Raw genomic sequence first — 56,755 nt, 5'->3', positions numbered from 1 at the left:
CTGCGCCAGAGTGTGCCCGAACGGCGCCATCACCCGCGACCGGGACTTTGTCGAAGTCCATCAGTCGCGCTGTATCGGCTGTAAAACCTGCGTCGTGGCCTGCCCGTATGGCGCGATGGAGGTGGTGCTGCGTCCGGTGGTGCGCAACAGCGGCGCGGGTCTCAACGTGCTGAGCGAGAAGGCCGAAGCCAATAAGTGCGACCTGTGCCAGCACAGCGATGACGGCCCGGCCTGTATCCAGGTGTGCCCCACCAACGCCATCGTCTGCGTCGATCGCAGCAAACTTGAACAGCTGAGTCTTGAGAAGCGCCGCCGTGCCGCTCTGGACGGCATCTCTGCGTCCGGCTTTTGAGCCCGATGCCTCGTCTCATTATTAAACGGATTGACCGATGAAAAAGATTACCAGCGTTTGTCCTTACTGCGGCGCGGGCTGCAAACTGAAACTTGTGGTCGAAAACAACCGCATCCTGCGTGCCGAAGCCGCCGAGGGCGTCACCAACCAGAACCAGCTGTGCCTGAAGGGCTACTACGGCTGGGATTTTCTCAACGACACCAAACTGCTGACGCCGCGTCTGACCCAGCCGATGATCCGCTACCAGAAGGGCGGCAAGCTGGAGCCGGTAAGCTGGGACGAGGCGATTCGCTATACCGCTGAGCGTCTGAGCGCGATCCGCGCGCAACACGGGCCGCGCGCCATCATGACCACCGGTTCGTCGCGCGGCACCGGGAATGAAACCAACTACGTGATGCAGAAGTTTGCCCGCGCGGTGCTCAACACCAACAACGTTGACTGCTGCGCCCGCGTCTGCCACGGCCCGAGCGTGGCCGGGTTGCAGGAGACCCTCGGCAACGGCGCAATGAGCAACTCCATTGGCGATCTCGAACACTCAAAATGCCTGCTGGTGTTTGGCTACAACTGCGCCGACTCACACCCCATCGTGGCGCGCCGGGTCATCAAGGCGAAGCAGAACGGGGCGAAAATCATCGTCTGCGATCCGCGCCGCATTGAAACCGCCCGCATCGCCGACCAGCATTTGCAGATCAACAACGGCTGCAACATGGCGCTGGTCAACGCCTTCATCTGGGTGCTGCTGGAGGAGAACCTCTACGACAAAGCCTACGTGGCGCGCTACACCGAGGGGCTGGACGCCCTGCGTGAGACGGTGCGGGACTACGCCCCGGAAAACGTCGAGCACATCACCGGCGTCAGCGCCCGGCAGATCCGCCAGGCGATGCGCACTTACGCGGCCGCGCCGTCGGCCACCATTATGTGGGGCATGGGCGTGACGCAGTTCGGCCAGGCGGTGGACGTGGTGAAAGGGCTCTCCAGCCTGGCGCTGCTCACCGGTAACCTGGGCCGCGAGCACGTGGGCGTTGGCCCGGTACGCGGGCAGAATAACGTGCAGGGCGCCTGCGATATGGGGGTGATCCCGAACCAGTTCCCTGGCTATCAGGACGTGGTGGACCCGGCGGTACGGGAAAAATTTGCCCGCGCCTGGGGCGTTGACCCGGCGCTGATGGACCCGGAGATCGGGGTGCGCATCACCGAAGTGCCGCACCTGGCGCTGGAGGGCAAGGTCAAGGCCTACTACATCATGGGGGAAGACCCGCTCCAGACCGAAGCGGACCTGGGCCTGGTGCGTGAGGGGTTCGAGGCGCTCGATTTTGTGGTGGTGCAGGACATCTTTATGACCAAAACCGCCGAAGCGGCGGACGTGCTGCTGCCCGCCACCTCCTGGGGCGAACACGGCGGGGTGTTTACCTGCGCCGACCGCGGCTTCCAGCGCTTTGAAAAAGCCATCGAACCGCAGTACGACGTGAAGCGCGACTGGGAGATCATCAGCCTGATTGCCCAGGCGATGGGCTACCCGATGCACTATCGCGATAACCAGCAGATCTGGGACGAAATGCGCGAACTCTGCCCGCTGTTCTACGGCGTCACCTATGAAAAAATGGGCGAGCTGGGCCACGTGCAGTGGCCGTGTCCGACCCTGGATCACCCCGGCACGCCGTATCTTTATCAGGGTAACCGCTTCGACACCCCGAGCGGCAAAGGCCAGCTGTTCGCCGCCCCGTGGCGCAAACCCGCCGAAGTGCCGGACGCCGACTACCCGCTGGTGCTCTGCACAGTGCGCGAAGTGGGGCACTACTCCTGCCGCTCCATGACCGGCAACTGCGCGGCGCTGCAAACCCTTGCCGACGAGCCGGGCTTTGTGCAGATCAACCCTCAGGATGCGGCGCAGCTTGGTATCGCCGACCGCCAGCTGGTATGGGTGAACTCCCGTCGCGGGAAGGTGATCAGCCGGGCCGACGTCAGCGAGCGCATCAACGTCGGTACCGTCTACATGACCTATCAGTGGTGGATCGGCGCCTGCAACGAGCTGACCCAGGATAATCTCGACCCGATCTCCAAAACTCCGGAAACCAAATACTGTGCGGTGAAGGTGAGCGCCATTGAGGATCAGGCGTGGGCCGAGAGCTATGCCCAGACCCGCTACAGCGAAATGAAGTCCCGCCTGCGGGACGCGGCGCACGCATGAGCCGCGGTCTGGCGGCGCGAGACGACAGGGGTGCCGACGGCACCCTGATACGTATCCGCGGCAAAGTGCAGGGTGTCGGTTTTCGTCCGGCTGTGTGGCAGCTCGCGCAGGCGCTTTCCCTGCGCGGCGACGTCAGCAATGACGGCGCCGGGGTGGTGGTGCGGCTGCTGGGGGACGGGCAGGCGTTCTGCGCCAGGCTTCGCGAGGCCTGCCCGCCGCTGGCGCGCATTGAGGCGGTGACCGCCTGCGCCTGGCGCTGGGATGCGCCGCCTGATGCCTTCACCATCCTGCCCAGCGGCAGCGGGAAGATGGCCACCCAGATTGTGCCCGATGCCGCGACCTGCCCGGCGTGCCTGCGCGAGATGAACGATCCCGCCGGGCGGCGCTACCGCTATCCGTTTATCAACTGCACCCACTGCGGGCCGCGCTTCACCATTATTCGGGCGATGCCGTATGACCGGCCCAATACCGCGATGGCGCCGTTCGCGCTCTGTCCGGCCTGCGCGCGGGAGTACCGCGATCCGGCTGACCGCCGCTTTCACGCCCAGCCGACCGCCTGCCCGACCTGCGGCCCGCAGATATGCTGGCACGCAAAGGGGAGCCGCGAGGTGCGCGACGCGGCGCTCGACGCGGCGGTGGCGGCCCTGCGCCGCGGGGAGATCGTCGCCGTTAAGGGGCTCGGCGGCTTTCATCTGGCGTGCGACGCGCGAAACGACGCGGCGGTGGCCCGGCTCAGGGTGCGCAAAGCCCGGCCGACAAAACCGCTGGCGGTGATGATCCCCGCCGCGCTGGCCGACAGGCTGCCAGTGACCGCCCGGCGCCTGCTGACCTCCCCGGCGGCGCCGGTGGTGCTGGTGGACAAGGCGTGCCTGGCGCTCAGCGAGGGCATCGCCCCCGGGCTCAACGAGGTGGGGGTGATGCTGGCGTCGAACCCGCTCCAGCATCTGCTGATTCAGGATCTCGGCAGGCCGCTGGTGATGACCTCGGGGAACCGCAGCGGGCAGCCACCGGCGCTGACCAACGATCAGGCGCTGCAATCGCTGCGCGGCATCGCCGACGGCTGGCTGCTGCACAACCGGGACATCCTGCAGCGCATGGACGACTCGGTGGTACGCCCCAGCGGCGAGATGCTGCGCCGCGCCAGGGGCTACGTGCCCGACGCGCTGCCACTGCCGCCGGGGTTTCACGACGTGCCGCCGCTGCTGTGCCTTGGGGCGGACATGAAAAACACCTTCTGCATGGTGCGCGGCGACCAGGCGGTGCTCAGCCAGCATCTCGGGGACCTGGGGGATGCGGCGGTGGAGGCCCAGTGGCAGCAGGCGCTGGTCACCCTTGGGGCAATCTGGGATTTCACCCCGCAGCAGGTGGTCACCGACGCCCATCCGGGCTACCGCAGCGTTCAGCTCGGGGCGCAGATGGGGCTGGCGTCGCTGACCGTTCATCACCATCACGCCCATGCTGCGGCGTGCCTGGCCGAGCACGGATGGCCGCGCGATGGCGGGACGGTGATTGCCCTGGCGCTGGACGGCCTCGGCTGGGGGGACGACGGCACGCTGTGGGGCGGGGAGTGCCTGGCGGTCAACTATCGCACCAGCGTGCGGTGCGGCGGGCTACCCGCGGTGCCGCTGCCGGGGGGCGATCTCTGCGCCCGGCAGCCGTGGCGTAACCTGCTCGCCCAGTGGCAGACCTTTGTCCCGGACTGGGCGCAGCGCCCCGAGGCGACGGCGCTGTCACACCTGCCGTGGCAGCCGCTGGCACGGGCGATGGCGCGCGGCATTAACGCTCCGCTGGCCTCCTCGGCCGGGCGGTTGTTTGACGCGGTAGCTTGTGCGGTGGGCTGCGCCCCGGCCTTCCAGACCTACGAGGGGGAGGCCGCCTGTCGGCTGGAAGCCCTGGCGCTGAGCGCGGCGCCGCCCACCCACCCGGTGACGCTCCCGCTGCACGGCAACCACCTCGATCTGGCGGTTTTCTGGCAGCAGTGGCTGGCGTGGCGCGCCACCCCCGGCGAACGTGCCTGGGCGTTTCATGACGCGCTGGCCCAGGGGCTGGCAGAGCTGGCACGGCGCGAAGCGCGGCGGGCCGGGACGCGCACCGTCGTCTGCTGCGGCGGGGTGATGCACAACCGGCTGCTGCGCGCCCGGCTGGCGCACTGGTTACACGATGTTGACGTGCTGTTTCCGCAGCGGCTTCCCGCCGGGGACGGTGCGATTGCTTTTGGTCAGGCGGTCATTGCCGCCGCGACACTCTTCTGAACGGGACTATCACCATGTTAATCCAACGTATTACTTCTCATCCCCGCGCCGCGCTGTTGCTGCTGGCGCTGGGCGTCGCTAACCTTGCCGCCTGGGGGATGGCGCTGACGCTGTTTAGCCATACACCGACGCTGATGGCCGCCAGCCTGCTGGCCTGGAGCTACGGGCTGCGTCACGCGATGGATGCGGATCACATCGCCGCCATCGACAACGTCACCCGCAAATTGATGCAGCAGGGGCGACGTCCCACCGGCGTCGGGGCGTGGTTCTCCCTCGGTCACTCCAGCATCGTGATGCTGGCCTGCATCGCCATTGCCGCTACCGCCACGGCGTTCAGCCGCCATCTGGCCTGGCTTCATGATACCGGCGGCACGATTGGCACCGCGGTATCGGCGCTGTTTTTACTGGCGATGGCGCTGGTCAACCTGGCGATCCTGCGCGGGGTGTGGCGCAGCTTCAGGCGCATGACCCGCGGCGAGGCGGGGGTCGACGCGACGGACGGGGTGCCGGGTGGGGCGATGAGCTGGCTGTTTCGTCCGGCGTTCCGGCTGGTCAGTAAGAGCTGGCACATGTATCTGGTGGGCTTTCTGTTTGGCCTCGGCTTTGACACCGCCACGGAGGTCGGCGTGCTGGGGCTCTCCGCCGCCAGCGCCACGCATGGCATGTCGGTGTGGGCGATTCTGGTGTTTCCGGTACTGTTCACCAGCGGCATGGCGCTGATCGACACCCTCGACAGCCTGATGATGGTGGGCGCCTACGGCTGGGCATACCACAAGCCGCAGCGCAAGCTCTACTACAACATGACCATCACCGGCAGTTCGATGGCCATCGCCCTGTTTATCGGCGGGCTGGAAGCGCTGGGGCTGTTAATGGATAAGCTCGGGCTGGAGGGCGGGGTATGGCAGGTGGTTGGCGCGCTGAATGCGCAGATGGGCAACGCCGGGTTCATCGTCACCGGCCTGCTGGCGGTGTGCTGGGGCCTGTCGTTTCTCACCTATCGGCTGAAAGGGTATGACGCGCTGACGGTGCGCGGCTAGCCGGTTGACCCCGGCAACAGCGGTGTCGCTGTTGCCAGGGATGACGGCGTTACTCTACCGCAGCGTCGCTCTGGCGCACCGCGCCGGTGCGGCGCAGGTTACCGAGGGTGAACAGCAGCCGGTTTTTATTCTGTTCGAAGGTATAGATCGCGGTAAGCGGTACGGCGGTGACCACCAGCCCGGTCAGCACGTCGGTGATCTGGTGGTTGAATTTGTTGAGCAGCGGCACGGTGGCGATGGCGTTGCCAATCACCCGGGCGACGTAAAGCCCGACGATACCCGCCGCCGCGCCGGCGAGGATAACCTTGATGTTCGCCAGCTTGTCCGGCTCCTTGCTCGCCAGCACGCGCACGCAGCGCACGGTGCTGAGGGTACACTCCCGGATCAGCGCCAGCACAAACGCCGGCATTTTGACGATCAGGGAGATAAGGATCTGCGGAATGACGCTGAGCGCGCCGCTGATGCCGCTCTCAATGCCGAGCGCGCGGGCGCGGGCCCAGATCTGACGCTCCTCCACGCGCGCCGTCAGCCGCGTTTTGATGCGTTCACTCATCTGCTGGGCGTTTTTCACCCAGCCGTCGCTGTTGATCATCCGGCCCTCCTGCGAGAGGCCTTTGATCTCATCGATGAAAATGTCCACGGTTTCAAGAACGATCAGCCCTACCACCTGCTGGGCCGCCATGGTCGCCCCGGTTTTCGCCATCGTGACGCCCACCTCTTTTGCGGCTTCCAGACGATGGTGCTGCTGATGGGCGTGGGCGCGGTCCAGCGCCTCCTGCACATCATTTTTGTTCACCGTCACGGTTTTGATCTGGCCATCTTTTTGGGTGATATCAACGTGAATCAGCGCGGGGTCAAGAGGGTCGACACGCCCGTTATTTTGCAGGTAGGTATTCACGTCTGCGGCCTTCATGGAGCGGTTGAGCGAGGCATCGGCAAAGACCAGGTTGTCAGGGGAATTAATCAGGCTGTAAAACGCCTCGTCGGTGGTACCCATGCGGATAAGCAGATCGTCGTAGAAGGCTTTTTTCGCCACCACGTGCTCGATATCGGCGCTGTACGGGTCGAGCGGGTCGGCGCGGTTGTAGCCGTTCTCCAGCAGGGACCACTCGGCCCGGGCTTCATAGCGCGTATCCTTCATCGCGGCGAAGTGCGGGTCATCGGTCATGGCATTCCCGGCGCGGGTGCGGAAGGTGGTATAGCTTTCCGACAGGTTGCTGTACTTCGCCGCGCTGTGGGCGTCGATCTCCTGCATCACGCCGCCCAGCGCAAATGAGGCGATGGCCCGGCGCATCGCTTCCCGTCGGCACTGCTCGAAAATATCGTCTATGGTGGCTGCCGGTACCGGCAGCCTGCTGCGCACGTCGTCGATCATCTCCAGGGTGGATTTATCAACTTCAAACGTGGTGCGGTACATCTCGCTGATGCGGGCGCTGCTGAGGGATTTATAGGTGACGAACTTGTGCTTGTAGTACTCTTTTTTCTTCAGTTCGCTGTAGTTGAAGTTGCGAATCTCTTCCGAGGTGCTGACCGCCTTTGCCCGGGTGGCGTCAAAGGCGACCCGGGCCGCGGAGGTGGTGGTGCCCGACACCGTCTGCACCGTTTCCGTCACGCTGCTGGCCGCGCCGGCAAGTTTACCTTTCAGCCCCTGCAATGATAATTTTTTATTCAGCAACCCCATCAACGCATCCTCGTTATTCGTAGCGGAATAAAGGGGTTATCGGCAGTAATCGGAAAAGTCTTATCAGGAACAGGGAGATAACGGGTGTTTTTTTCGACGAGTGTGATGCAGCACGCGGGAAATAGCGCGTTGGGAAAACAGGGAAGTGATACGGGAGAAAAGATGAATGGTGCGTCCGAGTGGACTCGAACCACCGACCCCCACCATGTCAAGGTGGTGCTCTAACCAACTGAGCTACGGACGCACTGAGAAGAGAAATGGTGCGTTCAATTGGACTCGAACCAACGACCCCCACCATGTCAAGGTGGTGCTCTAACCAACTGAGCTATGAACGCACTGACTGTCGCTGACAGCGGGGACGAATATTAGCGATCCGCCTGCCGCCTGGCAAGCGCTAAATGGCAATTTTCTCACTGAATTCACGCGATTGCTGCGCATCTGCGCAAAATGGAGAGAAAGTAGCCGCCCACAGGCGGCTCGGGCCTTAACGCGATGCGCGCTGTAAAATAACCGCGTGCGGCTGACGCTGCAGGAAGCGCATCCGCGTCATCATCAGCACCGCCGCAGAGGTCAGCCCGATGATAAAGCCCATCCAGAATCCGGCCGGGCCCATCGGCGGCACCACCCAGTCGGTGAGCGCCAGAATGTAGCCCGACGGCAGCCCCAGCACCCAGTAGGCGGTGAAGGTGATATAGAAGATCCAGCGGGTGTCCTTGTAGCCGCGCAGAATGCCGCTGCCGATCACCTGGATGGAGTCGGAGAGCTGATAGATGGCCGCCAGCAGCATCAGCTGCGACGCCAGCGCGACCACCGCCGGGTTGTCGTTGTACAGCAGGGCAATTTGCTCGCGCAGCGTTACGGTGAACAGCGCCGTCACGCACGCCATGCCGACACCCACCATCAGGCCGGTGAGGGCAGAGGTCTTGGCCTGCTCCGCCGAGCCCTGGCCCAGACGGTAGCCGACGCGAATGGTCACGGCCATCGCCAGCGACAGCGGCAGGACGAACATCAGCGAGCTGAAGTTAAGCGCGATCTGGTGGCCGGCCACGTCAACGATTCCCAGCGGCGACACCAGCAGGGCCACCACGGCAAACAGCGTCACCTCAAAGAACAGCGCCAGCGCAATCGGCAGGCCAAGCTGGGTCAGACGCTTCAGCACCTGCCAGTCCGGCTTCTCGAAGCGCGAATCGGCGGTGATGTCGCGCATGGAGCGCGCGCGGCGCACCCACAGCGTCATGCAGAGGTACATCACCCAGTAGACCGCGGCGGTTGCCACACCGCAGCCGACGCCGCCCAGCTCCGGCATGCCGAAATGGCCGTAGATGAAAATATAGTTAAGCGGGATGTTCACCAGCAGCCCGATAAAGCCCATCACCATGCCGGGCTTGGTTTTCGCCAGCCCTTCGCACTGGTTACGCGCCACCTGGAAGAGCAGGTAGCCCGGTACGCCCCACACCAGCGCGCGCAGGTAGCCCACCGCGATATCCGCCATTTTCGGGTCGATATCATGCATGGCGTGAATGATATGACCGGCGTTCCACAGCACCACCATCACCAGCACCGACGAGAAGCCCGCCAGCCAGTAGCCCTGACGCACCTGGTGGGCGACGCGATCGCGACGGCCCGCACCGTTAAGCTGCGCGATGGTGGGGGTCAGCGCCAGCAGCAGGCCGTGGGCGAAGAGGATCGCCGGCAGCCAGATAGAGGTGCCGATGGCGACCGCCGCCATGTCGGTGGCGCTGTAGCCGCCGGCCAGCACGGTATCAACAAAACCCATCGATGACTGCGCGACCTGCGCAAGGATCACCGGTATCGCCAGAGCGAGTAACTGACGCGCTTCGCTGGAGTACTTCTGCACGTGAACACCTGTATTGTTGTTATATGAGAGACAAAAAAGCCGCCATACGTGGCAGCAAGAAGAGAGTGCGGGGAATTGCTGACTATTGTAGCGTCAGTTATTCATTAAGCCAGTGAAATAGTGCACGAAAAGTGACGCGGGCTGGCAAGGGGATTTTCCACCTGTTATTGTGCTGAACAGAGCGTTGCGGCGCAGACCGCGTTACGGATTGAGGAGAGAGAATAATGTTTACGGGTATCGTACAGGGCACCGCAAAAGTGGTCAGCATCGACGAAAAACCGAACTTCCGCACCCATGTGGTGGAACTGCCGGACGACCTGCTGCCGGGCCTGGAAACCGGTGCCTCGGTGGCGCACAACGGCTGCTGCCTGACGGTAACGGAGATCAACGGCAACCGGGTCAGCTTCGATCTGATGAAAGAGACGCTGCGCGTCACCAACCTTGGCGAACTGCGCGAGGGCGACGTGGTAAACATCGAGCGTGCCGCGAAGTTCAACGATGAGATCGGCGGCCACCTGATGTCCGGCCATATCATGACCACCGCCGAGGTGGCGAAAATCCTCACCTCTGAGAACAACCGCCAGATCTGGTTCAGGCTCCAGCAGCCGGAGCTGATGAAGTACATTCTGCAGAAGGGTTACATCGGGGTGGACGGCATCAGCCTGACGGTCGGGGAGACCACCGCGACGCGCTTCTGCGTACACCTGATCCCGGAAACGCTGCAGCGCACCACGCTTGGTAGCAGAAAGCTGGGTCAGCGGGTCAACATTGAGATCGACCCGCAGACACAGGCGGTAGTGGATACCGTCGAGCGCGTGATGGCCAGCCGTGAAGCGGCCATTGCTGCTGCGGTGCAGGACGCCGCCGAGCAGTAAGTTAGTCGCACAGCAGGGTGCCGCGCACCCTGTCTGACGGGTCGCCCAGCCCCAGCAGCCGGGCGACCGCCCGCCGCGCAATCCCTTCCAGCGAATACTCAATGGCCGGAATCGCTGCCTGGCCAGGCAGACGCGTACTGCCGTCCAGACTGAACACCAGCACCTGCTCCGGCACCCGAATCTGGTAGTCGTCCAGCATTGCCATCGCCTCCTGCGCCTGCGCATCATCGGTCACCAGCAGGGCGTTAAACTTCACGCCGCTGTTGATGAGCTTTTGCAGCGCCAGCCGCAGGCTGCTTTCGCCCTCGATCACCCGCTGACGGTTAAACGGGATGAGGTGGTTCTCCGCCGCTTCGCGATAGCCCAGCAGCGTCTCCTGCGCCGCCTCGCCGCCGCTGAAGTTGATCAGCGCGATATCCCGACGCTGATGGCGGCTCAGGTACTCCACCGCCGTTTGCGCCGCGAAGCGCCGGTCGCAGGAGATGCTCAGCGCCGCCGGGGCGCTCAGGCAGTCAATGAAAATGACCTCCTCTTGCATGTCGGGCAGCGCAAAGCGCGCCCCCACCACCAGCAGGGCATCGCACAGCCCGCCGGAGAGCTCATCCACGGCCTGCGTCACCGCATGGGCATCGCTGGCAAAGCGCAGCAGCAGGTGCTTGCGATGCTGGCTCAGCTGCTTCTCCAGCGCCTGAAGGTAGCCGGTAGACTGCTGAACGTGCTCGGTGGCGCAGATCACCCCGATGCAGTGGGTGGTCTGGTTGGTGAGCGAGCGGGCGATGGCGCTGGGCTTATAGTTGAGCGCGTCGGCGGCGCGCAGCACCGCCAGACGGCTGGCTTCCTTTACGCCGCGGCTGCCGCTCAGTACCCGCGACACTGTGGCTTTAGACACCTGGGCCAGTCGCGCGACGTCGTTAATATTGGACATGGTCGTTTCCTGCAAAGCAGGCGGGCATGATGCCCGCCGTAAGCTACTCGTCAAAGCCGTTGCGTTCCGCCGTCTGGCTGAACCACTCCCCGCTGCGCTTCATGGTGCGCTTTTGGGTGTCGAGATCGAGGGAGACAAATCCGTAGCGGTTCTTATAGGCGTTACACCAGGACCAGTTATCGATAAAGGTCCACATATGATAGCCCAGACAGTTGCTGCCTTCGCTGATGCCTTTATGCAGCCACTTCAGGTGCTCGCGAACGAACTCAATGCGGTACTGGTCATCGATCTTGCCGTCTTTTTCAAAACGCTGCTCATTTTCCACCCCCATGCCGTTTTCCGAGATGTAGCAGCGCGGGTTGCCGTAGTTTTCCCGCAGGTTGGTGAGGATGTCATAGATGCCGCGCTCGTAAATTTCCCAGCCGCGATACGGGTTCATTTTACGGCCCGGCATCTCATAGGCGCTGAAGAACCACTCCGGCATAAAGGGGCTGGCCGGGTTCACCGCATCGTCCCGGCACTTGATGCGCCGCGGCTGGTAGTAGTTAACGCCGAGCAGATCCACCACGCCGTCGCGAATGCACGCCGCATCCTCCGGCTGGCAGGCCGGCAGCATGTCGTACTCCCGCAGCAGGGCGACCAGATCCTCGGGATAGCTGCCGCGCAGCACCGGGTCGAGGAAGCTGCGGTTAAAGAACAGATCGGCGATGTGCGCCGCCTTGACGTCCGCCGGATGCTGCGAGCGCGGGTAGGAGGGGGTGAGGTTAAGAATGATGCCAATCTCCCCGTCACGACCGCTGTCACGCCAGGCCTTCACCGCCCGGGCGTGGGCGAGCACCGTGTGATAGGCCACGCTGGCGGCGCGACGGAAATCCACCACGTTCGGGTAGTGGAAATCGTACAGGTAGCCGCCTTCCACCGGCACCACCGGCTCGTTGAAGGTAAACCAGGTTTTTACCCGGTCGCCAAACAGCGAGAAGCAGGTGCGGGCATAGTGTTCATAGGCGTCCACCACCTCGCGGCTCTCCCAGCCGCCTTTCTCCTGCATCACCATCGGCATATCAAAGTGGAACAGGTTGATGAACGGGGGGATCCCCTGGGCCAGCAGCTCATCGATCACCTGGTTATAGAACGCGACCGCCTCGGGGTTAACCTCACCCGTCCCGTCCGGGATCAGCCGCGCCCAGGAAATTGAGGTGCGGAAACTGTTGTGGTTGAGCTGCTTGAGCAGGGCGATATCCGCCTTCCAGTTCTGGTAGAAGGTAGAGGTATCTGCCGGGCCGACGCCCTGATGGAAGCGCTCCGGCTGGGCGTCAAACCAGTGATCCCAGACGGTGGGGCTTTTACCATAGCGCAGGCTTTCACCTTCGGTTTGCGGCGCGGAGCTTGCGCTGCCCCACCAGAAATTCTTCGGAAAAACGTAGTCCATTGCATCCTCTCAGGGTGAGAAAAAATCAGCTTGCAGTGACAGTGTCACTTTTAACGTTATCGTTGGCTTCCTGCTGGAGCAGGGTGCGCTCGTAGGCTTTCAGGAACGGGTAGTACATCAGCGCCGACATCACCATGCACACCAGGCACATTATCACCGGGCTGACCGCCCAGTTGGCGGCCCAGGAGGCACCAATTGGCGCTGGGGTGGTCCACGGGGTCAGGGAAACCACCTGCGCCACCCAGCCAAGTTTAGTCGCGGTCCAGGCGAGGATGGCGTTGACCATCGGGATCAGCGTAAACGGCAGGAAAAAGACCGGGTTCATGATCACCGGGGCGCCAAACAGAATCGGCTCGTTGATGTTAAAGAAGCTCGGCACCACGCCCATCTTGCCGATGGTGCGCAGGTGCACCGCCCGGCTGCGCAGCAGCAGCAGCGCCAGCGGCAGGGTGGAGCCCACGCCGCCAATCAGCAGATAGTGGTCCCAGAAGCCCTGGAGATAGACGTGCGGCAGCGCGCTGCCCGCCGCCAGCGCCGCCTGGTTGGCCGACAGGTTAGCCATCCAGAACGGGTTCATGATGCCGGTGACGATAAGCGCCCCGTGAATGCCGGCAAACCACAGGATCTGGCAGATCAGCACCGAAATCAGCACCGCCGGCAGGGAGTCCGAGGCGGCGACCAGCGGGGAAACCAGATGCATGATGGCTTCCGGCAGGATCATCCCGGTGGTGCTCTCAATAATCAGATTCAGCGGGTGCAGGGTGGCGATAATCACCACTACCGGAATGAGGATCTCAAACGAGCGCGCCACGCCGGTTGGCACCTCTTTCGGCAGGCGAATGGTGATATTGCGCCGCTTCAGCAGGGCGTACATTTCGCTGGCGTAGATAGCAGTAATCAGCGCGGTGAAGATGCCCTGACCGGAGAAGTACTGGGTGGAGATCTGCCCGTCTTTGTAAGGGGCGGCCACCAGCAAAAACGCCATAAAGGCCAGCAGACCGGTCATGGTCGGATCGAGCTTGTAGTGTTTACCGAGGCTGGCACCGATGCCAACCGAGATGAAAAAGGTCATCACCCCCATGCTGAGATTGAACGGCAGCATCAGCTGTTCGCGGTATTTCAGCGACAGATCCAGCCAGCCGCGGCAGAAGGCGTTTTGCGTATCGGGGGAGAAGGGCGGAAAGATAAACACCAGCAGAAACGAACCAATAATCATAAACGGCAGCGCGGCGAGAAAGCCGTCGCGGATCGCGACCACGTGCCGTTGCGAGCCCATCGCACCGGCCAGTGGGGTAATTTTGTTTTCGATAACATGGACCATGTTCTGATACAGGCTCATGACGTTTTCCTTGTGATGTCGTAGGGGCGTCATGATTGTGAAACAACATGGAAACCGGTTTCCAACGCATAATGACTTAATTGTTAAGCAGATCACTACCGGCGAGATAAGGTGTGGGAAACCGTGAGAAAGGTCACACCTTCCCCGACAGGGTCGGGGAGAGGCGTCATTAACGTGCTACGCGCAGGCCGTTTTCCACGCCGCGGCTGAATACCACCTGCCACAGCTGGATGTCACGCGCCCGAAACGCCCCGGCACAGGCGTTCAGGTAGTAGGTGAACATGCGGTAAAAACGCTCGGAGTAGTTATCGGCGATCTCCGGCCAGGCGGCCTGGAAACGCGCATACCACGCCATCAGCGTTTTATCGTAGTCCGGGCCGAAGTTGTGCCAGTCTTCCATCACGAAGTGCTTTTCCGCCGCGTTCGCGATGTGGCGTACCGACGGCAGGCAGCCGTTGGGGAAGATGTACTTGTTGATCCAGGGATCGACGTTGTTATCGGTGGTGCGCGACCCGATGGTATGGAGCAGGAACAGGCCGTCGGGTTTGAGGTTACGATCCACCACCTCGAAATAGGTGGCGTAGTTTTTCGGACCAACGTGCTCAAACATCCCTACCGAAACCACCCGGTCGAACTGCTCGTTGAGATCGCGATAATCCTGCAGACGGATAGTGACGTCCAGCCCTGCGCAGCGCGCCTGGGCCATCTTCTGCTGCTCGGCAGAGATGGTGACGCCGTGCACGCTCACGCCGTAGTGGCGCGCCGCATACTCCGCCAGCCCGCCCCAGCCGCAGCCGACATCCAGCAGCGTCATGCCCGGCTTCAGCTCCAGCTTTTCACAGATGAGTTTCAGCTTGGCCTGCTGGGCATCCGCCAGATTGTCGGCGGTTTTCCAGTAGCCGCAGGAGTACTGCATCGCCGGATCGAGCATGCGGCTGAACAGGTCGTTGCCGAGATCGTAGTGCTCTTTGCCCACCATCCAGGCACGCTTGCGGCTTTGCAGGTTAAACAGACGGGCCCCGAGGATGCGCAGGGTATCTTTGAAATGATGCGGAAGCTGCTTTTCCAGCCCGGCGCGCAGCACGCGGGTGAAAAAGAGATCGAGCCGGTCGCAGTCCCACCAGCCGTCCATGTAGCTCTCGCCGAGGCCCAGCGAGCCTTCCTGCAGAACGCGTTTAAAAAAGTGCGGGTTGTGAACCGTAATATCGCCGGGGGCGCTGCCGTTGATGTGAACGTCCGCGCGGCTGAGCAGCTCGTTAACGATACGGTACCACTCGTTATTCTGTGTGCTGACTTCTTCTATACATGATGAACTCATAGCTTCTCCATCACCCACCTGTGATCGGAACCTTAAAACAGCGTAGTCGCAATTTCAGGAATGAGAGAATTATCACGGTTTACACCGCGTGCCTGATTTCTGACGATGAACAGAGGAAGGGATGAAAACCCTTGCCAGAATTGCCGTCCGTGGTGATGAGGGGCGTTCCAAACCCCCCGTTTCTGCTTGATTTTAGGGTACTACCGGGTGCAGAAACGGGGATCAGTATAGGCCCCGCTGCGGGGGGGTTCAAGATTAAATCTTAGCAAACTAATTAGGCGAGAATAACATTATCGCCTGAGTTATTACTCCTGCACAGCGACAGGCGACGCGGCGGGGGCGACGGCCTGAAGCTTCCAGCCAAGGGCGACCAGCACGATGGTGCCCAGCATCACGCCGGTAGTGGCCGCCAGTGGCCAGGCGACCAGCGCCGATACCACCAGACTTGCCAGGAAGCACAGCCCCAGCTGCAGGGTGTTTTGCAGCGCCGCTGCACGGCCGGTAGCCTGCGGGAAGGGCAGCAGCGCGGCAGCCACCACGATGGGGTAGATGGCACCGTTGGCCATCGCCATCACGCAGAACGGGATCAGCAGCAGCGTCAGCGACGGGGTTGCCAGCAGGCCCACCGCCCAGGTGGCGGCGACGCTCAGGGCAAAGGCGATCAACAGCCAGGGCAGCATGCGTGGGCCGGACCACTTCTGCAGCGCGCTACGACAGCCGTAGCCACCAATCAGAAACGCGATGGTCTGCGGAACATAGCTCAGACCGATAATGCCGGGGCCGTAGCCCATTTCGCTCAGGATAAACGGCGAGCCGGTCAGCCAGGCGAAGAAGCTGGCGGAGCAGGCGGCGTAGATCAGCACGTTGCCGCTGAACACCCGCGACCGCAGCAGGGCGCCAAAGCGCAGGGCCGGTGCATCGGCGGCGGCAGCTTTTTTCGGCAGCGGCTTCAGGCGCAGGGCCGGGATCATCAGCGCCACGGTAATGGCGAACAGCACCACGAAAATGGTCTGCCAGCCGCTGTGGCTGAGGATGAAGCTGCCTAGCAGCGGGGCGAGGGCAGGCGAGAGCCCTACCAGCGGCATGATGGTGGCGAAAATGCGCCGGGCGTTCATCGGGTAGTAATCGGTCACCAGCGCCTGCCAGATCACCGCGGCGGCACACACCCCCAGCGCCTGAATAAAGCGCAGCACCAGCAGGCCGGTGGCGCTCTCCACCCACACCATGCCGAGGCTCGCGAGGGCAAAAATAGCCAGGCCGATCAGCAGAATCGGGCGGCGGCCATAGCTGTCAGAGAGCGGTCCCCACAGCAGCTGCGCCAGCGCAAAGCCGGCCAGGAACAGGCTCAGGCTGGCGCTCACCGCGGCGGGCTGGACCTGTAAATCCTGCTGTATCGCGGCAAAGGCCGGCAGGTACATGTCGGTTGCCAGAAAGCCGAGCACGCTCAGCCCGGCAAGCCAGAATAAAAATCCTTTAGATGGTCGCATGGTATTTCTCGTTTTAACGGCGGCAGGTTGACGGGGCGTGAGTGTAAGAAGTGCGTTCCGGCTTGTGAAACGGTAATATTTGCAGGTTGCATTCAAAAATTTTGCAGGCAAAACACCATGTGGTCTGAATATTCCCTTGAAGTGGTCGACGCCGTGGCGCGCAACGGCAGTTTCAGTGCCGCCGCGCAGGAGCTGCATCGCGTGCCGTCCGCCGTCAGTTATACCGTGCGTCAGCTGGAGGAGTGGCTGGCGGTACCGCTGTTTGAGCGACGCCATCGCGACGTCGCCCTGACGCCCGCCGGGGCGTGGTTTCTCAAAGAGGGGCGCTCTGTTATCAAAAAAATGATGGTCACGCGCCAGCAGTGCCAGCAGATAGCCAACGGCTGGCGCGGTCAGTTGGCCATTGCGGTGGATAACATTGTGCGGCCGGAGCGCACCCGCCAGCTGGTGCTCGACTTCTATCGCCACTTCCCGGACGTTGAACTGCTGGTGGCCCAGGAGGTGTTTAACGGCGTGTGGGATGCGCTGGCGGACGAGCGCGTGGAGCTGGCCATCGGCGCCACCCAGGCAATCCCGGTCGGCGGACGTTACGCCTTTCGCGATATGGGCATGCTGAGCTGGCAGTGCGTGGTGGCGGCCCACCATCCGCTTGCGCAACGCGATGAGGCGCTGAGCGATGACCTGTTGCGCAACTGGCCGTCGCTGGTGCTGGAAGACACCTCGCGCTCGCTGCCCAAACGCATCACCTGGCTGCTCGACAACCAGCGGCGGCTGGTGGCCCCGGACTGGCCGTCTGGCGAGGAGTGCCTGAGCGCGGGGCTGTGCATCGGCATGGTGCCGTCGCACGTCGCCAGGCCGTGGCTGCTAAGCGGGGAGTGGAAAGCGCTGACGCTGGAGAATCCGTTTCCGGATGCGGCCTGCTGCCTGACGTGGCGGCAAAACGATACCTCGCCAGCGCTACAGTGGCTGCTGGATTATCTGGGAGACAGTGAGACGCTGAATCGGGAGTGGCTGCGGGAGCCTGAGTGACAGGCTCCCGGCCGGGAATTAACGGCGGTAGTCGCGGAACGGGCCGTCGGCCACGGAGCGGCGTTCGATCAGACGCGGATGTACTTCGATGGTCTGGGACTCTTCGCGCTTGCTGGTGATGCGGTCCAGCAGCATGTTGAACGCCGTTTCACCGAGGGAGTCTTTCGGCTGATGGATGGTGGTCAGCGCCGGGCTGAAGTAGCGGGCGTTGCGCACGTTATCATAGCCTATCACCGAGATATCCTGCGGGACGCGCAGCCCCATCTCGTCGGCGGCGCAGATGGCACCCATCGCCATGATATCGCCGCCGCAGAACACCGCGGTCGGGCGATGCGACTGGGAGAGGATCTGCTGCATGGCGCGATACCCGGACTCCGGCTCGAAATCGCCCTGCACAATCCAGCTTTCCGGCACGGAAATCTGCGCCTCTTCCATCGACTTCATAAAGCCCGCCAGACGGCCAGCGCCAGTGTTGCGCTCCAGCGGACCCGGAATAACGCCGATGTCGCGGTGGCCGCGTTCAATCAGGTAGCGCCCGGCCATGTAGCCGCCTTCGAAGGCGTTATCAATCACCGAGTCGGTAAAGTCGGCGCGCGCTTCGCCCCAGTCCATCACCACCATCGGGATATGGCGGTACTCTTCCAGCATGCTGATCAGCGAATCCGGATACTCGGAGCACATGACCAGCAGGCCGTCGACGCGCTTTTGCGCCATCATTGACAGGTAGGCGCGCTGCTTCTCGTGGTTGTTATAGGCGTTGCCGAGCAGCAGGGTGTAGCCCTTCTCGAAGCAGTTCTTCTCGACCGCTTCGATGATTTCGGCAAAGTAGGCCGCTTCGCTGCTGGTCGCCAGCAGGCCGATGGACTTGGTGTGGTTCACCTTCAGGCTGCGGGCCACGGCACTCGGGGAGTAGTGCAGCTCTTTGATGGCCGCCCACACCGCGTTGCGCGTCTCTTCCGCCACGAAACGGGTTTTGTTAATAACGTGTGAAACTGTGGTTGTGGATACGTTTGCTTTTTTCGCTACGTCTTTTATTGTTGCCATTGTATATCACTCCAGACCATCCTCTAACCTCCTGAAAATATTCAAGGTAAACGTTTGCCTGTGTTAAGCCTCGGTTGCAACAATGTTGTGTTGCGCAAAACCGGGGAAGTCACACCAGACGTCAGGAGGGGATAGTGGCCGGTAATCAAAATAATTTAGCGACGAATTTTGGCTGATTCGCAGCAAAAGGGGAAGCGATAAAACGCATATCAAACTAAATCCCGGAGGATTTTTGCCGCTAACTATGCAAAAATGATCCAGACCTACATTTTATAGGGACAATCAGGAGTCGGAAAATGAATAAAGATCTAAAATTTTCGCTGGTTACTACCGTCGTCACGCTGGGCCTCATCGTTTTTGGCGCGCTGACCGCGGTTCTGCACTAAGCACTACCCCTTCAGACGGGAGAGAAGCGCCGCTTTTCTCCCGTTTGCGCAACAAATCGTGATCTGCCTCGCATCTCTCCCTTCGATTATCAACAAAACAGCAATAATTCTTTGCCGATTTTGTGACTTCTGTTTTCGCCGTCAAGCTGGCATCCTGTCGCCCTCACAGTCATCGCCGCCTGCGCGGTATCGGTCGTAAGCGGTTATCCCGGCGAGCGACCCGGAGTTAACACATTGAAAATCAACTATCCGCTTCTGGCGCTGGCCATCGGCGCTTTTGGTATCGGCACCACTGAATTCTCACCGATGGGGCTGCTGCCGGTCATCGCCCGCGGCGTGGACGTCTCCATTCCCGCCGCCGGTATGCTTATCAGCGCGTACGCCGTGGGGGTTATGATTGGTGCGCCGATCATGACGCTGCTGCTGTCGCATCGCGCCCGGCGCAGCGCCCTGATCTTCCTGATGGCGATCTTCACCCTCGGCAACGTGCTATCCGCCATTGCGCCGGACTACACCACGCTGATGCTGTCGCGCATCCTCACCAGCCTCAACCACGGCGCCTTCTTTGGGCTGGGGTCGGTGGTGGCCGCCAGCGTGGTGCCGCGCGAGAAGCAGGCCAGCGCGGTGGCGACCATGTTTATGGGGCTGACCATCGCCAATATCGGCGGTGTACCGGCGGCGACCTGGCTTGGGGAAACCATCGGCTGGCGGATGTCATTCCTCGCCACTGCCGCGCTGGGCCTGATCGCCATGGTCAGCCTGTGGCTGTCGCTGCCAAAAGGCGGAGCAGGGGCGCGTCCCGACGTGCGTAAAGAGCTGGCGGTGCTGGTGCGTCCGCAGGTGCTGAGCGCGTTGCTGACCACGGTGCTGGGCGCCGGGGCGATGTTCACCCTCTATACCTATATTGCGCCGGTACTTCATCACGTGACCAACGCCTCGCCGGCGTTTGTGACCGGGATGCTGGTGCTGATTGGCGTGGGCTTCTCCCTTGGCAACTACCTGGGCGGTAAGCTGGCTGACCGCTCGGTGAACGGCACGCTGAAAGGGTTTCTGCTGCTGCTGATCGTCATTATGGCAGCGATCCCGTGGCTGGCGCAGAGCCAACCCGGTGCGGCACTAAGTATGGTGGTGTGGGGCGCGGCAACCTTCGCGGTGGTGCCCCCGCTGCAGATGCGTGTGATGCGCGTTGCCAGCGAGGCGCCGGGCCTGTCGTCGTCGGTCAATATCGGGGCGTTTAACCTCGGTAACGCGCTGGGCGCGGCGGCCGGTGGGGCGGTGATCTCCGCCGGGCTGGGGTACAGCGTGGTGCCGGTGATGGGGGCGATCATTGCCGCCGCTGGCCTGCTGCTGGTGCTGATCTCCTCGCGTAAACCGCAGGCGGAAATCTGCCCTGCGGAGTAACGGCGCAGGAACGACAGGCAACAAAAAAGGAGAAGGGCGACCTTCTCCTTTTTTTATTGAGCACCGGCTAGCGAATGGTGCTGGAGGTCATAACCCGGCGGGCGCCAACGTAGTGGCGTTTCCAGTAGTCCTCGCTCAGGCTGGTGACCTGAATGCCCTGGCCGCTGCTCGGGGACTGGATAAACTTGCCGTTACCCATATAGACGCCCACGTGATCCGCGGTGCCGCGTCCCTGGGTGCGGAAGAACACCAGATCGCCGGTTTCCAGCGCGCCGCGATCGACAGGGGAGGCGTCGCGCAGGTGATACATCTCGTTGGCGGTGCGCGGAATACGAAACTTGACCAGATCCTTATAGGCGTACCACACCAGCCCGCTGCAATCGAAACCGGTGCGCGGCGAGTTGCCGCCCCAGCGGTAGGGCTTGCCGATCTGCTGCATCAGTTTAGACATCGCGGTTTTCTGGGCTTTCTGCACGCGGATTTTATGCGCGTCGGCGATGGTGACGCCTTTGGCGCTGCGCGTTTGCAGGCAGGCTGCGCGCTGTTTTGCGCTACGATTTTTGCGGCAGGCGGCGCTGGCGCTGACGGAAGCGGTACGGCTAAGGGTGCGAGAGGCGGTGCGCTGACGGGCGGTGACGGGGGTGGAGCTGGACGTTGTGGTGCGTTTTTTTACCGTGGTGCGTTTTTTCTTATCCGCCGTGCTGCTTTTGGTGCTTTTACTCGCCGTCTTTTTGGCTGGTGCGCTTTTCTTTTTAACTTTGGCGCTGGCGGCGGTGCTGCTCTTGTGTACCGCGGCCGGACGCGCGTGTTCGGACGCAACCGCCTGGGGCGTTGCGATGAAGGTAAATGTTGTCAGTATTACAGCACAGAGCGTGACTGAGATTGTCTTAATACGCGCCACTGGCTAGTCCCTCGTGAGATGCAGGCAACAATGCGAGCTTATAGTATTCCAAAACCAGACGATTCTAATCGAAAAAAAGAGGCAAAGTTAATAGCCATTTCGTCAAATACGCGTGGGGGCGCACATTATGTTGGCGCAATCAGCCTGACGAGATTTCATGGGGTACAGGTAAGAAAAATGTTATTCTTCATGTATGTTTAACCGCGGCCCGGCGGTCAGGGCGTAACGGCACCGCAAATGCTGTTTTCCCACCCGCCAGCAACCCGCTACAATAACAGGCTATTGACTGCCGTATTAAGCTTGAGGAAGTAAACAATGAGCGACACCATCGAAAAAATTCAGCGCCAGATCACCGAAAACCCGATTCTGCTGTACATGAAAGGCTCCCCGAAACTGCCAAGCTGCGGCTTCTCCGCCCAGGCCGTGCAGGCGCTGTCCGCATGCGGCGAGCGTTTTGCCTACGTGGATATTCTGCAGAACCCGGACATCCGCGCCGAGCTGCCGAAATACGCAAACTGGCCCACCTTCCCGCAGCTGTGGGTTGACGGCGAGCTGGTTGGCGGTTGCGACATCATCATTGAAATGTACCAGCGCGGCGAGCTGCAGACGCTGATCGCTGAGACCGCAGCGAAATACAAAAGCGAAACGCCGGACGCCGAATAAGCGTCAGGTAAAAAAAGAGGCGACCCGCGGGTCGCCTTTTTTATGTCTGTTACGCCTCAACCGGCGGCAGCGGCCAGCCGCCGAGCCGTTTCCAGCGGTTTACGATCTCGCAGAACAGCAGGGCTGTTTGTTCGGTATCGTAGAGCGCCGAGTGCGCTTGCGCGCTGTCAAAGGCGATGCCTGCGGCAATGCAGGCTTTTGCCAGTACCGTCTGTCCCAGCGCCAGGCCGCTGAGGGCGGCGGTGTCGAAGGTGACAAACGGGTGGAACGGGTTGCGTTTGAGCGAGGCGCGTTCGGCGGCAGCCATCATAAAGCTGTGATCGAAGGTCGCGTTGTGCGCCACCATGATCGCGCGGTTGCAGCCGTTGTCCTTCATTCCTTTGCGCACCGCTTTGAAAATCGCGTGCAGGGCGTCGTACTCACTTACCGCACCGCGCAACGGGTTGTGCGGGTCGATACCGTTGAACGCCAGCGCTTCAGGTTCAAGCACCGCGCCTTCGAACGGCTCAACGTGGAAGTGGTGTTTTTCATCAATGGTCAGCCAGCCTTGCTCGTCCATTTTCAGCGTGACGGCAGCGATTTCCAGCAGCGCGTCCGTTTTAGCGTTGAATCCGGCGGTTTCCACATCAATAACGACGGGATAAAAGCCACGGAAACGGTCACTTAGACCGGTAAGTTGAGCGGTGTCTGACATTAAGCGTCTCTTGGAGTCGAAAAAAAGCAGCGCGTATTATGGCAAATTTCAGGAAGGGATGCAGTAAAACGGGCGCGATGGCGCCCGTCGATATTCAGTTGCCCAGACCTTTACCGGCGTCTTTTGCTTCAATCAGTTCGATTTTGTAACCGTCCGGATCTTCCACAAAGGCGATAACCGTGGTGCCGCCTTTAACCGGGCCCGCTTCACGGGTGACGTTGCCGCCGTTGCGGCGAATGCGCTCGCAGGCTTCCGCCGCGTTATCCACTTCCAGAGCGATATGGCCGTAAGCGTTGCCGAGCTCATAGCTGTCGACGCCCCAGTTGTAGGTCAGTTCGATGACCGCTTCATCACTTTCCGGGCCGTACCCGACGAAAGCCAGAGAGTATTTATACTCGGTGTTTTCACTGGTACGCAGCAGCGTCATGCCCAGCACGTTGGTGTAGAACTCGATGGAACGTTGCAGGTCGCCGACGCGAAGCATGGTGTGAAGTAAGCGCATAATATCCTCGTAAGTAGTCCCGCCCGCTGCCGTTGCGGGCAGCTAACCTCGTGTTATTCGGGCGGGCTGAAGTAAGTAAGTTCGCGGTGTCTTTAAGAAACACGGTTTTAGTATAGCGGCGGATCGCCGCCGCTATCAACGCAGGCTTACAGAGTAGGGTAGTCGGTGTAACCTTCCGCGCCGCCGCCGTAGAAGGATTCCGGGCGCTGCGGGTTGAGCTGCGCTTTTTTACGCAGGCGCTCTACCAGATCCGGGTTAGCGATGTAGTCGCGGCCAAACGCCACGGCATCGATCAGCCCTTTTTCAATCAGCGCTTCGGCTTTCTCCGGGGTGTAGGCACCGGCACCGATAATCGCGCCGTCGAAGCGCTCGCGCACTTTCTGACGGAAGGCATCGGTGTACGGCTCGCCGCCCGCCCAGTCCGGCTCGGACATGTGCAGATAAGCAATGCCGCGCTTGTTCAGCTCTTCAATAAGGTAGAGCGCATCCGCTTCCTCGTTCGGGCCGTTGTCCACGTTCTGGAAGGAGCCGATCGGCGAGACGCGAATCCCGATGTGGTCGGCGCTCCACTCGTTGCACACGGCGTCCACCACTTCAAGCACCAGACGGGCACGGTTTTCCACGCTGCCGCCGTACTGATCGGTACGCTGGTTCGAGGACGGGGAGAGGAACTGGTGCAGCAGGTAGCCGTGCGCGGAGTGCAGTTCGATCATATCGAAGCCGACGTCACGCGCGTTGCCCACCGCCTGACGGAAATCATTAACGATGCCCGGAATTTCGCTGGTTTCCAGCGCGCGCGGCATGGAGGTATCAACGCGGATGGCGTTACCGTTCTCATCGCGCAGCGAGGTGCGGGTGCCGGCGCTCAGGGCAGACGGCGCTACGGGAGCCTGGCCGCCCGGCTGAATGCTGCTGTGCGAGATACGCCCGGTGTGCCACAGCTGCACCGCGATACGACCGCCTTCATGATGCACGGCGGCGGTGATCTTTTTCCACGCGGCCATCTGCTCAGGGCTGTGCAGACCCGGCGCGCCCGCATAGCCTTTGGCCTGGGCGGAGATCTGGGTGGCTTCGGTGATGATAAGACCGGAGCTGGCGCGCTGACGGTAGTACTCGGCCATCAGCGGAGTAGGGATATCGCCCGGCTCAATGCTGCGCAGACGGGTCAGCGGGGCCATAAACACGCGGTTTGGCGTCTCAATCGCACCCACTTTCAGTGGGGTAAACAGTTTTTCTTGTGACATCATGACTCCTGAATAGACCGGTCGTCTAGTAAGTAAATAAATAAAAGTGCCTGTCAGGCAGGCACGTCCAGCATGGTCTTGATATAGCGAAATGTCGTTTCCAGCGGTGCGGCGCTGCGGGAAATTTTTGCCTGCAGATTGCCGCCCAGCCACAGGGCATACAGCACCTGGGCCAGCGCATGGCTGTCCTCGACCGCGGCGAGGCTGTTATCGTTCACCGCCTGGTCAATGGTTTCTGCCAGCAGGCCAATCACCTGCGACGCTCCCCGATCGAGGGCGATGCGCATATCTTCGGAGAGATCGCACACTTCGGCGGAGAGCTTTACCGTGAGACAGTTGCCCAGCGTGCCGCTGTGACGAAACTGCGTCAGGTTATGCTCATACCAGGCCAGCAGGCGATCGCGGTGCGTTCCCGCGCCCTGGGTAAAGTGCTGGCGCAGGGTGGCGAGATAGCAGGCGTAGTGCCGGTCGAGCATGCAGGCGCCGAACGCCTCTTTAGAGCGAAAATAGTGATAAAACGATCCCTTCGGCACCCCGGCGGTTTTCAGCAGCTCGCTCAACCCCATGCCGGTAAAACCGCGGTGCAGGCAGAGCTGCTCGCCGGTGGCAAGGAGATGTTCACGGGTGTCGTGTTCGGTATGTTTGTTCATGAACGGCACTCTACTAGACCGAACGGTCTAGTGCAACCCCCGCGGCAGAGTGCAGCCAGAACTTGCATCCTGCGCTCAGAGCAGCTTCAATTGTAGCAAGCATGTTAATCAGGAGAGGGTGTGCCAGAGCAACTTGAGTTTTTCCCCATCCAGAGCCCCTGTCGGGGGATTTGCCAGGTCGACGAGCGCGGTTTCTGCAAAGGCTGTATGCGCAGTCGCGATGAGCGCTTCAACTGGCAACGCTTCACCGACACCGAAAAGCAGGACGTGCTGCGCCTCTGCCGTCAGCGCCTGCTGCGCAAGCTGCGCGCCGGAAAACCCCAGCCGCCTGAAGAAGAGCAGCAACCCTCACTGTTTTAATCCCGCAATCCCTCTATACTCATTGCCATTTTTGATTGTGATGAGGAAAAACACATGGTTGAGCGCATTACGCTTGCCCCGCAGGGACCTGAATTTTCACGTCTGGTGATGGGCTACTGGCGGCTGATGGACTGGAATATGTCGCCCCGCGAACTGGCGACCTTTATTGGTCAGCACCTTGATTCAGGTATCACCACCGTCGATCACGCTGATATCTACGGCGGCTACCAATGCGAAGCCGCTTTCGGCGAGGCGCTGCGTCTGGTGCCGCACCTGCGCAGCCGCATGGAAATTGTCACCAAGTGCGGGATTGCTACCACCGCGAAGCCGGAGCACCAGCTCGGGCACTACATCACCACCCGCGAGCACATTATTGCCAGCGCGGAAACCTCGCTGAAAAACCTGGCCACCGACTACCTCGACCTGTTGCTGATTCATCGCCCGGACCCGCTGATGGATGCCGATGAGGTGGCCGCGGCCTTTACCGCGCTGCACCAGAGCGGCAAAGTGCGCCACTTTGGGGTGTCAAACTTCACCCCGGCGCAGTTCTCCCTGCTCCAGTCGCGCCTGCCGTTTACCCTGGCGACCAATCAGGTGGAGATTTCGCCGGTGCATCAGCCGCTGCTGCTGGACGGCACGCTGGATCAGCTCCAGCAGCTGCGCATTCGTCCGATGGCGTGGTCCTGCCTTGGGGGAGGGCGGCTGTTCAACGATGAGGCGTTCCGCGCGCTGCGCGACGAGCTGCAGTTGGTGGCTGACGAAATCGGGGCGCAGAGCATCGAGCAGGTGGTGTACGCCTGGATTATGATGCTGCCGTCGCGACCGCTGCCGATTATTGGCTCCGGCAAAATCGAGCGTGTGAAGCACGCGGTGGGTGCCCTGTCCCTCACCCTGACGCGTCAGCAGTGGTTCCGCATCCGTAAGGCGGCGCTGGGTTACGACGTTCCATAATGCTGAAAAAAGCCTCCTCCCCGGTGAAATCTGCCGGTCTGGTATAGACTTAAAGCGAATTCGAACCAGGAGGAGGCTACATGAAGCGACTGAGTCTGGCTGTACTGACCCTGTGTGCCTGCGCCACCGCGCACGCTGCGAGTCAGGAAGTAGAGATGAACCTTGTGACCGACCAGGGCATTGGCCAGTCGGTAGGCACGGTGAAAATCACGGAAACCGATAACGGGCTGACCTTCGCCCCCGACCTTAAAGCGCTTCCACCCGGCGAGCACGGCTTTCACATTCATACCAACGGTACCTGCCAGCCGGCGATAAAAGCCGGTAAAGCCACCGCTGCGGAAGCCGCCGGCGGCCACTTCGATCCGCACAATACCGGTAAGCATCTGGGGCCTGAGGGCGACGGCCATCTGGGCGATCTGCCGGTGCTGATGGTGAATAACGACGGCATCGCCAACGATCCGGTGACCGCGCCGCGCCTGAAAAAAATCGATGAAGTGAAAAACCGCGCCCTGATGGTACACATCGGCGGCGATAACATGGCCGATCATCCGAAACCTCTCGGCGGTGGCGGGGAGCGCTACGCCTGCGGCGTGATTAAGTAACGCGCTTAACCATTAACGGATGGCCCGGCGGCGGGGCCTGCTCCAGCTGTGACAGGGAGCAGTAAAGCCGCCAGATGAGCGCCGCCAGATCCCGGGCGGCCTGCTGATGATGCCGGGCTAATACGTCGCTGATGCGCTGAAGCTCCCCGAGCGTGGCGCCCAGCGTCCGCTGCTGTACCCCCCGATCGCTCATCACGTTCGCCAGCAGCGAAATGGCGATATCCCGCACCTGCGACAGCGGGTCGGAGCGCGTCTCCCAGCTGCGCAGCTGCCACACCACGTGGGAGCAGTTGAGCAGCACCACGCCCCAGCGCAACAGCCAGCGCCGCGCGGCCTCTTCCTTACTGCCGCTCAGCTGGCTGATATGGTGATAGACCAGCGATTCAAACTGCCCCTCGTTATGCTGCGGATGACGGCTGAGCTGATCGACAAACCCCCGGCGGATAGCGCGAATGTGGCGGCGCCCTTTGCGGGTGTCGGAGCTGGGACGCAGCACCGCAAACGCCAGCCAGGAGAGGCTCACGCCGAGAATCTTCGCCAGATCGTCATTCAGAAAGTCGGCGAAATCATAGGTGGGCGGATTCGACACCGCGATAAACGACCCCATAAACACGATGAGCTGCCCCCACAGGCCAGCGAGCTTTGGCTGCTGGAGTTTCATCAGCTGCATCGTGGTCAACAGCGGCAGCAGGAACAGTAAAAACTGCCACAGCTCGCTTATCTGTACCATCAGGCCAAATTTCACCGCAAAGCTGAACAGCGTCAGCCACAGCAGGGTGCGCACCAGCAGGCTGAACGAACGAAACGGAGCGGGCGAGGCGGAGTAGAGCACGCAGCTGATGGCGGCCAGCGACAGGGCGCTGCTGGCCGCTTCCCACTGGGTATGGATGCCCCATGCCCCGGTCAGGGTGATCACGCAGAACGTGCGTAGCCCGCTCCACAGCGCTTCGATGTTATCGGTATGGCGCGCCAGCGCCGCGGTTTTCGGCGGCGTGAAGCGTGAGACCGGCGTCGCGCTTTCAACATCCCGCAGCCAGCGGCTGTTGTTGAGATAGATCCAGCAGAATGCCCGCAGCCGCTGGTAAAACGCCCGATGGCGATAGTCGTCCTGATCGGTTGGGGCTATCTCGACGAGCAGGCGCGCCACGCTCAGCTTGTCGGCACGCGGATCGGCCAGCAGTTCGAGCAGGCGCTTAAGGGCTGGCCACAGCGTCGCAGGCGGCTGAGGCCAGTTCACCAGCATGCGACGCTGGCTGGAGATCATGCTGGTCATGCGCAGCTGCTGGTGGAGCAGGTAGTTCAGCAGGTTGTTCTGCCGACGAAAGCGATAGTGGCTCCAGAAGGCCTGGATCCGCAGCAGATTGAGCGTCAGGATCTGGCCGATAACCGTCTCGTGGGCGGTGCGGATCGCCTCGGTGGTATCCTGCTGCCACAGCAGGCTGGCATGCTCCAGCAGCCGCCCGTGCATGTTTTTCAGCGCGCTGATGAAGGTGTTGCCGTCCGCGGTGCCCGGCATCACCATCATCATCAGCCCGCCGCACAGAATCCCGATAATCACCTCGCACACCCGCGCCTGGGCCAGATCCCAGAGTGCGGTGATGTCGACGGTGTTGATCAGGCTGAAAGCGATGATGGCGGCGGTATAACCCGCCAGCTGGAAGGCGTAGGCGGCGTTGTTCTGGAAATGGCTGGCAGCCCAGGTGCATACCCCCAGCCAACCCGCCATCGCGAAGGTAAACAGCCAGGGATCGTTCAGGGCGTGTCCGGCGATGATCAGCGAAGCGCTGGCTCCAAGCAGGCTGCCGGCGATGCGGCCGAGGCTTTTGCTGATCACCCCGCCGACGGTGGGGAAACTGACTACCGCCGCCGAGGTCATCGCCCAGTAGGGTTCGTCGAGCGTCAGGCAGTAGGCAATGGTCAGCGCCAGGCACATGGCGATGGCGTTGCGCAGGGCATAGCGCCACTGCCCGGCGGTCGCTTTACCCCAGGGCGAGTGGCGCCACTCCAGCCATTTCAGCGTCATCACTGGCTCAGCGCGACAGCGACACGGTGCAGGTGGTGCCCGACACGAGGGTTACGCCAGCGGGAAGCGTGTCCAGCGCGATGCGCACCGGGATACGCTGCGCCAGCCGCACCCAGGGCACGTTGGGTTTGATATCCGGCACCAGCTTGCTGTCGCTCTCCACGCTCTGATCGTAAATGGCGCGCCCGATGCTGGCGACGCGCCCGGCGACCGGGGTATCGCTGCTGTAGAGCGTGATGTGGGCGCGGTCGCCCACCTGAATGTGCCGCAGCTTGGTCTCTTCAAAATAGCCCACCACGTAAAACGAGTGGCTGTCGATCAGGGCAAAAACCGGCTGGCCCTCGGTGGCGTAGTTGCCGGGGCGAGTGGCGAGGTTGGTGACCCAGCCGTCGACCGGGGCGGTGACGCGGGTCTGCCCGAGCTGCCACTGGGCCTGTTTCAGCGTCGCCTGCGCCGCGTCGCGCTCGGCCTGTTTGGCCTTCACGGTAATGCGCGCCGTCTCAAGATCTTCCGCCGAAATATAGTTGCGTGGCAGATGCTGACGGCGGGCGGCTTCGCTCTGCGCCTGGGCCAGATCCGCCTCGCTGCGGGCGAGCTGCGCCTGGGCATTGAGAATGGCGATTTCATAGGGCGTGGCGTCGAGCGTAAACAGCACGTCGCCGGCGTGGACGTACTGGTTGTCGCTCACCTGCAGCGCCTGAATCGTGCCGGAGACCTGCGGGGTGATGTCTACCTGCTCGGCGCGGACTTTACCGTCGCGCGTCCAGGGGGACTGCATGTAGTAGTTCCATACCATCCAGCCCGCCACCAGCGCGACCGCGAACACCAACAGGGTGGAGAAATATTTCAACGTCTTCATGGCCACATCACCAGAATCCACAGCCCCAGGCAGAGCGACAGCATAAACAGCGACAGGTCCATCAACGTCGGGTGCCAGATATCGCCGGCGTAAAGCCAGTCACGCAGCGCATGGTGGATCACCAGCCAGATGAAAAAGCCGATGAACACCGCTTTGAACAGGGGAGGAAAGTATACGGAAGCGCCAAACACCAGGTCCTCGAGCGGAAATCCTGATAAAGAAAACGTAAATTTCACGTAAGATCATCCTTTAATGGGGCACAGAGACTGCCGTTTCCTGGTACCTGTTGTATTATCAAACTATAGCTTTTGAGCTGACGCTGGTAAAAGTAAGTCAATTGTTTTGCCGGGAGCGAAACTGCAGCGTAGTCTAAAATCAGCATAATAACTTAGCAAGCTAATTATAAGGAGATGAAATTGGAATCGCCATTAGGATCCGATCTGGCACGTTTGGTGCGCATCTGGCGTGCTCTGATTGACCATCGCCTCAAACCTCTGGAATTAACGCAGACGCACTGGGTGACGCTGCACAACATTCACCAACTCCCGCCTGACCAGTCACAAATTCAGTTGGCTAAGGCTATCGGCATCGAACAGCCTTCGCTGGTTCGTACGCTCGATCAGTTGGAAGAGAAGGGGCTGATTTCCCGCCATACCTGTGCCAGCGACCGCCGCGCGAAGCGGATCAAGCTGACAGAGAAAGCGGAGCCAATCATTGAGAAAATGGAAGATGTGATCCGCAAAACGCGGGGCGAGATTTTGTCGGGCATCAGCCCGGATGAGCTCGATATGCTGATAAACCTTGTGTCGCGGCTTGAGCAGAACATCGTCTCGCTGCAGGGGCGCGGTTAAAAAAAGCCTCACCCAAGGGTGAGGCTTTTTTATTGCACACGTCTTAGCGAGGCGAGACGGTAACCTGACTGCCGTTGTTGGCCATCACGACACGCTGACCGGCGGCAAACTGGGTTTTACCCTGTTTCTGCACCACCATGATGGTATTGCCGTCATCCTTACGGATTTCCAGCTCCACGCCCTGAGATTTATTCAGCGCGCCCTGCACACCCTGACCTGCTACCCCACCCGCAACGGCCCCGGCCGCGGTCGCCAGAGAGCGTCCTGCGCCGCCGCCCACGGTATTCCCGAGGAAGCCACCCAGCACGGCACCGCCCAGCGCACCGATGACGTTCTCATCGCTGCCGCCCTGGATCTGAACAGGACGCACATGCACAATCGTACCGTAGGTGACGTTCTGCACCTGCTTGGCTTCAGAAGCGGTATACACATCGCCAGACAGGCTGTTGTCGTTCACGCAGCCCGCCAGGGTAAAGCTCGCCAGCGAAATTGCCAGTACATGTTTAATCATTCTGAATCTCCTGTTCACTGTAAACCGCTCTCATGAGCATCCGTCATAGGTAGATTATAAGGCAAATTTCTGCGCGGTTTCATCGCGTTCGTGTTGCCGGGTGAAAAATAGTACATTTTGCGCAGTCAACCGCAGCTAAACGGTGACAGATGTGCAACGCCGCGTCGTCAGGGTTGCAACCCGTAATACAAATTGATTAACAAATCATAGTATTGATACCGGGTTTATGGTGGAGTGAGCGCTACATTTATTGCGGTGAGGGAAGGCGTATGAAGTCGGGCCGTTATATCGGTGTGATGTCGGGAACCAGTCTGGACGGTGTGGATGTGGTGCTGGCAGCGATAGATGAGCATCTGGTGGCGCAGCAGGCGAGCCTGAGCTGGCCGATGCCGGTGGCACTCAAAGAGGAAGTGCTTGCCGTCTGTCAGGGACAGACGCTGACGCTGGCGCAGCTGGGCCGGCTGGATACCCGGCTTGGCAGACTGTTTGCCGACGCGGTGCAGGCGCTGATGAAACAGGAAGGCCTGCGCCCGGAAGACGTGATGGCCGTTGGCTGCCACGGCCAGACGGTGTGGCATGAGCCGCAGGGCGACGCCCCGCACTCGCTGCAAATCGGCGACAACAATCAGATTACCGCCCGTACCGGCGTGACAGTGGTCGGGGATTTCCGCCGCCGCGACATGGCGCTTGGCGGGCAGGGCGCCCCGCTGGTGCCCGCGTTCCATCAGGCGCTGCTGGCGCACCCCGTCGAACGGCGCATGGTGCTCAACATTGGCGGTATCGCCAATCTGTCGCTGCTCATCCCACATCAGCCGGTGCGCGGGTTTGATACCGGCCCTGGCAACATGCTGATGGATGCCTGGATCTGGCGTCAGAAAGGCAAGCCCTACGATAAAGACGCCGCCTGGGCGATGCAGGGCAAAGTGACGCTGCCGCTGCTGCAACAGTTCCTGAGCGATCCCTATTTTGCTGCTCCGGCCCCGAAAAGCACCGGTCGTGAGTACTTCAACTACGGCTGGCTGGAGCGTCAGCTGGCGGCCTTCCCGGGCCTGGCCCCGGAAGATGTGCAGGCCACGCTCACCGAGCTGACCGCGGTGTCGATAAGCGAGCAGGTGCTGCTCAACGGCGGCTGCGAGCGTCTGCTGGTGTGCGGCGGCGGGAGTCGCAATCCGCTGCTGATGGCGCGACTGGCCGCGCTGCTGCCCGGTATCGAAGTGTCGTCCACCGACGAGGCGGGCATCAGCGGCGACGACATGGAAGCCCTGGCGTTTGCCTGGCTGGCCTACCGTACGCTCTCCGGCCTGCCCGGCAATCTGCCGTCGGTAACCGGCGCTACCAGCTCGAGCGTGCTCGGTGCCATCTATCCCGCCAACCCGGTCAACAATCAGAGTTAGCCGAGATTCACTCCGCGCACGACCCGGTAGACTGTCCCGCAGCAAGGAGGGGGTAACCCCTCCCTCATAAGAAAAAATCAGGACAGGTCTATGAAGAAACTGCTTATTGTTCTCCTTCCCACGCTGCTGGCCGGCTGCAGCTACTACAACAATTTCGTTGAGCGCATGAATACCGACACCCTGGAGTACCAGTGTGACGAAAAACCCCTGACGGTGAAGCTCAATAACCCACGTCAGGAGGTGAGTCTGGTGGTGGATAACCAGCAGCGCATCCTCAAGCAGGGGCTGTCGGCGTCAGGGGCACGCTACACCGACGGGGTGTATGTGTTCTGGTCCAAAGGGGACAGCGCCACGGTCTACAAACGTGACCGCATCATCCTGAATAACTGCCAGTTACCCGCCGTCCAGCGTTGAGATTTTGCCGGGTGGGGCGCACAATAGCTCCACCCATTACTTGCCCAATCTCACGCCATGTCTGATAACGACTCCCTGCATCACATTGCCCATTTGCGTCGCGAGTACACCAAAGGCGGTCTGCGCCGCCGCGATCTGCCGTCCGATCCGCTAGCGCTGTTCGAACGCTGGCTCGCCCAGAGCTGTGAGGCGAAGCTTGCTGACCCCACCGCTATGGTCGTTGCCACGGTGGATGCGCAGGGCCAGCCGTATCAACGTATCGTGCTGCTCAAGCATTACGATGAGAAGGGGCTGGTGTTCTACACCAACCTCGGCAGCCGCAAAGCGCAGCAGCTGGAGAACAATCCGCGCATCAGCCTGCTGTTTCCCTGGCATATGCTGGAGCGGCAGGTGATGGTCACCGGCACGGTGGAGCGTCTCTCCACCCTTGAGGTGCTGAAGTATTTTCACAGCCGCCCGCGGGACAGCCAGATTGGTGCCTGGGTCTCCCGTCAGTCGAGCCGTATCTCGGCGCGTGGCATCCTTGAGAGCAAATTCCTCGAGCTGAAACAGAAATTCCAGCAGGGCGAGGTGCCACTGCCGAGCTTCTGGGGCGGTTTTCGCGTCCCCATTGAGCAAATGGAGTTCTGGCAGGGGGGCGAGCACCGCCTGCACGACCGCTTTTTATACCAGCGCGACGGGGATACCTGGAAAATTGACCGCCTGGCGCCCTGAACCCTGAATTTGTTGCGTGAAGCGCTGGCACTCAGGGTGGCGGCGCTTTATTCTATGGCTCGCTAAATTTTCTTTCGCGCTCGCGAAAAGTCGTGTACCGGCAAAGGTGCAATCGTTTGATAGATGGAGATTTTGATGGCTAGCAGTAACTTGATTAAACAACTGCAAGAGCGGGGCCTTGTGGCTCAGGTGACGGACGAGGAAGCGTTAGCAGAGCGACTGGCGCAAGGCCCGATCGCGCTCTATTGCGGCTTCGATCCGACCGCCGACAGCTTGCATTTGGGGCATCTGGTTCCTTTGTTATGCCTGAAACGCTTCCAGGAAGCCGGGCACAAGCCGGTCGCCCTCGTGGGCGGCGCAACGGGTCTGATTGGCGATCCGAGCTTTAAAGCCGCCGAGCGTAAGCTCAACACCGAAGACACGGTGCAGGAGTGGGTCGAGAAAATCCGTCGTCAGGTTGCGCCTTTCCTGGATTTTGACTGCGGTGACAACTCGGCGATTGCCGCGAACAACTACGACTGGTTCGGCAGCATGAACGTGCTGACCTTCCTGCGCGATATCGGCAAGCACTTCTCGGTTAACCAGATGATCAACAAGGAAGCGGTCAAGCAGCGCCTGAACCGTGACGACGTCGGCATCTCCTTCACCGAATTCTCCTACAACCTGCTTCAGGGTTACGACTTCGCCTGCCTGAACGAGCTGCACGGCGTGACGCTGCAAATCGGCGGCTCCGATCAGTGGGGCAACATCACCTCCGGTATCGACCTGACCCGTCGTCTGCACCAGAACCAGGTGTTTGGCCTGACCGTTCCGCTTATTACCAAAGCCGACGGCACCAAGTTCGGTAAAACCGAAGGCGGCGCGGTGTGGCTCGATCCGAAGAAAACCTCGCCGTACAAGTTCTACCAGTTCTGGATCAACACCGCCGATGCGGACGTCTACCGCTTCCTGAAGTTCTTCACCTTTATGGATCTGGCCGAGATCAACGCGCTGGAAGAAGAGGATAAGAACAGCGGTAAAGCGCCGCGCGCCCAGTACGTGCTGGCCGAGCTGGTGACCCGTCTGGTGCACGGCGAAGAGGGCCTGACCGCCGCGAAGCGCATCACCGAGAGCCTGTTCAACGGCACCCTGAGCTCGCTGAGCGAAGCCGACTTCGAACAGCTGGCCCAGGACGGCGTACCGATGATCGAGATGGAAAAGGGCGCCGATCTCCAGCAGGCGCTGGTGGATTCCGAGCTGCAGCCGTCCCGCGGCCAGGCGCGTAAAACCATCGCCTCCAATGCGGTCACCGTCAACGGTGAGAAGCAGTCTGACCCGGAGTACACCTTTACCGACGCCGACCGCCTGTTCGGTCGCTATACGCTGCTGCGTCGCGGCAAGAAAAACTACTGTCTGGTTTGCTGGAAGTAATCGCAACCTGAAAGGGCGTGGGAAACCACGCCCTTTATTTTTTGGCAATGAAATGAGTCCGGGTAACACAATGAAGAATATCCTCGCCATCCAGTCCCACGTGGTGTTTGGGCATGCCGGCAACAGCGCGGCTGAGTTTCCCATGCGCCGCCTCGGGGCCAACGTCTGGCCGCTGAATACGGTGCAGTTCTCCAACCACACCCAGTACGGCCAGTGGACCGGCACCGTGATGCCGCCGTCGCACCTGAGCGACATCGTGCAGGGCATCGCCAACATCGGCCAACTGGTGCGCTGTGATGCGGTGCTGAGCGGCTATCTCGGCTCCGCCGAGCAGGGCGAGCATATTCTGGGCATTGTGCGTCAGGTTAAAGCCGCGAACCCGAACGCGCGCTATTTCTGCGATCCGGTGATGGGTCACCCGGAAAAGGGCTGCATCGTGGCACCCGGCGTGGCGGAGTTCCATACCCGCTATGCCATGCCGGCGAGCGACATTATCGCGCCGAACCTGGTTGAGCTGGAGATCCTCACCGGGCACAGCGTGAACAGCGTCGCGGAGGCGGTCGCCGCCGCGCGTGAGCTGATTGCCCAGGGGCCGGAGATCGTGCTGGTGAAACATCTGGCGCGCGCCGGGTATCAGACCACGCGCTTTGAAATGCTGCTGGTCACCGCGCATGAAGCCTGGCACATCAGCCGCCCGCTGGTGGACTTCGGCGAGCGTCAGCCGGTCGGCGTGGGCGATGTTACCAGCGGCCTGCTGCTGGTGAAGCTGCTGCAGGGCGCGCCGCTGCGCGAGGCGCTGGAACACGTTACCGCCGCGGTGTACGACATTATGGTGGTCACGAAGCGCATGGGCGAGTACGAGCTTCAGGTGGTGGCCGCACAGGATGGCATCGCCCGGCCTGAGCATAACTTCAGCGCGGTACAGCTCTGAGGCAGATACCAGAACGTGAAAAGGGCAGCCACGCGGCTGCCCTTTTTTATGCTCATCGCCAGCAGGCGAGGCGCTTTATGCGCGCTCGGCAGCGAGTGCGGCGGCCACCGCCGGGCGGGCCTCAACGCGGGCCATGTACGCCGTGATGTTGCTCAGCGCGTCAAGGTTCAGGCCGACATGCGGCGCCCAGCGCAGCACGGTGAACAGGTAGGCATCGGCCACGCTAAAGCGCGTGCCAACAATCCACTGCTTCCCTTCCAGGCTCTCGTTGACGTACGCCAGCTTCTTCTCCAGCAGGGCGCGGGCCACCGGCTTGTAATCTTCCGGGGTGTCCGGACGGAACAGCGGCGTGAAGCCCTTGTGGAACTCGGTCGCGATCCAGGTGAGCCACGACAGCGTCTGATAGCGGGTGATACTGCCTACCGGCGCCAGCAGCTGACGATCCGGCACGGTGTCGGCCAGATACTGCACAATCGCCATGCCCTCGGTGAGCAGGGTACCGTCATCCAGCTGCAACGCCGGTACCTGACCTTTCGGGTTGATGGCAAAGTAGTCGTCGCCGTTCTCCAGGCGCTTGGTCATCAGATCAACTTTCACCAGCGTGAAATCAACGCCGGCTTCGCGCAACACGATATGCGGCGAAAACGAACAGGCGCCGGGTTTATAGAACAGTTTCATCAGTCACTCTCCTTGGGTTAGCTGTCGTCGTATGGTAGGGCTATCGCGGGTAAAAAAAAACCACTAACCCGAAGGTTAGTGGTTTAATCGTGACGTTTCCCGTTAACGTCAGGCTTTTGCTGCGTCGCTGCCGATTTCCGCGTCGTCATCCCGCGTCATGCGGTTGAGCTTCGGCGCGGTCAGCATCATCAGCACGGCAATGATCGCCGTGGCAATACCGATCTGCATAAATACGCGACCGTAGACTTCCAGCGAGAGCAGCGGATCGGTAACGTTTTCCGGCACCGCCATCAGGTTAGCCACGCGGCCTGCGATAATCGCCGCACCCGCGGTGGTCAGGAACCAGCTCCCCATGATAAAGCCCATCAGACGCTGCGGCACCAGCTGTGCCACCATCGCCAGACCCAGGCCGGAGATCATCAGCTCGCCGATACTCTGCAGGGCGTAGCTCAGGATCAGCCAGTTAACGGAAACAATACCCGCCTCGTTGGCGAACTTCGCGCCCAGCGGCAGCACCAGGAAGGCACCGGAGCACAGCAGCATACCGAAGGCAAACTTGTGCGGCATCGGCAGGCGGTCGCCCATCTTGTTGTAGATAGCGGCCAGAATCGGGCTACCCACCATGATCCAGAACGGGTTCAGCGCCTGGAACTGCTCCGGCTGGAACGTCAGGCCGAGGATCTCATGCTCAACGTTACGGATGGCGAAGAAGTTCAGGGAGGTTGGCATCTGCTGATACAGCACGAAGAAGACAATCGCCTGCAGCATCAGGATGAACGCAACAATCATTTTACGACGCGCCGCGCCTTTCATGGCGAACGCTTCTTTGGCGAAGATAATGATGATACCCAGCGCCACCACGCCCAGCACCATACGTGCGATGCCCTGGTTATGCAGCAGCCAGGTCGCGATAGCCACCAGCACCACGATACCGGCGATGGTTGCTATCAGTTTGCCGAAGTGAATCGGTTCGAAGTCCGGTTTGGAACCGTAGTTTTTTACCCACTTCTTGCAGAACATGAAGTTCACCAGGGTGATCAGCATCCCGACGAAGCTCAGCGAGAACGCCACGCTCCAGCCGAATTTGTCCGCCAGCCATGGGGTTGCCAGCATGGAGAAGAAGGAACCGATGTTGATCGCCATGTAGTACATGGTGAATGCACCGTCCAGACGCGGGTCGTCTTTCTCGTAGCAGGTAGAGAGCAGGGAAGAGGGGTTGGCTTTAAACAGGCCGTTACCCACGGCGATGGTCGCCATCCCGAAGTAAACGATCGCGGCATCGTGGCCGGAGTACGCCACCAGCGCGTAGCCGATAGCCAGCACGATGGTGCCGAGCATAATCACGCGCTTCGTGCCGAGCACCTTATCACCCAGCCAGCCGCCGATAGCCACCAGGCCATAAACCAGGGCGCTAAACGAGGAGAAGAGCGTGATGGAGTCCGCTTCTGACATACCCAGCATTTTGACCAGGTAGACGGCCATGATGCCTTGCAGACCGTAAAAACCGAAACGCTCCCACAGCTCGATGGAGAAAATCAGGTAGAACGATTTCGGTTGTTTAAAAGCGTTGAGACTCACGCTCTGAGTTGGTTTCTTGTTTGCAGTCGACACATATACCTCTTTTTTTACATCCCGTAGTAACGGGGGTGCTGACAGCGTGATGCGCTTTCGGCAGCCGCTGTTTTTGTTATAAGGGAGGGAAACGGCGGGTAATGTTCACTATCCTGGGCGCGCAGGCAAGGCTTTTGTAATAATCTGTTACATATAAGCGACGCGGAATAATGCTCCAAATCTGAATTTGTTATCGATGGTTAAATATTATGGTAAGGGAAACGGCAGCTTTTTCGTCTGGTTAGCGGCAGATATTTGGGGGGTGTGGTGATATGTTCTGGTCGATAAGCAAAAACGTGGTGATATCGATTAGCTGTGGGGAAAATGCTGGTGATATGTATTGCCCTGAATCCCTGCGGGCCGGGGATCGCGGCATAAAAATCGGTGAAAACATGCGCGTTTTTAACACATTGTTATCAAAGTGATCCCCGTCACATATTTATAGAAAATTCCAGTCGAAAAAAAAGGATTAACCTGGTGAGGCGATTAGCCGCAGCGGATTAGTCTTGTTTAGCGCATGAATGCATTATTTAACCCCAATAAGCATCATGAATAAAGTTACCCTTTATTTCACGCTGCACGGCCCGGACGGCATGGTGTACTGCCCGGGCCGCCGACTTATTCGGGGTAAACCTTCTCCGGATACTCGCAGAGATCTTCGATAAGGCAGGAGCCGCAGCGAGGCTTACGGGCGATGCAGGTGTAGCGCCCGTGAAGGATGAACCAGTGGTGGCAGTCGACCTTAAACTCGGCGGGTACCACCTTGAGCAGCTTCTCCTCCACCTGTTCGACGTTTTTGCCAGGCGCGAAGCGGGTACGATTGCAGACGCGGAAGATATGGGTATCAACCGCAATCGTCGGCCAGCCAAAGGCGGTATTGAGCACCACGTTAGCGGTCTTGCGCCCGACACCGGGCAGCGCCTCAAGGGCGGCGCGATCTTCTGGCACCTCGCCGCCGTGCTGCTCCAGCAAGATGCGGCAGGTCTTGATGACGTTTTCCGCTTTGCTGTTAAACAGGCCGATGGTTTTGATATAGGACTTCACCCCCTCAACGCCCAGCGCCAGCATAGCCTGCGGGGTGTTAGCCACCGGATAGAGCAGGGCGGTAGCCTTGTTGACGCTGACGTCGGTGGCCTGAGCCGAGAGCAGCACGGCGATCAGCAGCTCAAAGGGTGAAGTGAAATTGAGTTCGGTGGTTGGATGCGGGTTGTTGTCGCGCAGGCGCGTCAGGATCTCCCGCCGTTTCGCATTATTCATCAGGCTTTCTCAGGCGTCCCTTCCACCACCGGCTGCGGTGCAGCGCGGCGGGCTTTTTTCTTCTCGTCGATCAGATATTTGATCGCCAGCAGCATACCGAGGCCGATAAACGCGCCCGGCGGCAGCATCGCCAGCAGGAACGGGGTATCGGTGTGGAACACCTCGATGCGCAGGGCTTTTGCCCAGCTGCCGAGCAGGCCGTCGGCGCCATCAAACAGCGTCCCGTTGCCGAGGATCTCGCGCAGCGACCCTAGCACAAACATGGTGCAGGTCGCGCCCAGGCCAATCGCAAAGCCATCCAGCGCCGAGAGGAACGGCCCGTTACGCGCGGCAAAGGCTTCCGCGCGGCCCACCACGATGCAGTTGGTGACGATAAGCGGAATAAAGATGCCGAGCGACTGGTAGAGCCCGAACGCATAGGCGTTAATCAGCATCTGCACCACGCTCACCACCGACGCAATGATCATCACGTAAATCGGAATACGGATGCTCTCGGGCATCCAGCGGCGGAAGAGGGAAATGGAGAAGTTGGTAAGGGTCAGCACCAGCGTGGTGGCAAGCCCCAGTCCGAGCGCGTTGGTGGCGGTCGAGGTCACGGCCAGCAGCGGGCAGAGACCCAGCAGCTGCACCAGCGCCGAGTTATTCTTCCACAGCCCCTGTACGATAATCTCTTTAATCTGGTTCATGATTACTCCTCGCAGGCCGGCAGGCGCTCAAGCTGGTTGGGCAACGTTTGCGCGTACAGCCCGGCACGTTTTACGGCGTTGACCACCGCACGCGGGGTAATGGTCGCCCCGGTAAACTGATCGAACTGGCCGCCGTCTTTTTTCACCGCGAAGCTGCTGTCCGCCGCACCCTGAATACGCTTGCCGTTGAAGGAGAGGATCCAGTCGCTCAGGCGCAGCTCAATTTTATCCCCCAGCCCCGGCGTTTCGTGGTGCTCCGTCACCCGCGTACCCTGCACGGTGCCGGAAAAATCGGTACCCACCAGCAGCTGAATGGCACCCGAATAGCCGTCAGGCGCAGTGGCTTCCATCACCACACCGGTTGGCTGACCGGCTTTGCGCGCCACGTAAATCCGGTGGCTGCCGCTGCCAAGCTGCATGTCGTTGACCACAAAACAGCTGTGCTGCAGGTCATTATCGTAGAGATCGGCGGGCATCACCTGGTCGAACAGGGCTTTTTGCTGTTCGGCGGCCTGGCCGGCGATGGTGGTCCGGGTCAGCTCATTGACCAGCGCGGTTAAACCGGTGGTGGCGGCGGCGAAGATCGCCAGCGTCACGCCATGTTTTTGAATCGCTTTCAGCATGTCCATAATTAGCGATGCCCGTAAACGCGCGGACGCGTGTAGTAGTCGATCAGCGGCACGGTCATGTTAGCCAGCAGCACGGCGAAGGCGACGCCATCCGGATAGCCCCCAAAGCTGCGGATCAGCCAGACCAGCAGGCCCGCCAGGGCACCGAACAGCAGACGCCCTTTATTGGTGGTGGAGGCGGTAACCGGGTCGGTCAGAATAAAGAACGCCCCCAGCATGGTGGCGCCGGAGAAGAGGTGTACCAGCGGCGAGGCCAGGGTCTGAGGCGAGAACAGCCAGCCCAGCGTCGCGCAGACCGTCAGCGACAGCAGGAAGCTCACAGGGATATGCCAGCGAATGGTGTTTTTCCCGATCATAAACAGGCCGCCGAGCAGGAACGCGACGTTAACCCACTGCCAGCCGACCCCGGCCAGCACGCCGCGGTAGATTGGCATCTCCATCACCGCATCCACGCTGTGCCCGGCGCGTAAACCGGTTTTAAAGGTATCCAGGGGCGTTGCCTGACTGATGCCGTCGATGCCTGCCCGCAGCGTATCGGCATTCAGCCCCGTCGCGGTGTGGCCGGTGAAGATCACCGCCAGGGTATCCATAAAGCCCGGCGTCGTGGCGGCGATCTCCTGCGGTGGCAGCCAGCTGGTCATCTGCACCGGGAAGGAGATCAGCAGCACAACGTAGCCAATCATGGCCGGGTTGAACGGGTTATGCCCCAGGCCGCCGTAGAGCTGCTTGGCGATAATGACCGCAAACACCGTGCCGAGGACCACCATCCACCACGGCGCCAGCGGCGGCAGGCTGATGCCCAGCAGCAGCCCGGTAAGCATCGCAGAGTTGTCGCGCAGCTGCGCGGTGACATTCTGCTTGCGCAGCCGTACCACCAGACTTTCCGCCAGCAGCGCCGCCACGATAGCGAGGCCGGTCTGCACCAGGGTGCCCCAGCCGAAATAGAACCACTGCACCGCGATACCCGGCAGGGCCGCAAGGCAGACCAGCAGCATGATGCGTGCGGTCTGGCGCTGGTTATGGGTGTAGGGCGAGCTTGCGATTCTGAAAACCATTTATTCCTCGTTAACCACTTTCTGTGCGGCTTTACGTGCCTGAACCCTGGCAATAGCGGCAGCCACCGCCGCTTTACGTGTTTCGTCGCTGCTCGCGTCTGCGGCGTCGCTGTTGTCATCCGAGGATTCGTTGGCCGCCAGCGCGGCCTTGCGCGCTTTGGCGCGGGCAATCGCTGCCTCAACCGCCGCTTTACGCGGATCCTCAGCTTCCACCTGGGAAATGACCGAGGCTTCTGCCTCTGGCGGGATCACATCGGTGGCGGAGCGTGCCGCCTGTTCCGCCTGCGCGGCCTTGCGGGCTTTGGCGCGGGCGATAGCGGCCTCGACGGCAGCCTTACGCGGATCGACCACTTCGGCCGCCGTTGGCGTGGCTGCTGCCTGCTCCGCACTTTCCGTCGCGGTGTCGGACGCTGCCTCGGCGGCCTGGGCCGCTTTGCGCGCTTTAGCGCGGGCGATAGAGGCTTCCACCGCGGCTTTACGCGGGTCAACCGCGTCCGACACCGCTGCGTTGTCTGTCACTTCCGTCGCGGTGTCGGACGCTGCTTCGGCGGCCTGGGCTGCCTTACGCGCTTTGGCACGGGCGATAGCGGCTTCCACCGCGGCTTTGCGTGGGTCAACCGCGTCTGTCGCCGCTGCGTTGTCTGTCACTTCCTCAGCAGAGCCAGACGCTGCTTCAGCGGCCTGGGCCGCTTTACGCGCTTTGGCACGGGCGATAGCGGCTTCCACTGCGGCTTTGCGCGGGTCAATCGCGTCTGTCGCCGCTGCGTTGTCTGTCACTTCCTCAGCGGAGCCAGACGCTGCCTCGGCGGCCTGGGCCGCTTTACGTGCTTTGGCCCGGGCGATAGCGGCTTCCACCGCGGCTTTGCGTGGGTCAACTGCCTCACCGGCGTCAGCCTGGGCAGGGGCGTCAGCAACGCTGTTATCGGCCTGGGCCGCTTTACGCGCTTTGGCACGGGCGATAGCGGCTTCCACCGCGGCTTTGCGTGGGTCAACTGCCTCACCGGCGTTAGCCTGGGCAGGGGCGTCAGCAACGCTGTTATCGGCCTCAGCCGCTTTACGGGCTTTGGCGCGGGCAATGGCGGCTTCCACCGCGGCTTTACGCGGATCGGCGGCGCTGGCAGCCTCTGCCTGGGCTTTCTCAGCCTGACGGGCGCGGGCCTGCGCTTTACGCGCTTCCCGGGCGGCGATGACCGCGCTGTTATCCGGTGTCGCACCGGCTACCACGTTAACAGGCTCTGCGGCGGCGGCCTGTTTGTCACGGATGCGGGCCAGCGCGGCGTTGACCGCGTCTTTATCTTCGCCTGAAGGCTGCACCGCGGATTTTTTATGGCGCTCGGCTCGCGCCAGCTTGTCACGCTCAAGGCGCGCCTGGCGTGCTTCAAACCGGGCTTTGGCTTCGGCGGCGCGGCGCTCATCGTCGGCGATAGCGCGGATTTCAGCTTTCTCCTGACGGAAATACTGCACCAGCGGGATATTGCTCGGGCAGACCCAGGCGCAGGCCCCGCACTCAATGCAGTCCGCCAGATTGTGCGCGGTGGCTTTGTCATGCTGCTGGCCCTTGCTGAACCAGTACAGCTGCTGCGGCAGCAGATCCGCCGGGCAAGCGTCGGCGCAGGCGCTGCAGCGAATGCAGCCTTTCTCCTGCGGCGTGTCGCCCATTTCGCTTGCCGACGGCGCCAGCAGGCAGTTAGTGATTTTCACCACCGGGACATCCAGCCACGGCAGGGTGAAGCCCATCAGCGGGCCGCCCATGATCACCAGCTGCTCGCTAGTGGGAATAAATCCGGCGTTCTCCAGCAGATGACGCACCGGCGTCCCCAGACGCGCCCAGACGTTGCCTGGACGGCCCACGGCTTCACCGGTGAGCGTCACCACGCGTTCGGTCAGCGGTTCGCCGTCGATGATGGCGCGTTTCACCGCGTAGGCTGTGCCGACGTTCTGCATCAGCACGCCGATATCGGACGAACGCCCGCCGTGGGGCACCTGCTTCCCGGTAAGGATTTGGGTGAGCTGTTTGGCGCCGCCGGAAGGGTATTTAGTGGGGATCACGCGCAGCTTGATGCGGTATTCGTCACCCAGCACCGCGCGCAGCATCGAAATGGCCTGCGGCTTGTTATCCTCGATGCCGATCAGCACTTCACGCGGCTGCAGGATATGCGCCAGGATGCGGATACCTTCCACCACCTGCGCGGCGCAGTCCTGCATCAGCCGATCGTCGGCGGTGATGTAGGGCTCGCACTCTGCGGCGTTGATAATCAGGGTGTCAATGTTGTCGCCGCCGCCCGCCAGCTTGTTGCCGGTGGGGAAGCCTGCGCCGCCCAGACCGGCAACGCCGAACTGGTGGATGCGCGCAATCAGCTCCTCGCGGCTGCGGGAGGCGTAGTCCGGCCAGGCGTCGCGCTCGATCCAGCGGTCTTCGCCGTCCGCATCGATAATCACCGACAGCTCCGCCAGCGCAGAGGGATGTGCGGTAGAGTGGGGCGCAATCGCGATCACCGTTCCGGAGGTCGGGGCGTGTACCGGCAGCATGCGCCCGCGCCCGCGGGTCAGCGGCTGGCCGCGCAGCACACGATCGCCCGGCGCCACGCACAGTTCACCTTCGGCACCGATATGCTGTTTAAGCGGGATCACCAGCCGGCCCGGCAGGGGAACCTGACGCAGCGGCGTGCCGTTTGACAGGGTCTTCATCTCCGGCGGATGGATGCCGCCGTGGAAGTCCCAGATCTTCTCTTTTCGGAATGCGGAAAATAACTTAAACATGGTGTTCCACGGGAATATTGCGGACCGGAATCATCTGCAGATCCCACTTCCAGGTCTCCGGCGTCGGGGCCGCTGGGCGCAGGTCAATACAGGCGGTCGGGCAAGGATCAACGCACAGGTTGCAGCCGGTACAGAGATCGCTGACAACGGTGTGCATGGCGCGCGTCGCACCGACGATGGCGTCCACCGGACAGGCCTGGATACATTTGGTGCAGCCGATGCAGTTGGCTTCATCGATGACGGCCAGCATTCTTACCGGCTCAGCGGCCGCGGCATCTTCGCCAATCGGCTGCGGCTCAACGTTAAGCAGCGTGGCGATTTTCAGCATTACCGCTTCACCGCCGGGGGCGCAGCGGTTAATGTGCTCGCCCTGGTTACCGACCGCTTCCGCGTAAGGACGGCAGCCCGGATAGCCGCACTGGCCGCACTGGCTTTGCGGCAGGATATCGTCGATGCGATCGACGATCGGGTCTTCATCCGCGGCGAAACGGCGCGAGGCGAAACCGAGGATCATCCCGAACAGAAGCCCCAGCACGCTTACCACGGCAATCGCGATCCAGACAGCACTCATTACGCTTTCACCAGCCCGCTAAAGCCCATGAATGCCAGCGACATCAGCCCGGCGGTAATCAGCGCAATGGCGTTGCCGCGAAACGGCGCGGGCACATCGGCCACGGCCAGACGCTCGCGAATGGCGGCAAACAGCACCATCACGAAGGAGAAGCCCACCGCCGCGGCAAAGCCGTACAGGGCAGACTGCAGGAAGTTGTGACCAAGGTTGATATTGAGCAGCGCGACGCCGAGTACCGCACAGTTGGTGGTGATGAGCGGCAGGAAAATCCCCAGCAGGCGATAGAGCGCCGGGCTGGTTTTACGCACCACCATCTCGGTGAACTGCACCACAACGGCGATCACCAGGATAAAGGCGAGCGTGCGCAGGTAGACCAGGCCGAGCGGGATCAGCACCCAGGTATCGATCACCCACGCGCTAATGGAGGCAAGCGTCAACACAAAGGTGGTCGCCAGCCCCATACCAATGGCGCTCTCCAGTTTTTTAGAGACGCCCATAAACGGACACAGGCCAAGAAACTTCACCAGAACGAAGTTATTGACCAGCACCGTACCAACAAAAAGAAGCAGATAATCAGCCATTAGTCGACCTGAAACAAAAGCAGCCGCCTATTATCCGGCATCTGGCCGAAGGCGACAACGTAGAATCCGTAAGGTTATTATTCGTTAACGAACGTATCCTTGACGCGGCGGGACGTCCTGAAATAGGGCGCAAAAAGCGCCGCGGCCAGCAGCGGGAACAGCAGCTGGCGAACCGCAAGGGCATCGTTAACGGGTGAAAAGGCAAACGCTTTGAGCGCCAGCAGCACGCACACCAGCAGCCAGATAATGTAGTGCTTACGCACCAGCGCGCGACGCTTAAAGAACGCGAAGGTGAGCCACAGGGTATAGGCCCAGATAGCGGCCGCGCTTGCCATCGAGAGATACCACATCACGACGCTTTGGCTACTTTGCACGCTTAATGCCTGATGCGCCTGGGGCGACATCAGCGCCATAAACCACACCACCAGCCCCAGAGAGGTGCTGAGCAGGGTCATCAAAAGCCAGGCAAGAGGGGCCAGCAACCAGCCTCCGATACGCGTTGTCGGCGTGGTGGTCATACAGCCTCCCCAGAGATAAAACGGTGTGCGAACGATTCAGAGCGCTGGAATTATAAAGAAATTCTCAGTAAATGCTACCGCGGCTTATTGCACGAAACGCCATACCGACTTAGGGACTTCGCCGATATTAAACAGCTTTCCCCCGGAAACCAGCTCCGCACGGCGGTGATCGGCGGCGCGGTACATATTAATAATCTCCTGACTGTCGGTCAGGGAATAATTAAGGTGGTCAAAAAGTTTTTCAAGGCTTTCAAGCGTACTTATTTTGCGAAATTTTAATAAATAGTCCTGCACCGTCATCGGCGATTATTCCTTTATGAGAAAGCAGCCAGGGTAGCTGAATTAGCGATAACGAATAATAAACGGAAAGCGCAAAAGGCAGGATAAAATAGACAGGGGCGGAAAGACTTTAAGAGTAATCCTTAGGTTTTGGTAACAGGCGCCGGGCGGCGCCTGGTGGGGCGGTCGGGCTTCAGACGCCGTTGTTTTTGATAACGTCCTGATACCAGAAGAAACTTTTCTTACGTTTGCGCGCAAGATTGTGTGCATGGTCCACATAAACAAAGCCGTACTGTTTCTGATAACCATTAAGCCAGCTTAATAGATCGATAAACGACCACGGGTAATAGCCGCGCACGTCCGCGCCCTGCGCGATGGCGGTTTCGATAGCCTTAATATGCATGCGCAAATAGTCGATGCGCGGGTCATCAACGATTTCCCCGTCAACAATCGGGTCCTTTGCCCCAAGGCCGTTTTCGGTAATGTAGATCGGCACGTCACCGTAGCGGGCTTTAATCTGCATGATGCCGTCGGTCAGCCCCTGCGGCCAGATCTCCCAGTCCCAGTCGGTGTAGACGCCCTGCGGATTGCGGACGAACTTGTACAGCCCCTTAAAGCCAAACTGATGCCCGCTGTTGCGCTCGCCGCTGTGGTTGGCCTTCAGGCTGGTTTCATCCGGGTTGGCGGCGACGGTTTCGCGCTTGTAGTAGTTGAGCCCGATAAAGTCGCAGATGTTCTCCTTCAGCAGGGCATCGTCCCCCGGCGCGTAGCGCGGTACGCCCCACAGTGCCTGGGTCTGGGCCACCAGCTCCGCCGGGTATTCGCCCTTGAGCACCGGGTCGTACAGCCAGTGGGTATAGATGGCGTCGGCCAGCGCCTTGGCGGCCACGTCTTCCGGCTTATCGGTCAGAGCAGTGTGGGGCTGTAAGACGTTGACGAAGCCAATCTGGCCCGCAATGCCGCTGTCGCGAAACGCTTTTACCGCGAGCGCGTGCGCCACAAACACATGGTGGCAGGCCTGCACCGCGCGCGCCGGATCCCGCGCTCCCGGCGGGTGGCTGCCGGTGATATAGCCGTGGCCGATAAACACCACGGTTTCATTGAAGGTGGCCCAGAGTTTGACCCGTGATCCGAAGCGCGCATAGCAAAGCCGGGCATATTCAAGGAACGCCTCGGCGGTGGAGCGCCTCTCCCAGCCGCCCTCATCCTGCAATGCCTGGGGCAGATCCCAGTGGTAAAGGGTGATCATCGGTTCGATGTTGTGTTCCAGCAGCGCATCGATAAGGTCGCTGTAAAACTGTATCCCGGCTTCGTTGACCTCACCGCGTCCCGCAGGGAGCACGCGCGGCCAGGAGAGCGAAAAGCGGTAGCTTTGCAAGCCCATCTCCGCCATCAGGGCAACGTCTTCCCGGAAGCGGTGGTAGTGATCGACCGCCACATCGCCGTTGGTGCCTTGCCAGGTGGTGCCAGGCAGGTGCGAGAACACGTCCCAGATAGAAGGGCCTTTACCATCGGCGTCATGTCCGCCTTCAACCTGGTATGCCGCCGTGGCCGCACCCCAGAGAAAATCCTGTGGAAATCCCGACATCGTTGACTCCTTGCGTTGTAGTGATGGTCCGAGTGTAGGCAGCCGGATCCGCACACCGCAACCGGTTTCCGTAACCGGTTTCAGCGTTGCGAGACAGATCACTTTTTGTCTTTCAGATGAAACCACAGGCGGTAACGCAGCGGTAATAATCTGTTGAGACATCAGGATGATTGGTGTGAAATAACCCGGTCTACTGACCAGAGGAATCTCTATGAGCGATAACATCCGAGTGGGACTGATTGGCTATGGCTACGCCAGTAAAACCTTCCACGCGCCGCTGATTGCCGGCACGCCGGGAATGGAGCTGGCCGCTATCTCCAGCAGCGATGCTGCAAAAGTCCATGCCGACTGGCCGTCCGTGCCGGTGGTATCCGAGCCGAAACAGCTCTTTAACGATCCCAATATCGACCTCATTGTGGTTCCCACCCCCAACGACACCCACTTCCCGCTGGCTAAAGCCGCGCTGGAGGCCGGGAAGCATGTCGTGGTGGATAAACCGTTTACCGTGACGTTGTCACAGGCACGCGAGCTGGATGCGCTGGCGAAAAGCAGCAACCTGGTGCTGTCGGTGTTCCATAACCGCCGCTGGGACAGCGATTTCCTGACCCTCAAATCCCTGCTGGCCGACGGCACGCTGGGTGAAGTGGTTTACTTCGAATCCCACTTTGACCGCTTTCGTCCGCAGGTGCGCAACCGCTGGCGCGAGCAGGCCGGGCCGGGGAGCGGCATCTGGTTCGACCTTGGCCCCCATCTGCTCGACCAAGCCATCAACCTGTTCGGCCTGCCGATAAGCCTGTCGGTGGATCTGGCCCAGCTGCGTCCCGGCGCCCAGGCGACCGACTACTTCCATGCGGTGCTGAGCTACCCGCAGCGGCGCGTGGTCCTGCACGGCACCATGCTGGCGGCGGCGGAGTCGGCGCGCTATATCGTTCACGGCACCCGGGGCAGCTATGTGAAGTTTGGGCTCGATCCCCAGGAGGATCGCCTCAAGTCTGGGGAGCGTCTGCCGCAGGCGGATTGGGGCTACGACATGCGCGACGGTATGCTGACCCTGGCGCAGGGCGAGGAAATGGTAGAGAAAACCCTGCTGACGGTGCCGGGCAACTATCCGGCTTACTACGCCGGGATCCGCGATGCGCTCACCGGCAAAGGGGAGAACCCGGTCCCCGCCAGCCAGGCTATCACCATTATGGAGCTGATTGAGCTGGGCATTGAGTCGGCGAAGCACCGATCCACGCTGTCGCTGGCCTGACGGCGCGAGGCAGTATCGACGGGGCGTGTTGCACGCCCTTTTTTTTTCGCTCAACCGTCGCTCAACGAACGGAATGTTAATAGCAGGTTATATTTATCATTGCGCCCGACCAGGGCAGAGTAGGCTTTTTTATTATCAACAGGGATACCCTATGCGTTGGCTGCAGCGTCTGAAGATAGACACGTTTTTATTAATCATGATTGGGGTGGTGATCGTCGCGTCGTTTTTCCCCTGCGAAGGGCGGGTGAAAACCGGGTTTGAATACCTGACGACGTTTGCTATCGGGCTGCTGTTCTTTATGCACGGGGCAAAGCTCTCCCGCGAGGCGATCTTTGCCGGCATGGGGCACTGGCGGCTGCATCTGGTGGTGTTTATCAGCACCTTTGCGCTGTTCCCGCTGCTCGGCCTGCTGATGCAGTTCATCCCGCACTCGGTGCTGCCACCGTCGCTCTATCTCGGCTTCCTCTATCTCTGCGCGCTGCCCGCCACGGTGCAGTCGGCCATAGCCTTTACCTCGGTGGCGAAGGGTAACGTGGCGGCGGCAATCTGCAGCGCCTCGGCCTCAAGCATTCTGGGTATTTTCCTCTCGCCGGTGCTGGTGGGGGCGTTAATGCAGGCGCAGCAGGGGGATACTAATACCCTTGATGCCATCGGCAAGATCGTGCTCCAGCTGATGGTGCCGTTTGTGGTGGGCCACCTGTCACGTCCGCTGATTGGCCGCTGGGTCGATCGTCATAAGAAGCTCATCAATATGACCGACCGCTCCTCCATTCTGCTGGTGGTCTACGTCGCGTTCAGTGAAGCGGTGGTGGGCGGTATCTGGCATCAGATTGATGGCAAGGCGCTGCTGGTGGTGGTCGGGCTCTCCATCGTGCTGCTGGCGGTGGTGCTGGTGGTCAATACCTGGGCGGCGCGCGCGCTGGGCTTTAATACCGCGGATGAAGTGACCATTGTGTTCTGCGGGTCGAAGAAGAGTCTGGCGAACGGCGTGCCGATGGCGAACGTGCTGTTCCCGGCCAGTGCGGTGGGGGTGATGGTGCTGCCGCTGATGATTTTCCACCAGATCCAGCTGATGGTGTGTGCGGTACTGGCCCAGCGCTATGCCCGACGCAGCACCGCAACAGAAACGGCCCAGGCGAAACCCTGAGCCGACTTTCATCAGGCGCGGCGAACTGAATCGCGCAGCGCCTGCTTCTCCTGCTCGCTGAGAAACGCAATCGTCAGGCCGTTCTGCTGGGCCTGGCGAATCTGCGCCTGGCTCAGACCAGCCTGCGCGGCGGCAACCTGATATTCGTGGATGATATCCACGCCCTGAACCGCCGGATCGTCGGTGTTGATGGTCGCCAGCACGCCGTGGTCGAGGAAGACCTTCAGCGGATGCTTGTCGAGGGACGCCACGGTGCTGGTCTGGATGTTCGAGGTCAGGCAGGACTCAATACCAATGCGCTGCTCGGCCAGGAAATCCATCAGCGCCGGGTCTTCAATCGCTTTAACCCCGTGGCCGATACGCTCGGCGCCCAGCTCACGAATCGCCTGCCAGATGCTCTCCGGGCCAGCCGCTTCACCGGCGTGAACCGTAATGTGCCAGCCGGCGTCGCGGGCGCGGTTGAAGTGCGGCAGGAACAGGCTGCCGGGGAAGCCCAGCTCGTCGCCCGCCAGATCGAGCGCGGTGATATGGTCGCGGTGCGCCAGCAGGGCGTCCAGCTCGATTTCACAGGCAGTTTCGCCGAAGGTACGGCTCATGATGCCGATAAGACGCGCCTGCACGCCGAAATCGCGGCAGCCTTCGCGCACCCCGGCAATCACCGCTTCCACCACGCCGTCCACCGGCAGCTGGTGGGTCATCGCCATATAGCCCGGCGAGAAGCGCAGTTCGACATAGTGCAGGCCTTGCTGTGCGGCGTCTTCGATATTTTCATAGGCCACGCGACGGCAGGCATCCAGCGACGCCAGCACCTTCACGCCCCAGTCGAGTTTGGCGAGGAAGCTCACCAGATCCGGTTCACTGGCGGTCACCTGAACGTGAGGGCGCAGAGTCTCAAGGGTGGTGGCGGGCAGCGCCAGGTTGTACTGACGGCCAAGATCGAGAATGGTTTGGGCGCGAATGTTGCCATCCAGGTGGCGGTGCAGGTCGGTTAACGGCAGGGAGGAATCAATCATGGTCGCACTCTTTCTTTACCTAAAGTGCAGACCATTATAAAAATAAAACCGTCTGAAAAGCTACGTTGCGCAACAAAAAGGGGCGTTTATGCCCCTAATTGTTAATTTAGTGAACGAATTGCGGCGATTAAGCGCTCAACGCCCTGTTCGAGTTTCACCCGCGGGCAGCCAACGTTAAGGCGAAGAAAACCTTTTCCCTCCGCTCCGTAGGTATATCCCGGCATGATGGCCACTTTTTGCTGCGCGATCAGCGCCTGTTGCAGCGCCGCATCGTCAAGCCCCAGCGGACGCAGATCGATCCACGCCAGATAGGTCGCAGCAGGCGGTTGCCAGTTGAGTTGCGCAAACGCGCCGTTCAGGCTGTCTGCGACGTACTGCAGGTTGGCCATCAGGTAGTTGCGCAACGCCTCCAGCCACGGCGCGCCCTCCCGATAGGCGGCAATGTGCGCCACCAGCGCCAGCACGGCGGGCGAGGAGAGGCCATCCTGGCCCTTGAGCGTCGTCAGGTACGCATCCCGCGCCCCGGCGTCATGGATAAACCCGTACGCCCCGGTCAGCGCCGGAATGTTGAAGCTTTTCGAGGCCGAGGTGAGGAGCGCCCAGCTCCCGCGTCCGACGACGCTCCAGGGCGTGTGGGTGCCGCGCCACACCATATCCATATGGATCTCATCGCTGATGACCCGCACGCCATGACGCTCACACAGGCTCGCCATCTGCTCCAGCTCCTCCCGGTGCCAGACGTGGCCGGTCGGGTTGTGCGGGCTGCACAGCAGCAAGATCTTACACGCCGGTCTGGCGAGCGCTGCCTCAAGGCTTGCCATGTCACAGCGCCAGCCACCGTTCTCGCAGGTGAGCGGCTGGGCTATCACGCGGCGGCCGTTGCCCTCGATCGTCTTGTAGAAAGCATCGTAGGCTGGGGTATGGATCAGTACCTCATCCCCCGGCTGTGACCACTGGCAAATCAGCCGGGACACCATGTAGATCACCGACGGGCCATACACCAGCGTGTCCGGATCGACCAGCGTGGCGAAGCGCGTCTGATACCAGTGGGCAATGGCACCGCTAAAGTCGCTGTTGTTCCAGCGGCTGTAGCCCAGCACCCCGTGCGCCAGGCGCTGGGTCAGCGCCGCCAGCACGCAGGGCGCGGTGGGGAAGTCCATGTCCGAGATGGTGAACGGCAGCAGGTCGGGCGCGCCGAAACGGTCAGCGACGTAGTCCCACTGGGTGCACCAGGTGCCGTGCCGGTCCACCGGCGTTGCGAAATCAAATTGCGTCATATCCTGAGCCTTATGCCTGCACCATGTTCATCAGCGCCGTCATCTCATCTTTTACCGACTGGACCTGCGGGCCAATCACCACCTGCAGGTTGTGCTGGTTAAGCTGGATCACGCCGATGGCGCGATTCGCTTTCAGCGCCTCGACGTCCACCTTCGCCATCTCTTTTACCGACAGACGCAGACGGGTAATGCAGTTGTCGAGACTGACGATGTTATCGGCCCCGCCCAGCGCCGCCAGCAGGGCCGGCACGTTATACCCGGATTTGCCGAGGCTGCCCGCCACGGCGCTTTCCATCTGACGCGCGGTGTCGACGTCGCGGCCTGGGGTTTTGATGTTAAAGCGCAGGATGGCGAAGCGGAAGATGGCGTAGTAGACCGCAAACCAGACCGCGGCCACCACCGGAACCATGTACCACTTGGTGGAAAGCCCGTGCAGGATGCCGAACACCACGAAGTCAATGACGTTGCCATCGGTGTTGCCGATGGTGACGCCCAGCACCGCCATAAGGGTGAAGCCGAGGCCGGTAAGCAGGGCGTGGATCAGGTAGAGAACCGGAGCCACGAACAGGAACAGGAACTCCAGCGGTTCGGTGGTGCCGCCCACCACGCAGGCAATCACCCCGGAGATCAGCAGCCCCTTAATCTTGTGCCGATTCTCAGGGCGCGCGCAGTGGTACATCGCCAGCGCCGCACCCGGCAGGCCGCCGAGGAAGGCCGGCATTTTGCCCTGGGAGAGGAAGCGGGTGGCGCTCTCCGAGAAGCCGTGCACCGACGGGCAGTTGAGCTGCGCCTGGAAGATGGTCAGCGCGCCGCTTACGGTTTTCCCGCAGACGTCCATGGTGCCACCCGCCTCGGTAAAGCGGATCAGCGCCACCAGAATGTGCTGCAGGCCAAACGGCAGCAGCAGGCGCTCCCCGGTACCGAAGATCATCGGCCCGAACGCCCCGGCGCTGTTGATCATGTTGCCCAGACCGGTAATGCCCATGGCAAACACCGGCCAGATCAGCGGCACAATCAGCCCCACCAGGCCCAGCACCACGCTGGTGATGATCGGCACGAAGCGCGTGCCGCCAAAGAAGGCCAGCGCGTCCGGCAGGCGCACGTTATGGAAGCGCTCGTGCAGCAGCCAGACGATCACCCCGGCGATCACCGCCCCGAGAATACCGGTGTCCACCGACTGAATACCCAGCACGTTCTGGATATTGTTGGCTTTCAGGACCGCCGCATCGGTGGAGGGCAGAATGCCCTTGGTGGTGAGCCAGAAGTTGGTGGCGAGATTCATCACCGTGAAGCCGACGAAGCCGGCAAACGCCGCCACGCCTTTATTTTCACGCGCCAGCCCAAGCGGAATGGCGATACAGAACATCACCGGCAGGAAGCTGAAGGCAAACGAGCCGACTTTACTCATCCACAGGAAAATGGCCTGTAACACCGGATGGCCGAGCGCCGGGAACAGCGTCACCACATCATGGCTGCTGAGCGAACTGCCGATGCCAAGCATGATGCCGCAAAACGAGAGTAGCGCCACCGGCAGCATGAAGGTTTTGCCCAACTGCTGAAAGAACTCCCATACGGTGATTCGGGATGCTGCATTAGCCGCCATAGCACGACTCCTTGTTGTGATCGTAGAGTGAAGGGATATATCACGCAGCGAGAAGATAAAACGTTTTACCACTATTTAGTGCGAAACGAATCACATATTCGGGTGATAATAACGGCTATAAAGATCCCCTATGGGTAAAACGTTTTATCTGAAGCTGGAACAGAAGGGAATCGCAGGTTATGACCGTTGCGAAAAAAATCACCATCAATGACGTGGCGCTGGCGGCGGGCGTCTCGGTCAGCACCGTGTCGCTGGTGCTGAGTGGTAAAGGGCGTATCTCGCACGCCACCGGCGAGCGGGTGAACGACGCCATCGAAAAGCTGGGCTTTGTGCGTAACCGCCAGGCGGTATCCCTGCGCGGCGGGCAGAGCGGTGTGATCGGCCTGATGGTGCGCGACCTCAGCTCGCCTTTCTATGCGGAACTCACCGCCGGCCTCAGCGAAGCGCTGGAGGCCCAGGACCGGATGCTGTTTCTGACCCAGTGCGGCGGGGACGGCGCCCGAAGCGAACGCTGCCTGAGCACGCTGCTGTCTCAGGGCGTGGACGGGGTGATCATCGCCGGCGGCGCAGCGGACACCGGGGCGACGCTGCGGGAGCTGGCCGCCGCGCGCGGCGTTCCGCTGCTCTATGCGTCCCGCGCCAGCTATCTTGACGACGCCGATATCATTCGTCCCGACAACATGCAGGCGGCGCAGCTGGTGACCGAGCACCTGATCCGCCGCGGCCACCAGCGTATCGCCTGGCTGGGCGGACGCAGCTCGTCGCTGACCCGCGCCGAGCGGCTTGGCGGGTACTGCGCCACCCTGTTGCAGTACGGCCTGCCGTTTAACAGCGACTGGGTGATCGAGTGTGAATCCAGCCAGAAGCAGGCGGCGGAGGCGATAGGCACGCTGCTGCGCCGTAACCCGACCATTAGCGCGGTGCTGTGCCACAACAACACCATTGCAATGGGGGCCTGGTTTGGCCTGATGCGCGGCGGCCGTCAGGGCGGGGAAGGCGGGATGGAGAGCTACTACGACCGGCAGGTGGCGCTGGCGGCGTTCGCGGACGTGCCGGAGGCGGCGCTCGACGATCTGCCGGTCACCTGGGTAACCACTCCGGCGCGGGAGATCGGGCATACTCTGGCAGGGCGGATGCTGCAACGCATCAACGACGACGAAGGCGCGCCGCGCCAGCAGATTATTCCCGCCCGGCTGGTGCCCCAGCGCTGAGCGACGCGCATAAAAAAGGCCTCCGGGTGGAGGCCTTCATCACAGCGTTGAGGCTTACTGCGGGGCAAGCATCGGGCCGCGCGGGGCCGGGGCCATTGGCGCTTCCAGCTCCGGTGCCGGGGCTTCCGCACCCATGCCCGGCAGGGTGAACTTACCGAACAGTTCCTCAACCGGCATCTTATCGCCGTTCAGGTTTACCTGGCCGTTAGCGTACTGCAGGCTGCTGCTGATGGTGTTGTCTTTGGTGGTCACCACGCGGAACATCTGGCCGGCCGCCGCCGCGCCTTCTACCTGCTTACGCGCCAGCTTCTCAGCCTGATCCTTCTGGTAGCCTTCAAGCTGCGCCACCTGGGTCATGAACTCGGTGGCCATGTCCATCGGAATGGAGAGCTTGCCGTCGAGCGACTTAACGTTGCGCAGCAGCTCTTCGCCCAGCGAGTTCACCGGCTGTTTCAGCTCCTCTTTGTTTTTGAAGAACAGCGACAGGTTGAGGCTGCTTTCACCTTTGGCGTTTTTCCAGCTGAACGGCGCAAGCGTGATCACCGGACCGCTATCCAGCAGCAGCGGCAGGTTGTTGAGCAGGATCTGACGGAAGTTTTCCTGATAGGCCTGCGGGTTCTGCATCACTTCCGGCTGGGCGAGCAGGGCGTTCGCTTGGGCATTGTACTGCTGGCTGAACTGGCGCCAGGCTTTGCCGTCGATCTGGCCGACCTTCAGCGAGAGCTTGCCGCTGCCCATGTTCTGATTCTGCACCTTCAGGCTGT

At 61.1% G+C, this 56,755-nt stretch carries 54 protein-coding genes and 2 tRNA genes (2 of these 56 only partly in view); 21 read left to right on the top strand and 35 right to left on the bottom strand.

Annotated elements, in window-relative coordinates; translation table 11 throughout:
- The 4 genes in view from hydN to DW58_RS05485 are tightly spaced (at most 37 nt apart) and all read left to right on the top strand, a layout consistent with a single transcriptional unit that may run on beyond the window.
- Positions 1–352, top strand: partial view of an electron transport protein HydN gene (gene hydN, locus DW58_RS05500; RefSeq protein ID WP_024551013.1) — the 3' portion only. Its footprint begins 194 nt before the window's first position; only the last 352 of its 546 coding nucleotides appear in the window; its start codon lies off the left edge, out of view; the stop codon is at positions 350–352.
- A gap of 37 nt (positions 353–389) precedes the next feature.
- Positions 390–2,540: a formate dehydrogenase subunit alpha gene (gene fdhF, locus DW58_RS05495; protein ID WP_024562655.1), complete on the top strand. Its 2,151-nt coding sequence runs from the start codon at positions 390–392 to the stop codon at positions 2,538–2,540.
- Complete coding sequence (hypF, locus tag DW58_RS05490) at positions 2,537–4,792, top strand: carbamoyltransferase HypF (RefSeq protein WP_024550844.1); 2,256 nt, start codon at positions 2,537–2,539, stop codon at positions 4,790–4,792. The genes fdhF and hypF overlap by 4 nt, the downstream gene beginning before the upstream one ends.
- A gap of 14 nt (positions 4,793–4,806) precedes the next feature.
- Complete coding sequence (locus tag DW58_RS05485) at positions 4,807–5,829, top strand: HoxN/HupN/NixA family nickel/cobalt transporter (protein ID WP_024550845.1); 1,023 nt, start codon at positions 4,807–4,809, stop codon at positions 5,827–5,829.
- Between the two features lie 49 nt (positions 5,830–5,878).
- Here DW58_RS05485 and DW58_RS05480 read toward each other — a convergent pair whose 3' ends face one another.
- The 4 genes from DW58_RS05480 to mdtK all read right to left on the bottom strand — a co-directional run bounded on the left by DW58_RS05480 (position 5,879) and on the right by mdtK (position 9,368).
- Positions 5,879–7,510: a hypothetical protein gene (locus tag DW58_RS05480; protein ID WP_029592581.1), complete on the bottom strand. Its 1,632-nt coding sequence runs from the start codon at positions 7,508–7,510 to the stop codon at positions 5,879–5,881.
- Between the two features lie 167 nt (positions 7,511–7,677).
- Positions 7,678–7,754, bottom strand: a tRNA-Val gene (locus DW58_RS05475).
- A 14-nt stretch (positions 7,755–7,768) separates the two neighbouring features.
- Positions 7,769–7,845: transfer RNA gene (locus tag DW58_RS05470), tRNA-Val, on the bottom strand.
- A 149-nt stretch (positions 7,846–7,994) separates the two neighbouring features.
- Positions 7,995–9,368, bottom strand: a complete 1,374-nt coding sequence (gene mdtK, locus DW58_RS05465) for an MdtK family multidrug efflux MATE transporter (protein WP_024551139.1) — start codon at positions 9,366–9,368, stop codon at positions 7,995–7,997.
- Between the two features lie 224 nt (positions 9,369–9,592).
- On the opposite strand from mdtK, the gene DW58_RS05460 reads away from it, so the two are divergent.
- The gene (locus DW58_RS05460; RefSeq protein WP_024551138.1) at positions 9,593–10,243 is read left to right on the top strand and encodes a riboflavin synthase; all 651 of its coding nucleotides are present in this window, start codon (positions 9,593–9,595) and stop codon (positions 10,241–10,243) included.
- Between the two features lies 1 nt (position 10,244).
- On the opposite strand, the gene DW58_RS05455 is transcribed toward DW58_RS05460, so the two are convergent.
- The 5 genes from DW58_RS05455 to punC all read right to left on the bottom strand — a co-directional run bounded on the left by DW58_RS05455 (position 10,245) and on the right by punC (position 16,741).
- On the bottom strand, positions 10,245–11,168 hold the full coding sequence (locus DW58_RS05455) for a LacI family DNA-binding transcriptional regulator (protein ID WP_024562729.1): 924 nt from the start codon (positions 11,166–11,168) through the stop codon (positions 10,245–10,247).
- A gap of 43 nt (positions 11,169–11,211) precedes the next feature.
- Entirely contained in the window at positions 11,212–12,597 is a 1,386-nt protein-coding gene (locus tag DW58_RS05450) for a glycoside hydrolase family 1 protein (protein ID WP_024550443.1), read from the bottom strand.
- 25 nt (positions 12,598–12,622) lie between these two features.
- Complete coding sequence (locus tag DW58_RS05445; protein ID WP_024550442.1) at positions 12,623–13,936, bottom strand: PTS sugar transporter subunit IIC; 1,314 nt, start codon at positions 13,934–13,936, stop codon at positions 12,623–12,625.
- Positions 13,937–14,105: 169 nt separating this feature from the next.
- The gene (gene cfa, locus DW58_RS05440; protein WP_024550441.1) at positions 14,106–15,254 is read right to left on the bottom strand and encodes a cyclopropane fatty acyl phospholipid synthase; all 1,149 of its coding nucleotides are present in this window, start codon (positions 15,252–15,254) and stop codon (positions 14,106–14,108) included.
- Between the two features lie 305 nt (positions 15,255–15,559).
- Positions 15,560–16,741 carry a purine nucleoside transporter PunC gene (gene punC / locus DW58_RS05435; RefSeq protein WP_024550440.1) on the bottom strand — a complete coding sequence of 394 codons (1,182 nt, stop codon included), beginning with the start codon at positions 16,739–16,741 and terminating at the stop codon, positions 15,560–15,562.
- A 117-nt stretch (positions 16,742–16,858) separates the two neighbouring features.
- On the opposite strand from punC, the gene punR reads away from it, so the two are divergent.
- Positions 16,859–17,770 (top strand): DNA-binding transcriptional activator PunR, encoded by a 912-nt coding sequence (gene punR, locus DW58_RS05430; protein WP_024550439.1) that lies wholly within the window; start codon positions 16,859–16,861, stop codon positions 17,768–17,770.
- An 18-nt stretch (positions 17,771–17,788) separates the two neighbouring features.
- Here the strand turns inward: punR and purR are convergent, their stop codons facing one another.
- The gene (gene purR, locus DW58_RS05425; RefSeq protein WP_029592579.1) at positions 17,789–18,814 is read right to left on the bottom strand and encodes an HTH-type transcriptional repressor PurR; all 1,026 of its coding nucleotides are present in this window, start codon (positions 18,812–18,814) and stop codon (positions 17,789–17,791) included.
- Between the two features lie 296 nt (positions 18,815–19,110).
- Here purR and cydH point away from each other — a divergent pair, with 296 nt between their 5' ends.
- Together cydH and DW58_RS05420 are read left to right on the top strand one after the other, a co-directional pair.
- Positions 19,111–19,200, top strand: coding sequence for a cytochrome bd-I oxidase subunit CydH (gene cydH, locus DW58_RS20850; protein WP_035885617.1), 90 nt, complete (start codon positions 19,111–19,113; stop codon positions 19,198–19,200).
- Positions 19,201–19,434: 234 nt separating this feature from the next.
- Positions 19,435–20,601, top strand: coding sequence for an MFS transporter (locus DW58_RS05420; protein WP_024550096.1), 1,167 nt, complete (start codon positions 19,435–19,437; stop codon positions 20,599–20,601).
- Between the two features lie 67 nt (positions 20,602–20,668).
- Here the strand turns inward: DW58_RS05420 and DW58_RS05415 are convergent, their stop codons facing one another.
- Positions 20,669–21,502, bottom strand: a complete 834-nt coding sequence (locus DW58_RS05415) for a C40 family peptidase (protein WP_024550095.1) — start codon at positions 21,500–21,502, stop codon at positions 20,669–20,671.
- Between the two features lie 315 nt (positions 21,503–21,817).
- Here DW58_RS05415 and DW58_RS05410 point away from each other — a divergent pair, with 315 nt between their 5' ends.
- Complete coding sequence (locus DW58_RS05410) at positions 21,818–22,165, top strand: Grx4 family monothiol glutaredoxin (RefSeq protein WP_024550094.1); 348 nt, start codon at positions 21,818–21,820, stop codon at positions 22,163–22,165.
- Between the two features lie 49 nt (positions 22,166–22,214).
- Here DW58_RS05410 and rnt read toward each other — a convergent pair whose 3' ends face one another.
- The 4 genes from rnt to DW58_RS05390 all read right to left on the bottom strand — a co-directional run bounded on the left by rnt (position 22,215) and on the right by DW58_RS05390 (position 25,255).
- Entirely contained in the window at positions 22,215–22,859 is a 645-nt protein-coding gene (gene rnt / locus DW58_RS05405) for a ribonuclease T (protein ID WP_024550093.1), read from the bottom strand.
- Between the two features lie 94 nt (positions 22,860–22,953).
- Positions 22,954–23,361: a lactoylglutathione lyase gene (gloA, locus tag DW58_RS05400; RefSeq protein ID WP_024550092.1), complete on the bottom strand. Its 408-nt coding sequence runs from the start codon at positions 23,359–23,361 to the stop codon at positions 22,954–22,956.
- A gap of 146 nt (positions 23,362–23,507) precedes the next feature.
- Positions 23,508–24,605 (bottom strand): alkene reductase, encoded by a 1,098-nt coding sequence (nemA, locus tag DW58_RS05395; protein ID WP_024550091.1) that lies wholly within the window; start codon positions 24,603–24,605, stop codon positions 23,508–23,510.
- Between the two features lie 53 nt (positions 24,606–24,658).
- Positions 24,659–25,255: a TetR/AcrR family transcriptional regulator gene (locus DW58_RS05390; RefSeq protein ID WP_024550090.1), complete on the bottom strand. Its 597-nt coding sequence runs from the start codon at positions 25,253–25,255 to the stop codon at positions 24,659–24,661.
- A 120-nt stretch (positions 25,256–25,375) separates the two neighbouring features.
- Here DW58_RS05390 and DW58_RS05385 point away from each other — a divergent pair, with 120 nt between their 5' ends.
- From DW58_RS05385 to sodC, 3 genes are all read left to right on the top strand, one after another.
- Positions 25,376–25,615, top strand: a complete 240-nt coding sequence (locus DW58_RS05385; RefSeq protein ID WP_024550089.1) for a DUF1289 domain-containing protein — start codon at positions 25,376–25,378, stop codon at positions 25,613–25,615.
- 54 nt (positions 25,616–25,669) lie between these two features.
- Complete coding sequence (locus tag DW58_RS05380) at positions 25,670–26,566, top strand: aldo/keto reductase (protein ID WP_024550088.1); 897 nt, start codon at positions 25,670–25,672, stop codon at positions 26,564–26,566.
- Between the two features lie 80 nt (positions 26,567–26,646).
- A complete protein-coding gene (gene sodC / locus DW58_RS05375) occupies positions 26,647–27,168 on the top strand; it encodes a superoxide dismutase [Cu-Zn] SodC (protein ID WP_024550087.1) in 522 nt (173 codons plus the stop codon).
- Here the strand turns inward: sodC and DW58_RS05370 are convergent.
- Genes DW58_RS05370 through DW58_RS05360 form a run of 3 tightly spaced genes read right to left on the bottom strand, consistent with a single transcriptional unit; the run spans position 27,161 to position 30,286 of the window.
- The gene (locus tag DW58_RS05370) at positions 27,161–29,191 is read right to left on the bottom strand and encodes an FUSC family protein (RefSeq protein ID WP_024550086.1); all 2,031 of its coding nucleotides are present in this window, start codon (positions 29,189–29,191) and stop codon (positions 27,161–27,163) included. The genes sodC and DW58_RS05370 overlap by 8 nt on opposite strands.
- A gap of 7 nt (positions 29,192–29,198) precedes the next feature.
- Complete coding sequence (locus DW58_RS05365; RefSeq protein ID WP_024550085.1) at positions 29,199–30,056, bottom strand: efflux RND transporter periplasmic adaptor subunit; 858 nt, start codon at positions 30,054–30,056, stop codon at positions 29,199–29,201.
- The gene (locus DW58_RS05360; protein ID WP_024550084.1) at positions 30,047–30,286 is read right to left on the bottom strand and encodes a DUF1656 domain-containing protein; all 240 of its coding nucleotides are present in this window, start codon (positions 30,284–30,286) and stop codon (positions 30,047–30,049) included. The genes DW58_RS05365 and DW58_RS05360 overlap by 10 nt, the downstream gene beginning before the upstream one ends.
- Before the next feature lie 174 nt (positions 30,287–30,460).
- On the opposite strand from DW58_RS05360, the gene slyA reads away from it, so the two are divergent.
- Complete coding sequence (slyA, locus tag DW58_RS05355; RefSeq protein ID WP_035885474.1) at positions 30,461–30,901, top strand: transcriptional regulator SlyA; 441 nt, start codon at positions 30,461–30,463, stop codon at positions 30,899–30,901.
- A 43-nt stretch (positions 30,902–30,944) separates the two neighbouring features.
- Here slyA and slyB read toward each other — a convergent pair whose 3' ends face one another.
- Positions 30,945–31,412, bottom strand: a complete 468-nt coding sequence (gene slyB / locus DW58_RS05350) for an outer membrane lipoprotein SlyB (protein ID WP_024550082.1) — start codon at positions 31,410–31,412, stop codon at positions 30,945–30,947.
- A gap of 269 nt (positions 31,413–31,681) precedes the next feature.
- Between slyB and anmK the strand changes: the two genes are divergently transcribed.
- The 5 genes from anmK (at position 31,682) to pdxY (ending at position 36,275) form a co-directional block, all read left to right on the top strand.
- A complete protein-coding gene (anmK, locus tag DW58_RS05345) occupies positions 31,682–32,806 on the top strand; it encodes an anhydro-N-acetylmuramic acid kinase (RefSeq protein ID WP_024550081.1) in 1,125 nt (374 codons plus the stop codon).
- 90 nt (positions 32,807–32,896) lie between these two features.
- Positions 32,897–33,220: a C-type lysozyme inhibitor gene (gene mliC, locus DW58_RS05340; RefSeq protein WP_024550080.1), complete on the top strand. Its 324-nt coding sequence runs from the start codon at positions 32,897–32,899 to the stop codon at positions 33,218–33,220.
- A gap of 57 nt (positions 33,221–33,277) precedes the next feature.
- Entirely contained in the window at positions 33,278–33,934 is a 657-nt protein-coding gene (gene pdxH / locus DW58_RS05335) for a pyridoxamine 5'-phosphate oxidase (RefSeq protein ID WP_024550079.1), read from the top strand.
- A gap of 135 nt (positions 33,935–34,069) precedes the next feature.
- Complete coding sequence (tyrS, locus tag DW58_RS05330) at positions 34,070–35,344, top strand: tyrosine--tRNA ligase (RefSeq protein WP_024550078.1); 1,275 nt, start codon at positions 34,070–34,072, stop codon at positions 35,342–35,344.
- 70 nt (positions 35,345–35,414) lie between these two features.
- The gene (gene pdxY / locus DW58_RS05325) at positions 35,415–36,275 is read left to right on the top strand and encodes a pyridoxal kinase PdxY (protein ID WP_024550077.1); all 861 of its coding nucleotides are present in this window, start codon (positions 35,415–35,417) and stop codon (positions 36,273–36,275) included.
- Positions 36,276–36,350: 75 nt separating this feature from the next.
- On the opposite strand, the gene gstA is transcribed toward pdxY, so the two are convergent.
- From gstA to DW58_RS05265, 12 genes are all read right to left on the bottom strand, one after another.
- Positions 36,351–36,953, bottom strand: coding sequence for a glutathione transferase GstA (gene gstA / locus DW58_RS05320; RefSeq protein WP_024550076.1), 603 nt, complete (start codon positions 36,951–36,953; stop codon positions 36,351–36,353).
- A gap of 108 nt (positions 36,954–37,061) precedes the next feature.
- Positions 37,062–38,564 (bottom strand): dipeptide/tripeptide permease DtpA, encoded by a 1,503-nt coding sequence (dtpA, locus tag DW58_RS05315; protein WP_024550075.1) that lies wholly within the window; start codon positions 38,562–38,564, stop codon positions 37,062–37,064.
- Positions 38,565–39,182: 618 nt separating this feature from the next.
- Complete coding sequence (nth, locus tag DW58_RS05310; protein WP_024550074.1) at positions 39,183–39,821, bottom strand: endonuclease III; 639 nt, start codon at positions 39,819–39,821, stop codon at positions 39,183–39,185.
- Positions 39,821–40,507: an electron transport complex subunit E gene (locus tag DW58_RS05305; protein WP_024550073.1), complete on the bottom strand. Its 687-nt coding sequence runs from the start codon at positions 40,505–40,507 to the stop codon at positions 39,821–39,823. Before DW58_RS05305 ends, nth begins: the two co-directional genes overlap by 1 nt.
- A gap of 2 nt (positions 40,508–40,509) precedes the next feature.
- Positions 40,510–41,130 carry an electron transport complex subunit RsxG gene (gene rsxG / locus DW58_RS05300; protein WP_024550072.1) on the bottom strand — a complete coding sequence of 207 codons (621 nt, stop codon included), beginning with the start codon at positions 41,128–41,130 and terminating at the stop codon, positions 40,510–40,512.
- Positions 41,131–41,138: 8 nt separating this feature from the next.
- Complete coding sequence (rsxD, locus tag DW58_RS05295) at positions 41,139–42,191, bottom strand: electron transport complex subunit RsxD (protein ID WP_024550071.1); 1,053 nt, start codon at positions 42,189–42,191, stop codon at positions 41,139–41,141.
- Complete coding sequence (gene rsxC, locus DW58_RS05290; protein ID WP_024562440.1) at positions 42,192–44,951, bottom strand: electron transport complex subunit RsxC; 2,760 nt, start codon at positions 44,949–44,951, stop codon at positions 42,192–42,194.
- Positions 44,944–45,522: an electron transport complex subunit RsxB gene (gene rsxB, locus DW58_RS05285; protein WP_024550300.1), complete on the bottom strand. Its 579-nt coding sequence runs from the start codon at positions 45,520–45,522 to the stop codon at positions 44,944–44,946. The genes rsxC and rsxB overlap by 8 nt, the downstream gene beginning before the upstream one ends.
- On the bottom strand, positions 45,522–46,103 hold the full coding sequence (rsxA, locus tag DW58_RS05280) for an electron transport complex subunit RsxA (RefSeq protein ID WP_024550299.1): 582 nt from the start codon (positions 46,101–46,103) through the stop codon (positions 45,522–45,524). The genes rsxB and rsxA overlap by 1 nt, the downstream gene beginning before the upstream one ends.
- Positions 46,104–46,180: 77 nt before the next feature.
- Positions 46,181–46,621 (bottom strand): DUF2569 domain-containing protein, encoded by a 441-nt coding sequence (locus DW58_RS05275; RefSeq protein WP_024550298.1) that lies wholly within the window; start codon positions 46,619–46,621, stop codon positions 46,181–46,183.
- 84 nt (positions 46,622–46,705) lie between these two features.
- Entirely contained in the window at positions 46,706–46,921 is a 216-nt protein-coding gene (gene ydgT, locus DW58_RS05270) for a transcription modulator YdgT (RefSeq protein WP_024550297.1), read from the bottom strand.
- 172 nt (positions 46,922–47,093) lie between these two features.
- Positions 47,094–48,488: a glycoside hydrolase family 1 protein gene (locus tag DW58_RS05265; protein WP_024550296.1), complete on the bottom strand. Its 1,395-nt coding sequence runs from the start codon at positions 48,486–48,488 to the stop codon at positions 47,094–47,096.
- 211 nt (positions 48,489–48,699) lie between these two features.
- On the opposite strand from DW58_RS05265, the gene DW58_RS05260 reads away from it, so the two are divergent.
- Together DW58_RS05260 and DW58_RS05255 are read left to right on the top strand one after the other, a co-directional pair.
- Positions 48,700–49,740: an oxidoreductase gene (locus tag DW58_RS05260; RefSeq protein ID WP_024550295.1), complete on the top strand. Its 1,041-nt coding sequence runs from the start codon at positions 48,700–48,702 to the stop codon at positions 49,738–49,740.
- Between the two features lie 151 nt (positions 49,741–49,891).
- Positions 49,892–50,887 (top strand): bile acid:sodium symporter family protein, encoded by a 996-nt coding sequence (locus tag DW58_RS05255; RefSeq protein ID WP_024562439.1) that lies wholly within the window; start codon positions 49,892–49,894, stop codon positions 50,885–50,887.
- Between the two features lie 11 nt (positions 50,888–50,898).
- Here DW58_RS05255 and add read toward each other — a convergent pair whose 3' ends face one another.
- From add to malX, 3 genes are all read right to left on the bottom strand, one after another.
- Complete coding sequence (gene add / locus DW58_RS05250; RefSeq protein ID WP_024550349.1) at positions 50,899–51,900, bottom strand: adenosine deaminase; 1,002 nt, start codon at positions 51,898–51,900, stop codon at positions 50,899–50,901.
- A gap of 101 nt (positions 51,901–52,001) precedes the next feature.
- Complete coding sequence (locus DW58_RS05245) at positions 52,002–53,177, bottom strand: MalY/PatB family protein (RefSeq protein ID WP_024550350.1); 1,176 nt, start codon at positions 53,175–53,177, stop codon at positions 52,002–52,004.
- Positions 53,178–53,187: 10 nt separating this feature from the next.
- The gene (gene malX, locus DW58_RS05240; RefSeq protein ID WP_024550351.1) at positions 53,188–54,780 is read right to left on the bottom strand and encodes a maltose/glucose-specific PTS transporter subunit IIBC; all 1,593 of its coding nucleotides are present in this window, start codon (positions 54,778–54,780) and stop codon (positions 53,188–53,190) included.
- Between the two features lie 179 nt (positions 54,781–54,959).
- Here malX and DW58_RS05235 point away from each other — a divergent pair, with 179 nt between their 5' ends.
- Positions 54,960–55,991 (top strand): Mal regulon transcriptional regulator MalI, encoded by a 1,032-nt coding sequence (locus DW58_RS05235; RefSeq protein WP_024550352.1) that lies wholly within the window; start codon positions 54,960–54,962, stop codon positions 55,989–55,991.
- Positions 55,992–56,045: 54 nt separating this feature from the next.
- On the opposite strand, the gene DW58_RS05230 is transcribed toward DW58_RS05235, so the two are convergent.
- On the bottom strand, positions 56,046–56,755 hold the 3' end of the coding sequence (locus DW58_RS05230; protein ID WP_024562438.1) for a YdgA family protein. It continues 841 nt past the right edge of the window; the window shows 710 of its 1,551 coding nt (coding positions 842–1,551); the start codon falls outside the window, past its right edge — the gene reads right to left on this strand; it ends in the stop codon at positions 56,046–56,048.

Source organism: Siccibacter turicensis LMG 23730, assembly GCF_000463155.2.
Taxonomy (GTDB): domain Bacteria; phylum Pseudomonadota; class Gammaproteobacteria; order Enterobacterales; family Enterobacteriaceae; genus Siccibacter; species Siccibacter turicensis.
The sequence above is the reverse complement of the archived record's forward strand: the minus strand, read 5'-3'. Positions and strand labels throughout refer to the sequence as shown.

Bases quoted from the DNA above. Each gene is read 5' to 3' on its own strand.
- fdhF (WP_024562655.1), top strand. From the start codon at position 390: ATGAAAAAGATTACCAGCGTTTGTCCTTACTGCGGCGCGGGCTGCAAA.
- hypF (WP_024550844.1), top strand. From the start codon at position 2,537: ATGAGCCGCGGTCTGGCGGCGCGAGACGACAGGGGTGCCGACGGCACC.
- DW58_RS05485 (WP_024550845.1), top strand. From the start codon at position 4,807: ATGTTAATCCAACGTATTACTTCTCATCCCCGCGCCGCGCTGTTGCTG.
- DW58_RS05480 (WP_029592581.1), bottom strand. From the start codon at position 7,510: ATGGGGTTGCTGAATAAAAAATTATCATTGCAGGGGCTGAAAGGTAAA.
- DW58_RS05460 (WP_024551138.1), top strand. From the start codon at position 9,593: ATGTTTACGGGTATCGTACAGGGCACCGCAAAAGTGGTCAGCATCGAC.
- DW58_RS05455 (WP_024562729.1), bottom strand. From the start codon at position 11,168: ATGTCCAATATTAACGACGTCGCGCGACTGGCCCAGGTGTCTAAAGCC.
- DW58_RS05450 (WP_024550443.1), bottom strand. From the start codon at position 12,597: ATGGACTACGTTTTTCCGAAGAATTTCTGGTGGGGCAGCGCAAGCTCC.
- DW58_RS05445 (WP_024550442.1), bottom strand. From the start codon at position 13,936: ATGAGCCTGTATCAGAACATGGTCCATGTTATCGAAAACAAAATTACC.
- cfa (WP_024550441.1), bottom strand. From the start codon at position 15,254: ATGAGTTCATCATGTATAGAAGAAGTCAGCACACAGAATAACGAGTGG.
- punC (WP_024550440.1), bottom strand. From the start codon at position 16,741: ATGCGACCATCTAAAGGATTTTTATTCTGGCTTGCCGGGCTGAGCGTG.
- punR (WP_024550439.1), top strand. From the start codon at position 16,859: ATGTGGTCTGAATATTCCCTTGAAGTGGTCGACGCCGTGGCGCGCAAC.
- purR (WP_029592579.1), bottom strand. From the start codon at position 18,814: ATGGCAACAATAAAAGACGTAGCGAAAAAAGCAAACGTATCCACAACC.
- cydH (WP_035885617.1), top strand. From the start codon at position 19,111: ATGAATAAAGATCTAAAATTTTCGCTGGTTACTACCGTCGTCACGCTG.
- DW58_RS05410 (WP_024550094.1), top strand. From the start codon at position 21,818: ATGAGCGACACCATCGAAAAAATTCAGCGCCAGATCACCGAAAACCCG.
- rnt (WP_024550093.1), bottom strand. From the start codon at position 22,859: ATGTCAGACACCGCTCAACTTACCGGTCTAAGTGACCGTTTCCGTGGC.
- gloA (WP_024550092.1), bottom strand. From the start codon at position 23,361: ATGCGCTTACTTCACACCATGCTTCGCGTCGGCGACCTGCAACGTTCC.
- nemA (WP_024550091.1), bottom strand. From the start codon at position 24,605: ATGTCACAAGAAAAACTGTTTACCCCACTGAAAGTGGGTGCGATTGAG.
- DW58_RS05390 (WP_024550090.1), bottom strand. From the start codon at position 25,255: ATGAACAAACATACCGAACACGACACCCGTGAACATCTCCTTGCCACC.
- DW58_RS05380 (WP_024550088.1), top strand. From the start codon at position 25,670: ATGGTTGAGCGCATTACGCTTGCCCCGCAGGGACCTGAATTTTCACGT.
- sodC (WP_024550087.1), top strand. From the start codon at position 26,647: ATGAAGCGACTGAGTCTGGCTGTACTGACCCTGTGTGCCTGCGCCACC.
- DW58_RS05370 (WP_024550086.1), bottom strand. From the start codon at position 29,191: ATGACGCTGAAATGGCTGGAGTGGCGCCACTCGCCCTGGGGTAAAGCG.
- slyA (WP_035885474.1), top strand. From the start codon at position 30,461: ATGAAATTGGAATCGCCATTAGGATCCGATCTGGCACGTTTGGTGCGC.
- slyB (WP_024550082.1), bottom strand. From the start codon at position 31,412: ATGATTAAACATGTACTGGCAATTTCGCTGGCGAGCTTTACCCTGGCG.
- anmK (WP_024550081.1), top strand. From the start codon at position 31,682: ATGAAGTCGGGCCGTTATATCGGTGTGATGTCGGGAACCAGTCTGGAC.
- mliC (WP_024550080.1), top strand. From the start codon at position 32,897: ATGAAGAAACTGCTTATTGTTCTCCTTCCCACGCTGCTGGCCGGCTGC.
- pdxH (WP_024550079.1), top strand. From the start codon at position 33,278: ATGTCTGATAACGACTCCCTGCATCACATTGCCCATTTGCGTCGCGAG.
- tyrS (WP_024550078.1), top strand. From the start codon at position 34,070: ATGGCTAGCAGTAACTTGATTAAACAACTGCAAGAGCGGGGCCTTGTG.
- pdxY (WP_024550077.1), top strand. From the start codon at position 35,415: ATGAAGAATATCCTCGCCATCCAGTCCCACGTGGTGTTTGGGCATGCC.
- gstA (WP_024550076.1), bottom strand. From the start codon at position 36,953: ATGAAACTGTTCTATAAACCCGGCGCCTGTTCGTTTTCGCCGCATATC.
- nth (WP_024550074.1), bottom strand. From the start codon at position 39,821: ATGAATAATGCGAAACGGCGGGAGATCCTGACGCGCCTGCGCGACAAC.
- DW58_RS05305 (WP_024550073.1), bottom strand. From the start codon at position 40,507: ATGAACCAGATTAAAGAGATTATCGTACAGGGGCTGTGGAAGAATAAC.
- rsxG (WP_024550072.1), bottom strand. From the start codon at position 41,130: ATGCTGAAAGCGATTCAAAAACATGGCGTGACGCTGGCGATCTTCGCC.
- rsxD (WP_024550071.1), bottom strand. From the start codon at position 42,191: ATGGTTTTCAGAATCGCAAGCTCGCCCTACACCCATAACCAGCGCCAG.
- rsxC (WP_024562440.1), bottom strand. From the start codon at position 44,951: ATGTTTAAGTTATTTTCCGCATTCCGAAAAGAGAAGATCTGGGACTTC.
- rsxB (WP_024550300.1), bottom strand. From the start codon at position 45,522: ATGAGTGCTGTCTGGATCGCGATTGCCGTGGTAAGCGTGCTGGGGCTT.
- rsxA (WP_024550299.1), bottom strand. From the start codon at position 46,103: ATGGCTGATTATCTGCTTCTTTTTGTTGGTACGGTGCTGGTCAATAAC.
- DW58_RS05275 (WP_024550298.1), bottom strand. From the start codon at position 46,621: ATGACCACCACGCCGACAACGCGTATCGGAGGCTGGTTGCTGGCCCCT.
- ydgT (WP_024550297.1), bottom strand. From the start codon at position 46,921: ATGACGGTGCAGGACTATTTATTAAAATTTCGCAAAATAAGTACGCTT.
- DW58_RS05265 (WP_024550296.1), bottom strand. From the start codon at position 48,488: ATGTCGGGATTTCCACAGGATTTTCTCTGGGGTGCGGCCACGGCGGCA.
- DW58_RS05260 (WP_024550295.1), top strand. From the start codon at position 48,700: ATGAGCGATAACATCCGAGTGGGACTGATTGGCTATGGCTACGCCAGT.
- DW58_RS05255 (WP_024562439.1), top strand. From the start codon at position 49,892: ATGCGTTGGCTGCAGCGTCTGAAGATAGACACGTTTTTATTAATCATG.
- add (WP_024550349.1), bottom strand. From the start codon at position 51,900: ATGATTGATTCCTCCCTGCCGTTAACCGACCTGCACCGCCACCTGGAT.
- DW58_RS05245 (WP_024550350.1), bottom strand. From the start codon at position 53,177: ATGACGCAATTTGATTTCGCAACGCCGGTGGACCGGCACGGCACCTGG.
- malX (WP_024550351.1), bottom strand. From the start codon at position 54,780: ATGGCGGCTAATGCAGCATCCCGAATCACCGTATGGGAGTTCTTTCAG.
- DW58_RS05235 (WP_024550352.1), top strand. From the start codon at position 54,960: ATGACCGTTGCGAAAAAAATCACCATCAATGACGTGGCGCTGGCGGCG.